Here is a 56,717-nt window from a genome sequence, read left to right as displayed (position 1 = left end):
CTGTAAGAAAATGATTGATTTGTACAAGCTTGCGGCTCCCCTCTTTTGTCATCATGTGCGGGAAATGATCATTAGTAATTTTCTATCGATGTCTGCAAGGCAATGAATTTGTAGGTGTCACGTTAATGATCAATACTTCCCACCAAGCCGATTAGCCGGCAGTTTGAAGACTGAAAGAGGAAGAAGACCGTATGAGCCAGATGAAAACGCTTACGACCGCCAGTGGCGCTCCAGTCGCTGATAACCAGAATTCTCGCTCTGCCGGCCCGCGCGGCCCGCTTCTGCTCGACGATTTTCACTTGATCGAGAAGCTCGCCCACTTCAACCGTGAAAACATTCCTGAGCGCCGCGTGCATGCCAAGGGCTCGGGTGCTTACGGTACGTTCACTGTTACTGGCGATATCACCCAGTACACCAGCGCCAAGCTGTTCGAGTCTGTGGGCAAGCAAACTCCGACCTTTCTGCGATTCTCCACTGTCGGTGGCGAGCGTGGATCGGCTGATACCGAGCGCGATCCTCGTGGTTTCGCTTTGAAGTTTTATACCGAAGAAGGCAACTGGGACATCGTTGGCAACAACACGCCAGTGTTCTTTATTCGTGATCCCCTGAAGTTTCCAGACTTCATCCACACTCAAAAGCGTATGCCACAAAGCAACCTGAAAAGTGCGCAAATGATGTGGGACTTCTGGTCGCATTCACCCGAAGCGCTGCACCAGGTCACGATTCTGTTCTCTGATCGCGGTATTCCCGACGGCTACCGTCACATGCATGGCTTCGGCAGCCACACGTACAGCCTGATCAGCGCGCAGGGCGAGCGTCACTGGGTGAAGTGGCACTACAAGACCAAGCAAGGGATCAAAAACCTCACGCCGGCAGATGCTGCGCGTTTGGCGGGCACCGATCCGGATTACGCCCAGCGTGACCTGTTCGAGGCGATCGAGCGCGGTGACTTCCCGAAATGGCGCGTGTGCATCCAGATCATGACCGAGGCTCAAGCTGCGGCGCATTTCGAGAACCCGTTCGATGTCACCAAGACCTGGTCGCAGAAAGAATTCCCGCTGATCGAAGTGGGCGAGCTGGAATTGAACCGCAATCCGCTGAATTACTTTGCCGAAGTCGAGCAAGCCGCATTCGGCCCAAGCAACATGGTTCCAGGCGTCGGTCTCTCGCCTGACCGCATGCTGCAAGGTCGTGTGTTCGCTTACGCTGATGCCCATCGCTACCGTGTCGGCACCAATCACCAGCAATTGCCGGTGAATGCTCCGCGCAGTCCGGTGAATACCTATCAGCGTGATGGCTCGATGGCTTTTGGCAGCAACGGTGGTGCGGCGCCCAACTACGAGCCGAACAGCCACATCGAGTCGCCAAAGCAAGCGCCGCATTATGCTGAACCTGCCCTGAGCTTGAGCGGTGCTGCTGATCGTTACGATCACCGCGAAGACACCGATTACTACAGCCACGCCGGTGCGCTGTTCCGCTTGATGAGTGACGAGCAAAAAGCTCTGTTGGTCAGCAACATTGCCGGGGCAATGAGCGGGGTTTCGCCTGACGTCGTAGACCGCCAGTTGCAGCACTTTTACAAAGCCGATCCGGCGTATGGAGAAGCAATCGCAAAGCTGCTCAACGTACAGCTTAACGAAGTCTAAACGATAAGCAGAACCGCCCTCATTTGGGCGGTTTTTGCGTTATTTAGGCCTCATTTCTCAGAATATCTTCGCTTTTATTGCGTAGAAAGAGTGACCTCCCGGTCCGGTTGGTTCAAACTACAGCCTTTCAAGCAGGGAGATGTAGGGCGATGCAAGGCCACCCAGACGTAATCGATTACCTCAACACGTTGCTGACCGGCGAACTGGCCGCGCGTGACCAATATTTCGTTCATTCGCGGATGTATGAGGACTGGGGGTTCACCAAGCTCTACGAGCGAATCAACCACGAGATGGAAGAAGAGGCTGGTCACGCCGATGCGTTGATGCGCCGGATTCTGATGCTTGAAGGCACACCGCGTATGCGTCCGGATGATCTGGATGTCGGCACCACGGTGCCGGAAATGCTCGAAGCGGATCTGCGCCTTGAGTACAAAGTGCGCGCTGCGCTGTGCAAAGGCATCGAGCTCTGCGAGCAACACAGAGACTACGTCAGTCGTGAGATCCTGCGGATTCAGCTGAACGACACCGAAGAAGATCACACCTACTGGCTGGAAAAGCAGTTGGGCCTGATCAAGCTCATCGGTCTCGAGAACTATCTGCAGTCGCATACTTCCTGATTGCAAAGATATAAAAAAGCCCCTGTCACTGATGAAGTGACAGGGGCTTTTTCATGCCCGCTGTTTAGGCTCGATCACGGATCAGCAACGGCTTGAGGTAGTAACCGGTGTGAGATTGCTTCATCTCGGCCACTTCCTCTGGTGTGCCGGTGGCGATGATCTGTCCACCCTTGGAACCGCCTTCAGGCCCGAGATCAACCAGCCAGTCAGCCGTCTTGATCACGTCCAGGTTGTGTTCGATCACCACCACGGTGTTGCCGTGATCGCGCAGGCGATGCAGCACATCGAGCAATTGCTGGATATCCGCGAAGTGCAGGCCTGTGGTCGGCTCATCGAGGATGTACAGGGTCTTGCCGGTGTCGCGTTTGGATAACTCGCGTGACAGCTTGACCCGCTGCGCTTCACCGCCGGACAGCGTAGTCGCAGATTGCCCGAGCTTGATGTACGACAGCCCCACATCCATCAGCGTTTGCAGTTTGCGCGCCAGTGCCGGTACCGCATCGAAGAACACCCGTGCTTCCTCGATGGTCATCTCGAGGGTTTCGTGGATGTTCTTGCCCTTGTACTTGATCTCAAGGGTTTCGCGGTTGTAGCGCTTGCTCTTGCACACGTCACACGGCACATAGATGTCCGGCAGGAAGTGCATTTCCACCTTGATCAGACCGTCGCCCTGGCACGCTTCGCAGCGACCGCCCTTGACGTTGAACGAGAAACGCCCAGGCCCGTAACCACGCGAGCGTGATTCCGGCACGCCGGCGAACAGTTCGCGGATTGGCGTGAACAGCCCGGTGTAAGTCGCCGGGTTGGAGCGCGGCGTACGGCCGATCGGGCTCTGGTCGATATCGACGACTTTGTCGAGATGTTCCAGGCCTTTGATGCTGTCGTGTGCTGCTGCTTCCAGCGTGGTCGCACCGTTGAGTGCCGTGGCGCTCAGCGGGAACAGCGTGTTGTTGATCAGCGTCGATTTGCCCGAACCGGACACACCGGTCACGCACGTCAGCAGGCCGATCGGGATTTCCAGATCGACATTGCGCAAGTTGTTGCCGCGCGCGCCCTTGAGTGACAGGGTCAGCTTCTTGTTGCGAGGCGTGCGCTTGGCTGGCACTGCGATCTTCACCCGGCCCGATAGATACTTGCCGGTGAGCGAGTCCGGGTGCGCCATGACTTCGGCGGGCGTACCTTCGGCGACGATATGGCCGCCATGCACGCCAGCGCCCGGACCGATATCGACCACGTAATCGGCCAAACGGATGGCGTCTTCGTCGTGTTCGACCACGATCACCGTGTTGCCGATATCGCGCAGATGTTTGAGCGTACCGAGCAGTCGGTCGTTATCGCGCTGGTGCAGGCCGATCGACGGTTCGTCGAGTATGTACAACACGCCCACCAGGCCAGCACCGATCTGGCTGGCCAGACGAATCCGCTGGGCTTCACCGCCGGAAAGGGTGTCCGCGCTGCGGTCCAGCGAGAGGTAGTCCAGCCCGACGTTAACCAGGAACTGCAGACGCTCGCGGATTTCCTTGAGGATCTTGTCGGCAATTTCGCCACGACGACCGGTCAGCTTCAGCGTGCCGAAATACTCGCAGGCATCGCCGATCGGCAGGTTGGTCACCGCCGGCAGAGTCTTCTCGCCGACCCAGACGTGCCGCGCCTCGCGACGCAGACGTGTGCCTCGGCAATCCGGGCAGGACTGGGTACTGAGGAACTTGGCCAGCTCTTCACGCACGCTCGCCGATTCGGTCTCGCGGTAACGTCGCTCCAGGTTCGGCACGATGCCTTCGAACGGGTGCGAACGTTTGACGATATCGCCACGGTCATTGAGGTATTTGAAGTCGACGTTCTGCGAGCCGCTGCCGTGCAGGATGGACTTCTGCTGATCGGCCGGCAGTTCGTTGAATGGCTTCTCCAGACTGAAACCATAGTGCGAGGCCAGCGAGCCCAGCATCTGGAAGTAATAGACGTTACGCCTGTCCCAGCCGCGGATCGCGCCTTCGGCCAGCGTCAGTTCGCCGTTGACCAGTCGCTTGATGTCAAAGAATTGCTTAACGCCCAGGCCATCGCAGGTCGGGCAGGCGCCGGCCGGGTTGTTGAAAGAGAACAGCTTGGGCTCGAGTTCGCTGATCGCATGGCCGCAGATCGGGCAGGCGAAGCGTGCGGAGAAGATCATCTCTTCGCCCGGTTCGTCGTCCATCGGCGCCACGAGGGCAATACCGTCCGCCAGTTTCAGTGCGGTCTCGAAAGACTCGGCCAGACGTTGCTGCAGATCGGCGCGAACCTTGAAGCGGTCGACGATTACATCGATCGAGTGCTTCTTCTGTTTATCCAGTTTCGGCAGCTCGTCGAGCTCGCAGATTCGGCCATTGACCCGGGCGCGGACGAAACCTTGCGCACGCAGTTCTTCAAAAACCGACAGGTGCTCGCCTTTGCGTTCGCGAATCACCGGTGCCAGCAGCATCAGTTTGCTGCCTTCCGGTTGCGCCAGTACCAGGTCGACCATTTGGCTGACGGTCTGCGCTTCCAGCGGAATATCGTGATCCGGGCAGCGCGGCGTACCGACGCGCGCATAGAGCAGGCGCAGGTAGTCGTAGATTTCGGTGATGGTGCCGACCGTGGAGCGCGGGTTGTGGGAGGTCGACTTCTGTTCGATGGAGATTGCCGGCGACAGGCCTTCAATGGTGTCGACGTCAGGTTTTTCCATCATCGACAGGAACTGCCGGGCGTAGGCCGACAGGGATTCGACATAGCGGCGCTGACCTTCGGCGTACAGGGTGTCGAAGGCCAGGGAAGACTTGCCGGATCCGGACAGGCCGGTGATGACGATCAGTTTGTCCCGTGGCAGGGTCAGGTCGATGTTCTTCAGGTTGTGGGTACGGGCCCCACGTATCAGGATCTTGTCCAAAGTGGCCTCGCTCGGCGGGCGTCGAAAACGTAGGAGTATACGGGCAAATACTGGATGGATGCACACTATCAAACCAAGCGTTTTTTGCCTTGTATGAAGAGAGTTTCATCTATGCGTGGCAAAGCGTCGCGATATACCCCGTCTTTCGATGGGACTGGTAGAATCGCCGCCGGTTCACACGAGGTTTTTCCATGCACGATCCCCACAGCGAACGCATGAGTGGCAGCGAGACCCGCGCAGCGAGCGGTCTGGCCCTGGTGTTCGCCTTCCGTATGCTTGGCATGTTCATGGTGTTGCCGGTGCTGGCGACCTACGGCATGGATCTGGCAGGGGCGACCCCGGCCCTGATTGGGTTGGCTATCGGCGCTTACGGCCTGACACAGGCGATTTTCCAGATTCCGTTCGGGTTTATTTCCGACCGCATCGGCCGCCGGCCAGTGATTTATCTGGGGCTGATCGTCTTCGCCCTCGGCAGTGTGCTGGCCTCTCAGGCCGACTCGATCTGGGGCGTGATCGCCGGGCGGATCCTGCAAGGCGCCGGGGCGATTTCCGCTGCGGTCATGGCGTTACTGTCTGACCTGACCCGTGAACAACACCGCACCAAAGCGATGGCAATGATCGGCATGACCATTGGCCTGTCATTCGCCGTGGCCATGGTGGTCGGGCCGCTGCTGACCAGTGCCTTCGGCTTGTCCGGATTGTTTCTCGCCACTGGCGCGATGGCGCTGGTCGGAATCGTGATCGTCATGTTCATGGTGCCCAAGTCCACCGGGCCATTGCAGCATCGGGAGTCGGGCGTGGCGCGGCAGGCGTTGCTGCCGACGCTCAAGCATCCGGATCTGTTGCGCCTGGATCTGGGCATCTTTGTGTTACATGCCATGTTGATGTCGAGCTTCGTCGCGCTGCCCCTGGCACTGGTGGAAAAAGCCGGTTTGCCCAAGGAGCAGCATTGGTGGGTCTATCTGACGGCACTGCTGATTTCGTTCTTCGCCATGATCCCGTTCATCATCTATGGCGAGAAGAAACGCAAAATGAAACGAGTTTTGCTCGGCGCCGTCATGACGCTGATGCTGACTGAGCTATTCTTCTGGCAGTTCGGTGACAGCTTGCGGGCTCTGGTGATTGGCACGGTGGTGTTTTTCACCGCGTTCAATCTGCTGGAGGCTTCATTGCCGTCGCTGATCAGCAAGGTTTCACCGGCGGGCGGGAAGGGCACGGCCATGGGCGTGTATTCCACCAGCCAGTTCCTCGGTTCGGCTCTCGGCGGGATACTCGGTGGCTGGTTGTTTCAGCATGGCGGTCTGTCGGTTGTGTTCCTTGGATGTGCCGGGCTGGCTGCCATATGGCTGGCCTTTGCTGTTACCATGCGCGAACCTCCCTACGTGACGAGCCTGCGCTTGCCGTTGTCGCCCGAGGCGATCCGCGAAGCGGGTCTGGTCGAGCGCCTCAAGGCCCTCGTAGGGGTAACCGATGCAGTGATAGTTGCTGATGAAGCGGCTGTTTACATCAAACTGGACAAAGAATTAGTGGATCGCGACACCCTCGAACGCCTGGTGAACAACCCGGCCGGGGCTGCTTGCGAAGCCTAGGAGAACGTTATGGCCCGTGGGGTTAACAAAGTCATATTGGTCGGCACTTGCGGCCAGGATCCCGAAGTTCGCTACCTGCCTAACGGTAACGCCGTGACCAACCTGAGTCTGGCAACCAGCGAACAGTGGACCGACAAGCAAACCGGTCAGAAGGTCGAGAAGACCGAATGGCACCGTGTTTCGATGTTTGGCAAGGTTGCAGAAATCGCTGGCGAATACCTGCGTAAAGGCTCGCAGGTTTACATCGAAGGCAAGCTGCAGACCCGTGAGTGGGAAAAAGACGGTATCAAGCGTTACACCACCGAAATCGTGGTCGACATGCAAGGCACCATGCAACTGCTTGGCGGCCGTCCACAACAGGGCGAGCAACAAGGCGGCGGCAACAACTATCAGCAGTCCGCTCCAGCGCCACGTCAGCAGGCTCCACGCCCGCAGCAGTCGGCTCCGCAACAGCGTTCGGCCCCGGCTCCACAGCAAGCCGCGCCGCAACCGGCTCCGGATTTCGACAGCTTTGATGACGATATTCCGTTCTGATTCGTGTCCTGAATCGCTCCGGATTTAGCCTCAGAACCCCCGCATCGCGGGGGTTTTGTGGTTTTGGCAGGGGTGAAAGTGGCGGGCGACTGGCGATCCAGTCGATCCCCTTGGACGGGGGGTATTTGTTTTTATGTATTTTCGGTTGCGTGGTCAGCCAGGCGTACCTGGACTTTTGGACGGCATCGGCACCCACGAGGCTCCCAAAGAAAAGCCTCTGGCGGAAACGCCGGCTCGCTCTACCGAGCTTTCATAACCGCCAGAAACAAAAAACCCGTAGCGCTTCCACGCTACGGTTTTTTTGTTGCTGAAAATTTGCGCTTTTAACGGCTCAGTCCAGGATCAGGTGCGGCAAGAACCGACTCGAATCCTTGGTAATCAGACTGTTGTCCTCACGTACACCAATCCCCGCCGCTTGATCACCAATTACCCAGGAGCCGATCAGCGTGTAGCTGTCGTCAAACTTCGGCAATGGCGCAAACTCCTGCAGGATGAACGGCGCATCGGTGTAAGGCCCGTCTTCTTTGACGATCAGACCGTCCGCGGTTTGCAGCTCGATGTTGGCGCCTTCCCGGGAAAAGTACGGCTTGCGCACCCAGCCCCTGGGTACGGCGCTGGCCGGATTCGGATCGAGATGCGCCGCGAGCAGATTCGGATGGCCCTTGTGCAACTCCCACAGTAACGGCAGCGCGCCTTTGTTTGACAGGATCGCCTTCCACGCAGGCTCGAAAAACTGCGTATCGCACGCGGCAATCGCCGCGCCGAACGGCTCGTGGAAGATGAACTCCCAGGCGTGCAACTTGAACAGGTGCGGGATCCAGCGATCCTGCAGGTCGACGAAACGGCCGTCGGCACTGAGGCCAATGTCCTCGATGTCGATGTGCCGTGATTCGATGCCGACTTTTTCCGCGATCAGGCGCAGGTAGTCCGTGGTGCACTTGTCTTCCACCGAGTCTTTCATCGAGGAGAAGTAGAACGGCCGCTTGAGCTGCAACTCGGCGAAGGCTTGATGCAGTTTGGTGTCGATGCTGTTGAACTGGTCGGCATGGCTCGGCAGCGTGCCGCGCTCGATGCATTGCTCCAGCCAGCCCCACTGGAACGCCGCCGCTTCGTAGAGGCTGGTTGGCGTGTCGTAGTTGAGCTCCAGCAGTTTTGCCGGACCGTTTCCACTGTAGGAAAAGTCCATGCGTCCGTACAGATGCGGATGACCTTCCAGCCAGGACGTGCGGATCATGTCGTAGTACGCAGGCGGGATGCTCAGTCGATCAAGCAACTCTTCGCTACGCACTACGCGGTCGACCAGGTCCATGCACATCTCGTGCAGTTCGGTGGTCGGGTCTTCCAGATCATTTTCGATCTGCGCGAGCGTGAACTGGTAGTACGCGCTTTCGTCCCAGTAGGGCTCGTCGTCGATGGTGTGGAACATGAAGCCGAGGCTCTCGGCTGTCGGTTTCCAGTCGGGGCGCTCGGCGCAGTGGATCTTTTTCATGGTCAGCTGCTCGAACGACCGGAACTGCTACCCCAGCCACCCCAACCGCTGCGCGCGCTGGACTGGCTGCCGAAGCCGCCACGGGAAGTCGAAGAGGCGACGTTCACCGGTTTGCTTCTGGTGCTCTCGTAGTCCGGTTGGCTGCGCGGTGCCGATTCGATTTTGCGGTACTGCGTCGAAGTGTTGTAGGTCTGGCGTGTATCGCGGTCGCGGTAAACCGTACGGTTGGAGTTGTTGCTCATCGCATTGCCGATCAGCCATCCGGTCAACATGCCATTGCCGCCGCCCCCACCACCGGAGTAGTGCGAAGTGCTCTGGGTCGCGTTGCTGGATGTTGTTTCACCCGCCGGCATCTGCGCGTCGGCGATGGCATCGAGATTTTGCGCGGCTTCACCGGGCTGCGGCACTTTGAAGCCGCCGAGTTTCGGCACGAAGCGGCCATCGGAATTTTTCTGACACCAGTCGGCGGCAAAATCCGCATCGCATTTGGCTTTGTCGTCATACGCCGGAGCGATGCGTCGGTGCTCGGTCAGGGCCGCAACGTAGGCATTGGAGCAAACATCAGCAGCGACTTCGGCATCGACGCACTGTTCCACGCTCTGGAAGTTGCGGGGCTGATCGACTGCCGCCGCTTCGCCAGAGATGGCCATGGCCACCGACGCTGCGAGGGACAACTGAACGTATTTACTTCGTTTCATCTAAGGCTTCCTGCCGATCAGTTGGACGGCGTCATGCACGCAGCGTTGAGCATGCCGACGCTAATCGCTACGGCGGCGACGTAGATGCCAGCGGCCATTTCACCGTTGGCGATGCGCTGCGAAGTACCTTTGAGCACCAGGGTCGTGCCAAGGAACGCCAGCAGTTGCACCACTGCAGCGATCACCGCCCAAACCACGAAGTCGACAACGTTGACCGAAAAGGCAATCACGTTGCTGGCGGGAATGGCGAAACCGATGATTGCACCGGCCAGCGCGACGGCAGCGGCCGCGTTGCCGGAACGAATCAGCTCGAACTCTTTGTGCGGAGTGACGCGGGTGTAGACGAATTGAAACAGCATGAACAGCAGCACAGCGCCGATCAGGTAGACGATGAAACCGGTCAACGCGGTCTTGTTAAGGGATACGGCCAGCACTTCCAGCATGGAAAACTTCCTTATTTAAATGGTGCTCAGGTCAGTCGTGTACAACGAGATGCCCAGCGAGGTGCTCAAGCTGACGGTGCCTTCTTCATCCTGTTCGACGGAGAACAGCAACAGTTCGCGGCGATCGGTCAGGCCGGTCTCGCGTGCGTAGAGCATCGAGTGATGGTTGATGGTGTAGCTTTCGTCCACATTGACCACGTGTTCGGTCATCGGTACCAGTTCGGTCTGGCCTTGTTCGGTGCCCCACTCGCGGGTGTATTCGACACCTTCGTGGGTGTAGGTCGGCAGGCCGATCAGGCTGTTGGGGCCGGCCAGGCGCTGCAGTTCGGTATCGCTGTTGACGGTCACGTAAGTGAGGTAGTTGAACAGCGTGACCGATTCGATCTGGTCATCGCCGGTGACGTGGATCTGCACCCAGAAATCCTCGTCGTTCATGTAATAGCGGTGCAGTTTGTTGGACTGGCCGAGATCGACCCAGCCTGCGCTCCAGACCGCCTGATCGAAGGGCACACGCACCGAAGTCGAACCGTCGAGCAGCAACGAAAGGGTCGAATCGAACCTGACACCCTTGCCTTGCGCCATGCCGAGTGGGCCGCCGGCAACGGTTGGCGTTGGCGCAGCGGTCTGCCAGTTGCTGGTGCCCAGCAAATCTTTAAACCATCCCATGGGTACGTTCCTTGAAGCGGGTGGAGGTGTTCGTTGGCAAAAAAACGTCGCTAGTGTACCGGGCTGCGTGGTGAACGAGCAGAAGGATTTGAAGCCGGTAAACCATGTGGGAGCGAGCCTGCTCGCGAATGGTGCGTGTCAGTCAACATGGATGTCGACGGGTACACCGCTTTCGCGAGCAGGCTTGCTCCCACAGGTTTGGCGCAGTTTTTACTGAGCGGATTTCTGCTTCAGGCGCTCGAGGATCGCATTGGCGCTGCCCTCGTTCGGCGTGATACCGGCGTCGCGCAGTTTGCGGTCCAGGTCGTTGCCGGTCGCGGCATCAGCCAGTTCGTCCGCAGCGCTCAGTTCGGCAGCACGCTGCTGCTGTTTGGCTTGCAGGCGGTTCAAGGTGCCGACTGCGGTTTCCAGTTTGCCGTTGGCACCGCCGCTGGCGATGGACGCGCTGACCTGGGCTTTCTGCACGCTGTCACGGGCCTTGGCCATGTCCACTTGCTGACGCAGGCTTTTGATCCGCGATTCGGCCTTGTTGATGTCTTTGCGCATGTTGGCGGCGTAGGTGCCGAACTCGTCGCTTTGTTTCTTCTCGACATCCAGGTCGTTGGTCAGGGTCGAAATCGCTTCGGCCACTTCCAGTGCCAGGTCTTCACGGCCGGCGTTCAGGGCCGAGACAGCCTTGGCTTCCAGATCCTTGATCTTGGCGTCGTACTCGCTCACGCGGTCAGCAGCCAGTTTGTGTTTGGCCATGATGGTGACCAGTTCACGGCGGGCGTTCGACAGCGCGGTATCGGCGTCGCGGATTTCCTGATCGAGGATGCGCAAGGCCTGTTGGTCGACGATGCTTTCGCCGACTTCACTGGCGCCGCCGCGCAGTGCGGTGAACAACTTGCTCCAGATGGACTGAGTCATTGGATATTCCCTGTTGATTACTTGAAGAAGTGTTCGAAGGCTTCGCTCGCGCGCTGCACGTTGTCGACCAGGGTTTTCACCTCGGTGACCACGTTGGTCAGGCTCGAGTCGGCGCTCAGCGCGCCAAACATGTTGTAAACGGTCTGGCCGTTAGGCATCGACTCGATACCGATCGACGACAGCGGAAACATTTCCCGGCTGCGCAATACGGCGTCGTTGAAGGCATGGACGTCAGTGATCGAATCGATGTCCACCAGCACGGTGTCGACGATGATCTGCTGACCGGCCAGGGCGATGTGAATCGGCAGGCCGCCGAAATCGTTCATTTCCAGCTTGATGCTGGGCTCGGAGCTCTGGATCAGAGACAGTGTGATCTCTTGCGAAGCCACCTCGTCCAGTGCCTTGAGGGCGTTGAAGAGGCTATCGATGTTCCAGTTGTTGCCTGCGCTCATGTAATTCTCCGACATGAATGAGCCAGCCAGAATCGGTTGGCGTAGCTGTTGCTCCATCTGCTTGAGCAAGCTTCGGTTTTCGGGAAGCACCCAAGTTTCGTGTTTCACATAACCGGCGGCAGCCAGGCCCGCGCGCATCTGCTTCATGTAGAAACTCGACGGTTTTTTTGCGGACGGTTTCGAGCGCTCTCCCTTTGGGCTTTCTGATGCAATAGTGGAGGAGCGGCTTTTCATGGCAGTGACTCGGTTATGAATGTCTCACGCGTGAGCCACACTACAACCAATTCAAAATGCCATCAATGACTCACGCGTGAGATTTTCATGACAAGCGAAAAAAGGCCCGCAGCGAGGCGGGCCTTGATGATTAGAAAGTATCGCGCGGTAGCTTTTTAACGATTGGCGGCGAGGAATTCGTCGGTCGACACCACACTGGCGTACGCAAAACCCAGCGCCGACATGAACGCGGCGTGGACGTGCGCCGCGGGTACGGTAAGACCGTTGAACTCCAGATCACGGCTGGCGCAGGCGTCGTGGATCACCGTGGCGCTGTAACCCATATCGGCCGCGGCACGGGTGATGCCGTCGACGCACATGTGACTCATGCTGCCGACCACCACCAATTCCTTGATGCCTTTTTCTTCCAGAATCGATTGCAGTTCGGTTTCGCGGAACGAGTTGACGAAATGCTTGAGCACCACGGGTTCGTCGGCGCGGTTGAGTACTTTCGGATGCAGCTTCGCGCCGTCGGAACCTGGGGTGAAAAACGGGGCCTCGGGTGAGGTGAATTCGTGGCGGATATGGATCACCGAGTCCCCCGCATCACGGAATGCGGCGATCAGTTGGACGGCGTTGTCGGCAGCGGCGTCGGCACCGACCAGCGGCCACTTGCCTTGAGGGAAGTAGTCGTTCTGGATATCGACTACGATGAGCGCTTGCTTGGCCATGGGTGTGTCCTTGAGGTATTGGTTGAAAGTGGCTTCAGTATTGGCGCTGGCCGGTGATTCGAGGATTGGCCCCACCGACAATAGACAGGGGAAAACTGACAATGGGCGCAGAAAGGGCCGCCGTGGCTGAATTGGGCGTGCTGATTTATCCCGGCGCGCAGATGGCGGCGGTGCATGGTTTGACTGATCTGTTCGCGGTGGCCAACCGGATCGCTGGCGAGCATCAGGCTGCGCAATTGCCGCTGTTGCGCGTCAGTCACTGGCAGGTCGAAGGTGATCAGCCACCGGCGCGGGTTTACGACAGTCTTCCCGGCACCGAAAGCCATTTGCTGGCGGTGCTGATACCGCCCTCGATCGGCGGATTTTCTGCGTCACAAATGCCCGCCGCTCTGGCACCGTGGCTGCGCGAGCAACACGCCCGTGGTGCGACGCTCGGCGGGGTTTGCGTAGGCTCACTGATGCTCGCCGAAAGCGGTCTGCTCGACGGCCGCAGCGCTACTACCCACTGGACCTCGACCAAGGCATTCGCCGAGCGTTATCCGAAGATCAGGCTCAAGGCCGACACACCGATTGTCGATGATGGCGACCTGATCACCACGGCCGGTTTGATGGCGTGGTCGGAGCTGGGGTTGCGGCTTGTCGATCGTCTGCTCGGGCCGGGTATCGCCACCGCCACGGCGCGGTTTCTGGTGGTGGAACACAGCGACAGCGCCAGCGAGTGCGGAAGTAATTTCGCGCCGATCCTCAGTCATGGCGATGCAGCGATTCTCAAGGTGCAGCACTGGTTGCAAGGCACCGGCGCGACGGATGTTTCGCTGGCCGCGATGGCCGAGCGGGCAGGGCTGGAGGAGCGCACGTTTCTACGTCGGTTTCGTGCGGCGACCGGGTTGAAGCCGACCGAGTATTGCCAGCACCTGCGGGTGGGCAAGGCGCGGGAGTTGCTCGAGTTCACCAATGACACGATCGACCATATTGCGTGGACGGTGGGCTATCAGGATCCGGGGGCATTTCGCGCGATTTTCAAGAAGATCACCGGGCTGGCGCCGAGTGAATATCGGGGGCGGTTTGGTTTAGCCGGTTGATCAGAGACTGTCTCAATTCCTGTGGGAGAGGGCTTGCTGGCGATTCGGTCTTACAGTTGGCCAAGTCGGTGGCTGACCCACCGCTATCGCTGGCAAGCCAGCTCCCGCAGGGTTATCTGTGAAGCGTTGGATCGTGCAATTTGCCGGGGATTATTGAGTCGTCGTGCAGATTGAAACAGGCGCGGTGCCATTACGCTTTCGCCAAGCAGTTGATTCACCAGCGCTTTCCACCGGGTTACCGTTGGCCTGATCTCTGCACCTTTCCTGTCTACATTCATTAGCCTGCCTGAAGGGGGACGCATGACCCCGACACCCCGCAAGAAAATCGTGGTTGCCCACTCCGTTCGCGCCGAAGCGCCGCAGCACGAGGTGGAAACCAACAAGGCCCTGGCGCGCTGGCTGGCGCAGATTCTCGGCTTGAAATTCGGCGGCGCTTATGACCCCGCGAAACATCGCGGCAGTGACCTGTATCTGTTGCCGACGCAAACTCTTGTTGGCGCCGCCAGCGCCCAGGCACTTGGGGTAAAAGGTCCCGATGACTTGTGGGGCGGCTATGTCGAATACGACTTCATCTGTACCAAAGCCATCAGCCATGGCCTGCGCAGTCATCTGGCCCGCGCGCCGCAAGGCTGGTCGCCGCTGTTCTCTGAACGCGTGCGCAGCGTGGTGCTTGATGGCCTCAGCGTGTTCGCCTTCGAAGATGCGCGGCCTGCCGCCGAGCATTTGTTGTACAGCGGGCCGATCCGTCTGAAGCCGATTCACGCTTGCGCCGGTCGCGGTCAGGAAGTCATCAAAAGCCTCGACGCCTTCGACGAAATTCTCGCCCGACCTGAAGCACACGAGCTGTTCAGCGAAGGCGTAGTGCTGGAGCAAGACCTGAGCGAGGTCATCACTCACAGCGTCGGCCAGTCATTCATTGGCGACAGAGTGCTGAGTTACTGCGGTGATCAATACTTGACCAAAGATGCTCATGGCGAAGACGTCTACGGCGGCTCGAATCTGCTGGTGGTGCAGGGCGGCTATGAGGATTTGCTGGCGCTGGAATTGCCCGATGACGTGCGTTTGGCCATCGAGCAGGCGCAAGTGTTCGACAGCGCCGCCGATGAGGCCTATCCGCGTTTCTACGCCTCGCGCCGCAACTACGACATCGCCCAAGGGTTGGACAGCAGCGGTAAAACCCGCAGCGGCGTACTGGAACAATCCTGGCGCATGGGCGGCGCCAGCAGCGCAGAAGTGGCGGCACTGCAAAGTTTCGTCAACGACCCTGCAATGCGCGCAATCCGGGTATCTTCAGTGGAAACCTATATCGATCAGCCGCTGCCGGCGGACGCCATCGAGGTGTATAGCGGCCCGGCTGAGAACAGCGAATTTCTCCTCAAATATGTAATGGTCAAATCTTATGACGGCTAGAAGCGAAAGCATTCAAATCGACATTGACGATGAGCAAATGAGCGGGACGTTTCTCAGTCCTAAATCGAAGGTGCCGGGGGTGTTGTTTGTCCACGGTTGGGGCGGCAGCCAAGAGCGTGACCTGGAGCGGGCGAAAGGGATCGCCGGCCTCGGCTGCGTGTGTCTGACCTTCGACTTGCGCGGCCACACTGGCGGCAGCGGAATTTCGCTGAGTCGGGTTACCCGCGAAGATAATCTGCGCGATCTGCTGGCGGCGTACGACCGCTTGCTCTCCCACCCGGCGCTCGACACATCGGCCATCGCCGTGGTGGGCACCAGTTACGGCGGCTACCTCGCGTCGATCCTTACCTCATTGCGCCCGGTGCGCTGGCTGGCGCTGCGGGTGCCGGCGCTGTACCGCGATGAGCAATGGCACACGCCGAAACGCGATCTGGACAAGGCTGACCTGCGCGATTATCGCGGCGCACTGGTTCGCGCCGACAACAACCGTGCACTGCATGCGTGTTCGCAATTCACTGGAGATGTGTTGCTGGTGGAATCGGAAACCGACGATTTCGTGCCGCACGCGACGATCATGAGTTACCGCGCCGCGTGTCAGCAGACGCATTCGCTGACGCACCGGATCATTGATGGCGCGGATCATGCGTTGAGCGAGCCGGTTTCTCAGCAGGCGTACACGTCGATTCTGGTGGACTGGATTACCGAGATGGTCGTTGGCGAGCGGTTGAGCATTATTCAGTCTTCATAGACTGTGGCGTTCTCTCGGACGCCTTATAGAGCAGGCTCGCTCCCACAGGGGGCGCATTTCAAATGTGGGAGCGAGCCTGCTCGCGAAGAGGCCGGCAGCTGCAAAACAGAATCAGGACGGTGTTTTCACTATCCGCAGCGACTTGGCCTTCGCCTCCACAACCAGGTACATCACCAGCGTAATCAGCAGCGGCAACAGGAAGTAAATCGCTCGATACGCCAGCAACCCCGCCACCAGGCTGCCTCGCGAGGCCTCGTGTTGCAGCAGCGCCACGAACACGGCCTCCAGCACCCCGAGCCCCGCCGGAATGTGCGTGATGACCCCGGCAATAGCACTGATCAACAGCACGCCGAGCACTAACGGATAATCCAGTTTGCTCGGCAGCAGCGTGAAGATCACTGCGGCCATCAGCGACCAGTTCAACGCGCCGAGCAGCAGTTGCAGCACTGCCATGCGCAGCGATGGCAGATTGATCTCCACCCCGCGAATCGACCACTCGCGGCGCTTTGAGAACTGGCACGCCGCGAGATACCCGGCACTGATCAGCAGCAACAACACGCCGATCCCCTGCAACGCCGTGCTGCTGATTTTCCAGCCCGGCGGCATGCTCACCAGTCCGCTGCTGAACACCACGCCGGCAATGGTCATGTAGCCGAACCAATTGGTCGCCAGGCTCAGTCCGAGAATCTTGGCGATGTTGCCTTTGCTCACGCCGAGCCGTGAATACAGGCGATAACGCATGGCGATCCCGCCAACCCAGGCGCTGAGGTTGAGGTTGAACGCGTAGCTGATGATGCCCACCGGCAGAATCTGTTTCCAGGTCAGGTCCTGGCGAATGTAAGTGCGACCGATCAGGTCGAAGCTGGCGTAGGTCAGAAAACTCACGAGGGTGATGCCGGCCGCGATGATCAGCGTGCGCACCTTGAAGTCGGCAAGGGTTTGCAGCACCTCGGCCCATTCGATGCGTGTGGCGAACATCGTCAATAGCACGATCAGCGCGAGAAAGAACACCACCGTCAGCGGACGTTTCCATTTGCTCCAGCGCGAGTGGGTTGCTGGCGCCGAATGGCTGGCGGATGACGCGTCGGAATGGCTCATGAGCGATCACCTCGAAATGGCTTGAGCCGGGGTTTGTGCGCGGGCAACCAGCCGGCCATGGCCGGAAAGTGCCGCAGAAAGTGGAATACCAGAAAGCCCACGGTCATGTGCCAGATGCGTCCGCGCGGCGACTTGGCGGCATCCATGGCTTTGCAGTGATTTTGGCTGAGGTCTTCGAGACGCTCGAACAGCATCTGATTGAACGCGCGGTCGCGGATCAACACGTTGGCTTCCAGATTCAGCGACAGGCTCAGCGGGTCGAGATTGCTCGAGCCGACCGTGCTCCATTCTTCGTCTACCAGCGCGACTTTGCCGTGCAGCGGGCGCTGGCAATATTCGTGAATTTGCACGCCGGCCCTGAGCAGATAGTCATAGGTCATCCGCGCCGCGAGTTTGGCCACCAGCATGTCTGGCTGGCCCTGAAGAATCAGCCTGACATCGACCCCGCGTCGCGCAGCATTACGTATCTCGCGCAGCAAGCGATAGCCGGGGAAAAAGTAAGCGTTGGCGATTACCACGCGATGTTTGGCGCGGCGCAGCACCTGCATGTACACATCTTCGATATCGGTGCTGTGCTGGTCGTTATCGCGGAACACCAGGCGCACCTGGCCGTCGTGATCGGTGAAAGCCATCTCTGCACGGCGCTGGCGGCGACGTTGCCACCAAAACCTGGCCCGGCCCGGGCGACCGCTTTGCAGCAGGGCAAAGTGATGGATGTCGGCCACCGCCGGACCCTGCACCTGCACCGAGTAATCCTGCTTGGCTTCAGGGCCGAAATCGGCGAGGTGATCACCGGAAAAATTGATCCCGCCGATGAACGCAACCAAGCCGTCGACTACAACGATTTTGCGGTGCAAGCGGCGGAACCAGTTGGTGCGAACTCCGAGGTGTTTGGGGGCCGGGTCGAAGATTTGCAGATGCACGCCGGCATCGCTGAGGGCCGAGAGATAACCGGTGGTTAACTCGCCGCAACCGAAGCCATCGAGGCTGACGGTGGTGCGCACACCGCGCTTGGCGGCGTCGATCAGAATCTCCTGCAATTCGGCGCCGACCTTGTCTTCAAAGACGATGAAGGTCTCCAGCAGGATTTCACTCTTCGCCGCCCGCATTGCGGCAAACACGCGGGGGAAATATTCCTCGCCGTTTTCCAGCAATTCCACGCGGTTGCCGCCCTGCCAGTGGTACTCGACATCGACTTGACCCGGCTGGCGCACAGGCGGGTTGATGCTTATCGGTTCCACAGCGGATTTTTCCATCGGTGCGCTGCTCATAGTTCGATCTCCACCGATAACGGGGCGTGGTCGGAAAGGTGTGACCAAGGCCGGTTCGCCAGCACTTTTGGCTGGCTGGCCTTGAGGTTGCGTACATAGATGCGGTCGAGGCGCAGCGTCGGCAAACGTGCCGGAAAACTGCGCGCCGGTTTGCCATGATGCTCGGCGAACACTTCACGCAGACCGCAGGGTTTGAGCAGCGCATCAGCTCGCTGGCGCCAGTCGTTGAAGTCGCCGGCGACAATCACCGAAGCATCGTCCGGCAGTTCTGCAAGGCGTTGCATCAGCAAGCCCAGTTGCTCGTTGCGATGGCTCTCGCGCAAGCCCAGATGCACGCAGATCGCATGCACCTCTTTGCCGTCGCCGGGCAGGCGCAGCACGCAATGCAGCAGGCCACGGTTTTCGTGACCGCTGATGGAAACGTCGAGATTGTCGTGGCGGATGATCTGGAATTTCGACAGCAGCGCATTGCCGTGATCGCCCTCCGGATACACCGCGTTGCGCCCGTAGGCGAACTGCGGCCAGAGGCTGTCGGCGAGGAATTCGTATTGCGGCATCGCCGGCCAGTTGTCGTAGCGCTGATGATGGTGCTCGTGGGTGCCGTGCACCTCCTGCAGAAACACTACGTCGGCGGCGACGCTGCGCACCGCTTCGCGCAGTTCCGGCAGGATGAAACGCCGATTGAGCGCGGTGAAGCCCTTGTGGGTGTTGACCGTCAGCACGGTGAAGCTGCGCACGGATGACTCGACCTCGGCCCCTTCGTCGGTGAAACCGACCGGCTCTGAAACACTCATGCCAGCACTCCTTCGCCAGCGGGCTCACCGGGCGTGGTGGCCAAGTCGTGGTCGAGGTCGAAACGCTGTAGCAAGTTGCGCGCATCGTAGGGCGCGCGGACTTTGATGTCGTTGTCGAAATAGCAGAACACTTCACGTGATTTGCGCACTCGAGGTTTCAGGCGCGGGGCGATCAAATGGGCATCTGTCGGTTGTTTCCCGTGATGCCAGGCTTCGATCCGATCCGCCCAACGCTTGAGCGCCGGTGCGCTGTAACCGCTGGCGTAGAGTTCTTCGGCACCGTGCAGGCGCAGGTAGACGAAGTCACTGGTCACGTCTTCGCGATACGGCCATTTACCGCCGGTGTCGGCAATCACCAGTGCGATGTTGTGGCGTTTCAACAGGCGCACGAAGTCGACATCGATGAAGCTGTCATGACGAATTTCGACAGCATGGCGCAACGGTTTTTTGCGCCAGGCTTTCATGCTGGCGTGGCCATGCAGGTGCGAGTCGTGCTGACGGGCGAGGGCGGCGGCAGCTTCGGTGTCGTGGGGTAATAGGGCGAGAAAATGCTCGAAACGTTCGGCGTCGAATCTGAAGTTCGGTGGGAACTGCCAAAGGATCGGCCCCAGCTTTTCCTTGAGCTCCAGCACACCTGACGCGAAGAAATTCGCCAATGGCTTTTCTATCTCGCGCAAGCGGCGGATGTGGGTGATGAAACGCGGCGCCTTCACACTGAAGACGAAGTCGTCTGGCGTTTCGGCGTACCACTGGGCATAGCGTTCGGGTCGTTGCAGGGCGTAGAACGATCCATTGATCTCTATGCTGTTGACCGCTCGCGAGGCGAACTGCAATTCGCGCTTCTGCGCCAGTCCATCGGGGTAGAAATCCCCGCGCCACGGGGCGTAGCGCCAGCCTGAAATACCGATGTGAATCGTTGCCATGCCGCCCTCCCGTTGAAAGTCCTCGTACAGCCTCTGTCTGTTCATGACTGCTGGCTGTTCGGGAAAGTTTCGGCGGTGTTACGGACGGTGCATTTGTGGAAATGCCATTAATTACCTGCGGGAGCAAAGATCAAAAGCCTCCCCCTCACCCCAACCCTCTCCCCCAGAGGGGCGAGGGGGAAAGGGAGCTGATCGGGGAATGTTCCAAAGCTGAGTTCGACTGAAGACTCGCAAGTCGGCGTACCTCCAGCATTCAACTCGGTCATTTCCCTCTCCCTCGGGAGAGGGCCAGGGTGAGGGGGCTCTTGAACTTGCCAGCCAATTGCCGATCAGTTCCTTACAGGTTCAGCCAACGGGAGATCGGAGTTTTGATGAAGTTCAGGATCGCCATTCTGCTGGGAGCATTGTTGTTTCTCGGTGCCAGCGAGCTCGAAGCCGCGACACTGCCGGGGTTGCCGGCTGCGACTGAAGAGCCGGCCAAGCCCGAACCGATTGTGCAGGGCGGGTTGCTCGGCGCCATCAGTACGAGCATCGACGACGTACAAGAAAAACTCGACCTCAACGAAGATCTGGTAGATGCCTGGCGCTTGCGCGCCGACCGTGCCGCGAATGAGGTCGACAAACTGGTCAATCACCCCTCGAACCGCTCTGGCTGGAGCGTCGCCGGGGACTTCCTGACGCTGTCCGGGGTGTGGCTCGGCACATTCGCCCTGTTGACCGTGCTCGGCAGCCTGTTGGCTAAACGTCTGCGCGAAGGTCGCTGGTTTCGCACGCACCCGCGCTGCCAGGATCTGCTCGGTTATCTGTTGCCCTACACGTTGCCGGCGCTGATCTGCCTGCCGTTGACGCTGTACGTCAGCCATTTCCTGCAAGCGTCGGCAGGACGTGCCCTGGCGCTGTGTTTTGCTTATGCGACCAGCAGCGGCATCTTTTCCACGTCAATGCTGTTGTGCGTGGTGGTGATGTTCAATGTCGGGCACAAACGCCCGGCGGCAAAAATCATCCGCGATTACTGTCCGCGACCCCTGTTCCTGATCGGCTTTCTCGCTGCGCTCAGTGATGCGTTGACCAGCCCGCAAATCGCCCGGCAATTGGGCGGCAACATCACCAGCAGTATTGCAGTGTTCACCGGATTGATCGCTTCGATCATCTTCGGTTTATTGGTGATTCGCCTGCGCCGCCCGGTGGCGCATCTGATCCGCAATCGTTCGCTGAGCCAGCGTCTGAAACAGCCTTCGTTGCAGGAGTCGCTGCGGATTTTTTCCGGGTTGTGGTATTGGCCGATTGTGCTGATGGTGCTGGTGTCGGCGGTCAATCTGATCGGCATCGGCGAGGACAATCAAAAGGCCCTGCGCTGCGCGTTGCTCACCACGGTGCTGCTGATCGGGACGGTGTTTTTGAGCACCATCCTGCAGCACCTGTTCAAGTCGCGAAAGGCCGAGACGATCAAGCACAGCAGTGCTTACAAAGAACGTTTCCTGAGCCTTTTGCATGCGTTGCTGCGGATCGTCATTGCCATTGCCTTCATCGATATCCTCGGGCGGATCTGGGGCGTGTCGCTACTTGATTTCGCCCAGAGCAGCACGGTCGGCCGGGCGATCAGCAATGCCTTGAGCAGCATTGGCCTGATCTTCCTGGTGACGTGGCTGCTGTGGGTGGTGCTCGACACGGCGATTCAAGAAGCGCTGAAACCGCCGGTCAGCAAGCGCGGGGCGCGCCAGCCCAGTACCCGGGTAAAAACCATCCTGCCGCTGCTGCGCAATGCGATCAAAATCATCCTCGTGGTGATTTGCGCAATTACCACCATGGCCAATCTGGGCATCAACGTTGCGCCACTGCTGGCCGGTGCCGGGGTGGTCGGTCTGGCTATCGGTTTCGGCTCGCAGCAGTTGGTGCAGGACGTGATCACCGGGTTGTTTATCATCATCGAAGATACCCTGTCGATCGGCGACTGGGTGGTGCTCGACTCCGGGCATGCCGGCACGGTTGAAGGGCTGACGATCCGCACGTTGCGCCTGCGCGACGGCAAGGGTTTTGTGCATTCGGTGCCGTTCGGGCAAATCAAGGCTGTGACCAATCAATCGCGGCAGTTTGCGTTCGCGTTCTTTTCGGTGCAGTTCACCTATGACACGGATGTCGAAAAGGCCATCGAGTTGATTCGCGAGACCGGCGATTCGATCCGCGAAGACCCTTTCCTCAAATACAACCTGCAAGGGCCACTGGATGTGTTTGGCGTGGACAAGATGGATCTCAACGGCGTAGTGCTCACGGCGCAATTCCGCACGGTGTCCGGCGGGCAATATGCGGTGAGCAGGGCGTTCAATCAACGTTTGAAGAAGCTTGTGGATAACAGCCCGTCGGTGCACTTCGCGCAGACTTATCCACAGCAGGTTGTATTGCCGCAGCGGCAAGGAGAGTTAGTGCAGGAGACGCCACCGGAGCAGTCGCCGGTAGTTTTGCCACACCCGTCTCGCAGCTGACCGCAGGATTTCACTAGGGCTGCTGGCCTCATCGCTGTTCAAGCCAGCTCCCACAGGATTTGGAGGCACCGCGAAACCTGTGGGGCTGGTTTGCCAGCGATAGGGCCAGTTGCGTTGGGATAAATCCCGGGGATCTACACTTTACGGGTGACGGTTGCGCACTAAACCCGCAAAATGCAACGATTCCGGCAATTATCGACGACGGTGCCGCTGGCATCGTCGCCAAAGCCATCGTTCCAATCAGACTGGGCCTGCTGACTTTATGCGAATGCGCCTTATGTTACTGGGCGGCGGAAATGCCCTTGGGCAGGCGCTGATTCGCCTCGGTGCGGAAGAAGACATCGGCTTCCTCGCCCCCCGCCCGCCAGAAGACGGCTGGGATGCCGCGAGCCTGACGCAACTGCTTGACGACACTCGTCCGGATGCGTTGATCAACCTCGCTTACTATTTCGACTGGTTCCAGGCCGAAACGGTCAGCGAAAGCCGCATGGCCGGGCAGGAACGCGCCATCGAGCGTCTGGCCGAACTGTGCCAGCACCACAATATCGTCCTTGTGCAACCGTCCAGTTATCGGGTTTTCGACGGCTCGCGTGCCACCGCGTACAGCGAAAAAGACGAACCGGTGCCGCTGGGCCTGCGCGGTCAGGCGTTGTGGCGGATCGAGCAAAGCGTTCGCGCCACCTGCCCGCAGCATGTGTTGCTGCGTTTCGGCTGGCTGCTCGATGACAGCGCGCAAGGCACGCTCGGGCGTTTCCTCGCCCGCGCCGAACTGCCGGAAGAGTTGCTCATGGCCGATGATCGCCGAGGCAATCCGACTCCGGTCGACGATGCCGCACGGGTGATCATCTCGGTGCTCAAGCAACTCGATTGCGCGGCGCCGCTTTGGGGCACTTATCACTACGCCGGGCATGAGGCGACCACACCGCTGGCGCTGGGTCAGGCGATTCTGACCGAGGCCCGCAGCCTCCACGCGCTGGCCATCGAAGCGCCGACCGCCCAGGCTCACGCCGCACGGCCGGACGCTGCCGAGGAACCGCAACACGCGGTGCTCGCCTGCAAGAAAATTCTGCACACCTTCGGGATCAAGCCGCGCGCCTGGCGTGCCGCGCTCCCGGGCTTACTGGATAGGTTTTATCGCCATGGCTGAAGGCACTGTTTTAATCACCGGCGGCGCGGGGTTCATTGGCTCGCACCTGACTGACGCATTGCTCGCCAAGGGGCATTCGGTGCGGATACTGGATGACCTGTCGACCGGTAAACGCAGCAACCTGCCGCTGGACAATCCTCGGGTGGAACTGATTGTTGGCGATGTCGCCGATGCGGCGTTGGTTGCCCAGGCGATGCAGGGCTGCAGCGCGGTCGCGCATTTGGCGGCGGTGGCCTCGGTGCAGGCGTCGGTGGATGATCCGGTGAAGACTCACCAGAGCAATTTCATCGGCACCTTGAATGTCTGCGAAGCCATGCGCCTGGCCGGGGTCAAGCGGGTGTTATACGCCTCCAGCGCAGCGGTGTACGGCAACAACGGTGAGGGCGAGTCTATTGATGAAGACACGCCAAAAGCCCCGTTGACGCCCTACGCGTCGGACAAACTGGCCGGCGAGCACTACTTCGATTTCTACCGCCGCCAGCATGGTCTTGAACCAGCGATTTTTCGCTTCTTCAATATCTTCGGCCCACGCCAGGATCCATCCTCGCCGTACTCGGGGGTCATCAGCATCTTCAGCGAACGCGCGCAGAACGGCTTGCCGATCACCGTGTTCGGCGATGGCGAGCAGACGCGCGACTTCCTCTATGTCGAGGATCTGGTCGACATTCTGGTGCAGGCAATCGAAAAGCCTGTTGTCGAGATCGGCGCGGTGAACGTCGGCTGGAATCAGGCGATGAGCCTCAAGCAGATGCTTGAAGCGCTGCAAGCGGTAGTGGGCGAGTTGCCTCCCGTCAGCTACGGCCCGGCGCGCTCGGGCGACATCCGTCATTCGCGGGCGAACAATCGACGGTTGCTCGAGCGATTCAAACTGCCGCCGCAGACGCCGATGAATGTTGGTTTGGCACGGTTGTTGGGGCGCGCCTGAAAAGCCCCTCACCCTAACCCTCTCCCAAAGGGAGAGGGGACTGGCAAGGTGGATGTTCGAGCTACGCCGACGTGAAAGTCCGAGTCGAACTCACGTCTTGAACAGTACGAAGATCTGCTCCCTTTCCCCCTCTCCCTAATGGAGAGGGCTGGGGTGATGGGGCTGGATCTAGCTAACTCCACAAATCTCCCAGGCATGAAAAAGGCGCCCTTCAACAGGCGCCTTTTTCACGGCCGGGATTGTCTCAATCCCTGTGGCAAGGGAATTTTATTCCCCGATCGACTGCACATCAGTCGCCTGCAGTTTCAACCTGCTCACCACCAAGCCTCATTCACCACCACGTGAACGTTCTGTACATCCGGCTTAGAACTTATAGCCCAAACCGACCATGTAGATGAACGGATCGACATCCACATTCACCCGTGCCCGAGTGCCCGGTGCAACGGCGTTGTTTTCAACGGTCGCGCGGGTGTCGATATCGATGTAACGCACTTGAGCGTTGAGCATGATGTTGTCGGTGATCATGTAATCCGCGCCGACCTGCCACGCCAGACCCCAGGAGTTTTTCGCCTTGAAGTTGCTGAAGCCGTTGGCGCTGGCTTCACTGCCGACGTGTTCGTCGTAGATCCAGGTGTAGTTGATGCCGCCGCCGACATACGGCTGGAAAGCCGACTTCGAATCGAGCGGGTAGTAGACGACGCTGAGGGTCGGTGGCAGGTGTTTCAGCGTGCCGAGTTTGCCGTTGGCTGCTGGCAGGGCAGTGCCTTTGAGCTTCACGTCATGTTCGAACGGCGTGGCTGCAAGCAACTCGATACCGACGTGGTTGGTGAGCATGTAAGCGAAGTTCAAACCCAGTTGAGTATCGCTGCTCATGGTCGCCTTGCCGCCCAGATTGGCGCCGCTCAACGGACCCTGATCGACCTTGACGCTGGAGCTGTCGGCCTTCGGGTTGACGGTGATTGCACCGGCACGGATCAGGATGTCGCCGGCTTCGTGGGCGTGGGCGAGCGGGGCTGCGAGCGCGAGGGCAACCAGCGAAGCGCTGAGCAAGGACTTGTTCATGGGGGCTCCAAAAGGACATTAAAATTTTCTGATGTCCTATTGTATGAAGCCGTCTGATCCGGTCTTTTGACTCAGCTCAATGAAACAGTGAAGGGGCGGGTTTTTGTGGGATTTTGGAGGGCCTCTTCGCAAGCAGGCTCGCTCCCACCTTGGAATGTAATCTCCTGTGGGAGCGAGCCTGCTCGCGAAAACGATGGGTCAATCAGCACAAAATTACCGGCATTCACTCCGGCAGCTCATACACATAAATCTTGTCTGCCTCCATCTGATACCCGGCATCCGCCAGTTCACTGCTGGACGCCTTGACCTGCATCGGCCCTTCGATCCAGTAAGGCTGATACAGCTCATCGAGCTTCACCCCGAGTTCGCTTTTCACATGCACGATCTGGTTCGACGGTGGTGGCGGCACGTGGATGCAGGCACCGAAATACGGCACCAGCAAAAAGTCCGTGGTGCGCCCCTCTTCATTGACTTCCAGCGGCACGATATAACCCGGCAGGCGAATGTTCTGGCCGTCGAGGCTCTGCACCACCGGCGCATTCGGCAAGTCCTGTTTGGCTGCTGGCGCCGACTCAGCCGACAACGCATCGCTCATCTTCGACAGGTCGTGCAGAGGCGTCATGTTCGGCACTTCCGGCGCGGCGTCCGGCGGGATCATTTCCGACCAGGTCAGGTCTTTTGGCGCGGCTGCCCATACGGGCAGGGCGACCAGCAATAACAGCGCGAGCAGTGCGCGGGGCATGGTGAACATCCTCATAAACGGATCGACAGGCCATCGGCCAAAGATTGGCGATAGGCGCGCCAGGCCGGCACGCTGCCCATCAGCAGCGCGGCCGCCAGAATGCCACCGAGCAGCGTCCATTCATACTCGCTCGGCCACGCCAGCGGCAGGAACAAACCGTAATTGGCCTGCACGTAACCCTGCGCAGCAGCAATGCCGATGTACAACAACGCCAGTCCGGCGATCACTCCGGTCAACGCCAGGGCAAAGGCTTCCAGCACCAGCAGACTTGCAATGTGCCACGGTCGCGCACCCACCGAACGCAGGATCGCCATCTCGCGGCGCCGCTCGTTGAGGCTGGTGAGAATCGCCGTAAGCATGCCGATCAACCCGGTCAGCACCACGAACAGCGAGACCACGAACAGCGCTTTTTCGGCGGTGCTCATCAGGCTCCACAGTTCCTGCAAGGCCACGCCCGGCAGGATCGCCAGCATCGGTTCGCCACGGAATTCATTGATCTCGCGTTGCAGGGCGAAGGTGGAAATCTTGCTGTTGAGGCCCAGCATGAACGCGGTGATCGCTTGCGGCGTCAGGTCCATGTTTCGCGCCTGATCCGCGCTGATCCGCCCGTTGCCACGGGCCGGCACGCCGTTGTGCCAGTCGATGTGAATCGCCTCCATGCCGCCAAGGCTGATGTGCAGCGTGCGATCCACCGGCGTACCGGTGCGCTTGAGAACGCCGACCACGGTAAACGGTTTGTCGTCGTGTTTGACCAGGCTGATCGCGGCCACGCCATGGGCCAGCACCAGTTTGTCGCCGAGCTTGTAATGCAGCGCGTCGGCCACTTCGGCGCCGAGCACCACTTCAAATGGATCGGTGGCAAAGGCGCGACCGTCGGCCAGCGCCAGATGCTGCTGGCGGCCGTATTGGTAATGCTCGAAATAGGCTTCGGTGGTGCCCATCACGCGGTAGCCGCGGTGGGAGTCGCCCAGCGACATCGGGATCGCCCACTTCACTTTCGGGTTGTTGGCGAAGTGTTCGAAGCTGTCCCAACGGATGTTGTTGGTGGCGTTACCGATGCGAAACACCGAGTACAGCAGCAGGTTCACCGAGCCGGAACGGGCGCCGACAATCAGGTCGGTGCCGCTGATGGTGCTGGCGAAACTGGCTTTGGCTTCGGTGCGCACACGCTCGACGGCGAGCAGCAGGCAGACCGACAGGGCGATGGCGAATGCAGTGAGCAACGCGGTGAAGCGGCGGTTGGCCAGGCTGGCCATGGCCAGACGAAACAGATACATCTCAGACCTCGGCAGACGTGGCGGCGCGATTGAGCTCGGCCAGGGACAGATGACGGTCGAACAGCGGCGCCAGACTCTGGTCGTGGCTGACGAACAGCAGGCTTGAACCGGCCTCGCGGCATTCGGCGAACAACAGGCGAATGAAGTTTTCCCGGGCGTCGTAGTCCAGCGCCGAGGTCGGTTCGTCGGCGATCACCAGTTCTGGCTGACCGATCAACGCACGGGCGGCGGCGACCCGTTGTTGCTGACCAATGGACAGCGAGTCGGCGCGGCGACTGAGGATGCTTTCGTCCTTCAGGCCCAAATGCGCGAGCAGGGTGGCGGCGGCTTGATCGACACTGCCGTGACGCTGTTTCGCCCGTTCAGCGCGCAATTTCGAGAAGTGGCAGGGCAACTCGACGTTCTCGCGCACCGAGAGAAACGGCAGCAGGTTGAACTGCTGGAATATGTAGCCGGTGTGGTCGACGCGGAATGTGTCGCGGGCACCGGCCGAGAGTTCGGTCAGCTCCTGGCCCAGCAAACGAATGCTGCCGCGATCAGGTTTCTGCACGCCGCCAAGCAAGCCGAGCAGGGTCGTCTTGCCGCTGCCGCTGGGGCCTTTGAGGAACAGGGTTTCCCCCGCTTCCAGACGAAACGCCGGGATGTCCAGCAGCAGTGGGTGACCGGGCCAACTGAAGCCCAGGTCGGACAGTTCGATGAGTGCTTGGGTCATGACACCAATTTCATGGTTGAACACGGAACCCCGTAGGAGCTGCCGAAGGCTGCGATCTTTTGATCTTGCTTCAAAAGCCCAGGATCAAAAGATCGCAGCCTTCGGCAGCTCCTACAGGGGATTTTCGGTGTTTTTAGAATTTCAGCGAGGCAGCCTTCGCCGTCACTTCCGTACCTTGCTGGCCGCTTGCGCTGATCAGTTGTACCTGAATTTTCTGAGTCGCCGGGAAGGTGTTGAAGATATTCGCCAGATCCAGCGTTTTCAGTGCGCCCGGAGTCGCGCAGCTGAACTGATAGTGCGCGTGGATTTCGCTGTGGTCGTGGTGATGCTCGTGGCTGTCCTTGCCCGCGTCATCGTCGTCGTGGTCGTGGTCGTGGTCGTCAGCATCCGGCTTGTCGCCGAACAGTGGGCTTTCCAGTTCCTGACTGACCACTTTGCAACCCGCAGCGGCTGGCAGGTTAAACAGGGCCAATGGCTTTTCAAGCTGCGCACGGGCGGCGGCAACCTGGGCCTTGTCGGCGTCCGTGGTGGCGGCATGTTCGAAGCCCACCAGATTCATCGCCGGGCTTTCCAGCTCAAGTTCCAGCGTCTGGCCATCCAGTGCCGCGTTGAGACGGCCAACGCCATGTTCATGTGCACCGAGGCTACCGTGTTCATGGTCGTGATCGTGGTCATGCTCATTGGCAGCATGGGCGATGGCCAGCGGCAACAGGGCAAACGGCAAAGCGAGCAGCAGACGGCGCATGACGGTCTCCGAACAGTAAAATGAAAAGTTTGTTATGTAATCTTATAACGAAAGTGCGCAGAGTTTGCCCGTGCGCTTGGCGTTACACAAGTCCCGTGGGAGCATGCAGGTCAGAAATGTGCGGGAGCGAACTCAATGTTGCGGATACGCGGAACCGTCGGCGATGTGCCGGTGGATTTGACGGTGGAACTGGATGACAGCGATTGGGCCAGGCTCGGTTCGGCCTTGAATGCGCAGGCGCCGATTGCTCAACCTGAAGGCATTGCGACGATGCCAGCGGCGAAACCGCTGAACCAGGACGATGCCTTGTGGCAGCTCGCCAAGGATCTGTTGCGCAAGGCCGGGCAACTCAGCGGGCCGGACCTGCTGGAACAGCTCGAAGGGCTGACCGGCAGCGCGGTATCAGGCAAGCGCCTGCTGGTACGACTGCGACACAGTGCGGATGTGAAGGTAATGAGCGGCGGGGATACGCCGCTTTACAGCTGGGTAGAGTAGCGCGCAAAAAGCAAAAGATCGCAGCCTGCGGCAGCTCCTGCAGGTTCAGCGTTCACCCGCAAAACGGGTGGCAACTGCGATCCCCCTGTAGGCGCTGCGGCACGCTGCGATCTTTTGATCTTCAGTAAAGCGCAGCAAACATCTTGCGACGGTAAACAGTCACCAGCGGATGCTCGTTGCCCAACAACTCGAAAACCTGCAACAACGTCTTGTGCGGCAGCCCCTCGCCATAGCTGCGATTGCGGATAAACAACTTGAGCAAGGCATCCAGCGCCGCTTCATATTGCTGACGCGCCAGTTGCTGGATCGACAATTGATACACGGCTTCGTCGTCCTGCGGATCTTTCGCCAGACGTGCTTTGAGGTCGGCGGCGTCCGGCAGATCGCGGGCAAGGCCGAGGAACTTGATCTGGGCCTTGGCCCCGGCCAGTGCGGCTTTGTGCTCATCGCTCTTGACCGCATCAAGCACGGTTTGCGCTTCGTCCAGTTCACCACGTTCAGTCAGGCAACGTGCATAGAGAATCAGCGCCTTGGCGTTGGTGTTGTCCTCGTTAAGCATCACCACCAGCGCCGCTTCGGCATCTGCGTAGCGACCGTCATCGAACAGCGCCTGAGCCTGTTCGAACGGATCGGCTGCGGCTGGCGGCGGCATCTGCACATGCGGTTCGAGCAAGGCGCGCACGGCGGATTCCGGTTGCGCGCCGGCAAAACCGTCCACCGGTTGACCGTCCTTGAACAGCACCACGGTCGGCAGGCTGCGAATGCCGAAACGGGCGACGATGTCTTGCTCGATATCGCAATTGACCTTGGCCAGCAGCAGCTCGCCCTGATAGCTCTCGGCAATGCCCTGCAGCATCGGCATCAACGCCTTGCACGGCGCGCACCACTCGGCCCAGAAATCCACCAGCACCGGTTTGTTGAAAGAAGCCTCGATCACCGACTGGTCGAAATCGGCAGTCGTGGCGTCGAAGATGTACGGCGTTTGCTGACTCATGGGGAATCTCGTAAAAGCGTGGATGGGGCAACTATACGGCTTGGTGGGGTGTGGCCGGAAGCGGGGTGGGTTTTGAGATATGTGTCGCCTGCAAGGACGCTTTCGCGAGCAGGCTCGCTCCCACCCTGGAATGCATTCCCCTGTGGGAGCGAGCCTGCTCGCGAAGCTTTTAGTCACGTCGCGCATGGTAGAGGCTGACATGCCGAAATTCTTCCGGCTCAGCCAGATCCGGCAAAGTCATCGCCTCTAGCATCTCAATGCGTTCATACAACGGATGGCGAAAATCCCGGACCCGCGAATCCGCCACCAATGCCTCGCGGCCACGGCTGAGAAACGCATCCAGCAACGGCAGATTCGCCCGGTCGTACAACACATCCGCGACCAGGATCAGATCAAAGCGATCCGCCTCGGCAAAGAAGTCCGTCGAATAACTCATCTGCACATCATTGAGCGCGGCATTCGCCCGACAGGCGGCAATCGCCAGCTGATCGAGATCACAGGCCACCACTTCCAGCGCGCCGGCCTTCACCGCCGCAATACCGGCGATGCCGGAACCGGCGCCGAAATCCAGCACGCGCTTGCCGCGCACCCATTCGGGAAACTCAGCCAGATAGCGCGCCACCGCCAGACCGCTGGCCCAGCAAAAGCTCCAGTACGGCGGCTCATGCAGGATTCGCTGGGTTTCTTCCTGGCTGAATTCGCGCGCCATGTTGTCGCCGTCGATCAGCCAGAGCTGTAAATCAGTCCCGGGCAACGCGCAGGCCTTGAGTCTGGCGTCGCCGAGCAATTCACCCAATGCCTGTTGCAGGTCGAGCGGTGCATTCATGGTGCTTTGACGAATTGCAACTGGCCCAACGCCTGCGTGGTCGGCTGGGTGATGGTTTGCGACGGTAGATGCAGGATCAGTTGGCCGGACTGACTCGCCCGGCCACGCAGCTCAACCCGCGCCCCCGCTGGAAAGGCCTCGGGATTGAAACGCACGTGGAATGGCAGGATCTGGTTGTTGCCGATCAGGCTGGAACTGGCGAGCAGTTGTTGCGGGCGATCCTTTGCATCGATCACCAGCAGCGCCAGTTCGACTTCGGCACCGGCCGGCACACCTTGCAGGGTGCCGCTCAGTTCGCGTTGATGGGCTGGCAGCGGGCCGAGGGCGGCGGCCTGATTGGCTTTTTTCTGCGCCTGCTGCGGCGCCGGCCCTGGTGTGGGCGGTTGAGGCTTGGGCGCATCGCTGCCACAGGCCACCAGCAGGCTGAAAAGACTGAGCAAAACGAGCGGACGTAAAGGCATTGGCAGCTCCGGCAAAATGAAATCCATGGATCAAACGATCATGCCCGTCTGTATACCGCAAACCCTATGTCTTGTCTTGCCACCGGGATGCGCTACCATGGCCCTCCCTTTTTTTGTTGCCAGCCACCATGCACTGTCCCTTCTGCGGTGCCAACGACACCAAGGTCATCGACTCGCGTCTGGTCGCCGAGGGCGAACAGGTGCGCCGCCGGCGTGAATGCCTGGCCTGCGGCGAACGTTTCACGACATTCGAGACGGCCGAACTGGTGTTGCCGCGCCTGATCAAAACCGATGGCAGCCGCCAACCGTTCGACGAAGAAAAACTGCGCGCGGGCATGCAACGCGCTCTGGAGAAACGTCCGGTGAGCGTCGAGCGCCTCGAATCCTCTCTGGTCCACATCAAGCACAAGCTGCGCGCCACCGGCGAGCGCGAGGTCAAATCCCTCGTGGTCGGCGAACTGGTCATGGCCGAGCTGCAAAAGCTTGATGAAGTCGCCTACATCCGTTTCGCTTCGGTGTACAAGCGCTTCCAGGACCTCAACGAGTTCCGCGAAGAAATCGACCGCCTCGCCCGCGAACCGGTGAAAGAATGACCAACGTCGCCGAGCAGGCCATCCTCGACGCCCATTTCATGGCGCGTGCGCTGGAACTGGCGCGCAAAGGTCACTACACCACGCACCCCAATCCGCGGGTTGGCTGCGTGATCGTGAAGGACGGGCAGATTGTCGGCGAAGGCTGGCACGAGCGCGCCGGCGAACCTCACGCCGAAGTCCACGCCTTGCGCGCCGCCGGTGAACTGGCCCGCGGCGCTACGGCATACGTCACCCTCGAGCCTTGCAGCCACCATGGGCGCACGCCGCCGTGCGCCGATGCGCTGGTCATTGCCGGTGTCGGCCGAGTGGTTGCGGCAATGCGTGATCCGAATCCGCAAGTGGCCGGGCGCGGTTTGCAGCGTCTGGCCGATGCCGGCATTGCGACTGAAAGCGGCGTGCTGGAAGCCGAAGCGCGCAGGCTCAATCACGGATTTTTGAAGCGCATGGAGCACGGCTTGCCGTTCGTGCGAGTCAAGTTGGCCATGAGTCTGGACGGTCGCACGGCGATGGAAAGCGGCGAGAGCCAGTGGATCACCGGCCCGTCCGCGCGTTCGGCGGTGCAGCGTTTGCGTGCTCAGGCGGCCGTGGTGCTGACCGGCGCCGATACCGTGCTGGCCGATGGCGCGCGCTTGACGGTTCGCGCCGACGAACTGGGTCTGGATGCCGAACAAACCGCATTGGCCATGAGCCGCCCGCCGCTGCGGGTTTTGATCGACGGGCGTCTGCGGGTGCCGCTTGATGCGCCGTTCTTCAAGGCTGGCCCGGCGCTGGTCGCGACCTGCATGGCCGTCGAAGAGCAATACGCCAACGGCCCGGAATGTTTGATCGTGCCGGGTGATGACGGTCAGGTCGACCTGCATCAATTGCTGGTCGAATTGGCCAACCGTGACGTCAACGAGGTGCTGGTCGAGGCCGGTCCGCGTTTGGCGGGGGCGTTTGCCCAGCTCGGTCTGGTCGATGAGTTCGTGATCTTTATCGCCGGCAAGTTCCTTGGCTCCACGGCGCGTCCATTGCTGGACTGGCCGCTGGCCTATATGAAGGATGCGCCGGAGCTGAAAATCACTGAAATTCGTGCGGTGGGCGATGACTGGCGAGTCACTGCCATCCCTGTCCTTACGGCGAGCGTATAATTCCCGGCCATCGCGTTAGCGCTGGCTTCGTTCTCAAGGAGAACCCCATGTTTACCGGCATCATCGAATCCATCGGCAGCATCCGTGCAATGACCCCAAAGGGCGGCGATGTACGGGTGCATGTTGAAACCGGCAAGCTCGACCTGAGCGACGTCAAACTCGGCGACAGCATCGCGGTCAACGGCGTCTGCCTGACGGCTGTCGAGCTGCCGGGCAACGGCTTTGCTGCCGACGTCAGCCGCGAAACGCTGGACTGCACCGCCATGAATGACCTGAAAAGCGGCAGCCCGGTCAATCTGGAAAAAGCCCTGACCCCCACCACCCGTCTCGGTGGTCACCTGGTCAGCGGTCACGTCGACGGTGTCGGCGAAATCGTCTCCCGCGCCGATAATGCCCGCGCCGTGGAGTTTCGTATCCGCGCACCGAAAGAACTGGCCAAGTACATCGCCCATAAAGGCTCGATCACCGTCGACGGCACCAGCCTGACCGTGAACGCAGTCGATGGCGCCGAGTTCATGCTCACGATCATTCCGCACACCCTGAGCGAAACCATCATGGCTTCCTACAAGCCGGGTCGTCGGGTGAACCTGGAGGTCGACTTGCTGGCGCGTTATCTGGAGCGCCTGCTGTTGGGCGACAAAGCCGCAGAGCCGAGCGCTGGTGGCACGATTACCGAAAGCTTTCTGGCCGCCAACGGCTACCTCAATTCCTGACTGAAGGGGGTGCCTTGTGGCGCTCAATAGCATCGAAGAACTGGTTGAAGACATCCGCCAAGGCAAGATGGTCATCCTCATGGATGACGAAGACCGCGAGAACGAAGGCGACCTGATCATGGCCGCCGAGTGCTGCAAGGCCGAACACATCAACTTCATGGCCAAGCACGCCCGTGGCCTGATCTGCATGCCGATGAGCCGCGAGCGCTGCGAACTGTTGAAGCTGCCGCTGATGGCACCACGCAACGGCTCCGGGTTCGGCACCAAGTTCACCGTGTCGATCGAAGCGGCCGAAGGCGTGACCACCGGCATCTCCGCCGCTGACCGTGCACGCACCGTGCAGGCTGCCGCCGCGAAAGACGCCAAGGCTGAAGACATCGTCAGCCCCGGCCACATCTTCCCGCTGATGGCTCAGGCTGGCGGCACCCTGGCGCGCGCCGGTCACACTGAAGCCGCTTGCGACCTGGCGCGCATGGCCGGTTTCGAGCCAAGCGGCGTGATCTGCGAAGTGATGAACGACGACGGCACCATGTCCCGTCGCACTGAGCTGGAAGCGTTCGCCGCTGAACACAACATCAAGATCGGCACCATTGCCGACCTGATTCACTACCGGATGATCCACGAACGTACCGTTCAGCGGATTGCCGAGCAGCCACTGGACAGCGAACTGGGCCAATTCAACCTGGTGACCTATCGTGATTCGGTGGAAGGTGACGTGCACATGGCCCTCACGCTGGGCACTGTTTGCGCTGAAGAGCCAACCCTGGTTCGCGTGCACAACATGGACCCGCTGCGCGATCTGTTGATGGTCAAGCAGCCTGGTCGCTGGAGCCTGCGCGCCGCCATGGCTGCCGTTTCCGAGGCCGGCAGCGGCGTGGTGCTGTTGCTGGGTCACCCACTGGATGGCGACGTGTTGCTGGCGCATATTCGTGAAACCGGCGATCAGATGCCGGCGAAAAAACCGACCACTTACAGCATCGTCGGTGCCGGTTCGCAGATCCTGCGTGACCTCGGTGTGCGCAAAATGCGCCTGATGTCGGCACCCATGAAATTTAATGCGATATCCGGTTTCGATCTGGAAGTTGTAGAATACGTGCCCTCCGAATAATGACCGGTTGTTTCCGGCCCTAAATTCGCGGCAAATAAATCACTGAGGGACGCGTAGCAGACGCGTCCCGGCTCTTTAAGAGAACTGACGAATGACCCTGAAGACCATCGAAGGTACCTTCATCGCCCCTAAAGGCCGCTACGCTTTGGTAGTGGGCCGTTTCAACAGCTTCGTTGTTGAAAGCCTGGTCAGCGGTGCAGTTGATGCCCTGGTTCGCCACGGCGTGAGCGAAAGCGACATCACCATCATCCGCGCTCCTGGCGCCTTCGAAATCCCGCTGGTTGCGCAGAAAGTCGCTCAGAAAGGCGAGTTCGCAGCAATCATCGCCCTCGGCGCGGTCATTCGTGGCGGTACTCCGCACTTCGAATACGTGGCAGGCGAGTGCACCAAGGGCCTGGCCCAGGTGTCCATGGAGTTCGGCGTTCCGGTTGCGTTCGGCGTCCTGACCGTTGATTCCATCGAGCAAGCCATCGAACGTTCCGGCACCAAGGCCGGTAACAAAGGTGCTGAAGCTGCCCTGTCCGCACTGGAAATGGTCAGCTTGCTGGCACAGTTGGAGGCCAAGTGATTAGCGACGAAAGCGATCGTTTCAACCCGCGCGACCCTCGTCCAGCGGACGCCGGCAAGCCTTCGAAAAGCGAAAAGCGCCGCGCTGCCCGTCAGTTGGCGACTCAGGCTTTGTACCAGCGGCTTCTGGCCGGCACTTCGCTGAACGAAATCGAAGCGCAGTTTCGCGTCGACAACGATTTTACCTTTGCCGATGCCAGCTACTTCCACGACATCCTGCACGGTGTTCCGGCCAACCAGACCGAGATCGACACTGCGTTGGCGCCGTGCCTGGACCTGACCATCGAAGAGCTGGACCCAGTTGAGCTGTGCGTGCTGCGCCTGTCCACCTGGGAGCTGCTCAAGCGCGTCGACGTGCCGTACCGTGTGGTGATCAACGAAGGCATCGAACTGGCGAAAGTCTACGGTTCGACCGACGGCCACAAGTTCGTCAACGGTGTGCTCGACAAGCTGGCCCCGCGTCTGCGTGAAGCTGAAGTGAAGGCGTTCAAGCGCTGATACGCGCTTGATATCCAATGGGCGAGTTTGAGCTGATCCGCAATTTCTTCGCCGCCGCGCCTTGTGCGCAGGGCGGCGAGGGCGTTGCTCTCGGGATCGGCGACGACTGCGCCTTGCTGGCGGTTCCCCCCGGGGAACAGCTGGCAATCTCCACCGATACGCTAGTGGCCGGCGTGCATTTTGCCGATCCTTGCGATCCGTATCTGCTCGGTCAGCGCTCGCTGGCCGTTGCGGTCAGCGATCTGGCCGCCATGGGCGCTACGCCCATTGCCTTTACCCTTGCCCTGACTGTGCCGACGGTGACCGCCGATTGGCTGCAAGCCTATGCCCGCGGTTTGAACCGCATGGCGCAGAGCTGCGGCGTGGCCCTGGTCGGTGGCGACACCACGCGCGGGCCGTTGAGTCTGACCGTCACTGTGTTCGGCCGCGTCCCCACCGGACTGGCCTTGACCCGCAGTGGCGCGCAGCCAGGTGATTTGCTGTGTGTCGGCGGTGAACTAGGCAATGCCGCTGGTGCATTGCCGCTGGTGTTGGGCCAGCGGGACGCCGCGCCGGACATCGCCCAGCCGCTGCTCGGTCACTACTGGTCACCGCAACCGCAACTCGCTCTCGGTCAGGCGCTGCGCGGCAAAGCCACGTCGGCGCTGGATATCTCCGACGGTTTGCTCGCCGATTGCGGGCATATCGCGTTGGCGTCGAAGGTGCGACTTCAAATTGAACGTGAGCGTGTACCGCTGTCGGATGCACTAGTGGCGTTTCTTGGTCAGCGCGGTGCCGAGCGTGCGGCGCTGAGCGGTGGCGATGATTACGTGCTGGCCTTTACGTTACCGTCCGTCGAGTTACCGGCACTGTTGGCCGATGGTTGGCCGATCCATGTTATCGGTCGTGTGGCAGAGGGGCAGGGCGTGGCGCTACTGGACCGCGAAGGGCACGACATCACCCCGCAAATCCGGGGCTATCAACATTTTCAGGAGTCACCGTGACAGATCACCCGAAACAGGTTCCGGCCGAATTCGTTCCGCCTTCTGTCTGGCGCAATCCCTGGCATTTCCTTGCCTTTGGCTTCGGTTCGGGCACCTTGCCCAAAGCACCAGGCACGTGGGGTTCGCTCGTTGCGCTACCCTTTATCCCGTTGTGGCAGATGTTGCCTGACTGGGGGTACTGGCTGATGCTCGGCATCACCATGCTGTTCGGCTTCTGGCTGTGCGGCAAGGTGGCCGACGATCTGCGCGTGCACGACCACGAAGGCATCGTCTGGGACGAAATGGTCGGGATGTGGATTACCCTGTGGCTGGTGCCGGAAGGCTGGTACTGGTTGCTCGCGGGTTTCCTGGTGTTCCGCTTCTTCGACATTCTCAAGCCGTGGCCGATCCGCTGGATCGACCGGCATGTTCATGGCGGTGTCGGCATCATGCTCGACGACGTGCTGGCTGGCGTGTTCGCTTGGCTGGCGATGCAGGGGCTGGTGTGGGTATTTGCCTGATTCGAGGGTTGTCAGGTTAGAGAGGGTACTAAGGATGTCTCGGCGCTGGTTGGCAGGAGTGGTTTTGGCGGTGCTGGGCACTGTCGCCAGTGCGCAGGAAGCCGCGCCGATGCCCTCGGTGATTCATCTGGCCAGCGAAGTCTGGGAAGACTACACCGCTGCCGATGGCCATGGTCTTGCCTGGGATGTGATGCGTAAGGTGTTCGAGCCGGTCGGGGTAAAACTCGATATTCGCAGCGAACCCTATACCCGTTCTGTAGGGCTGGCGCAGCGTGCAGAAGTCGATGCTTGCGTGGGCTCCTATCACGAAGAGTTCAGTGATCTGCTCTATCCGCGCTGGAATTTCGATATCGATCACATCTATGCGCTGGGCCTTGCCAGCAACCCGGCGCCAACGCCGGAAACGTTGGGCAGCTATCGACTGGCCTGGGTGCGCGGCTACGATTACCAGAACTACCTGCCCAATGTGCAGAGCTTCAACGAAGTCATCCGACGCACCGGAATCCTGTCGATGCTGACCCACAACCGTGCCGACTATTACATCGACGCGCTGACTGAAATCAACTACGTGGTCGGTCGGGCGAGGGATCCGTCGCAGTTTCGCACGACCCATGTTGCCGAGTTGCCGCTGTACCTGTGCTTCGCCAACACCCCCAAGGCGCGCACGTTGATGGCACTGTTCGACAAACGTATGGAGCAATTGGTGAAAAGCGGCGAGCTGAAACCGATTTTCGAGAAGTGGAAGCAGCCGTATCCGTTCGAGCAGCCGTGACGCGGATCGGTCGGTTCGAAACTGAACCCTGTGGGGGAAGTCATCAAACTTTTTGATCGTTATGCCCGATAATTCAGCCTAAGCGTCTGTAGGAACCTGCTGTTACAATGCCGCCCAGCGAATCTTCAGACTTTTTTAGATCAGGAGCACACCGGTGCCTGTCGTTTTTGTTGCCGCTTCCAAGCTGCCAACGCCTTTTGCGCAATTCACCATGCACGGTTTTCTCGACGAAGCCACCGGCCGCGAGCATGTCGTACTGAGCTTGGGTGATTTCACCGACGGTGCCCCGGTACTCGGCCGATTGCATTCTGAATGCCTGACCGGTGATGCCCTGTTCAGCCAGCGCTGCGACTGCGGTTCGCAACTGGAAGGCGCGCTCAAGGCCATCGCTCGCGAAGGTCGTGGTGTATTGCTCTACCTGCGTCAGGAAGGTCGCGGCATCGGTCTGTTGAACAAGATCCGCGCCTATGAATTGCAGGATGGCGGCGCCGATACCGTTGAAGCCAACGAACGTCTGGGTTTTGCCGCCGACCAGCGCGACTACGCCATGTGCCTGCCGATGCTCGAACACTTGGGCGTAAAGGCCCTGCGTCTGATGACCAACAACCCGCGCAAGGTCAAAGCCCTGACCGACATGGGCATCGTCGTCGCCGAGCGCGTGCCGCTGCACACCGGCCACAACCCGCACAACAAACTGTATCTGGCGACCAAGGCCAGCAAGCTCGACCACATGATGGGCAATGAGCATCAGGGTGAGGTAGACAGGGCGTGACTCGCGGTCAGGTAAAGCGTCGCCTCAGCGTCGACTGGTGGAAATACCTGGCGTTAGCGCTGGTGCCGTTGTTCGTGCTGAATGCCGTGTTTGGTCAGGGCGAGGCGATTCTGCCGGTGCTGGCGATGCCGCTGTTCATTGCCGGTGTCGCGTCGATGTTCGTCAGCCTGAAGTATTTTGGCCGCTACAAACATGCGCTGATCGCTACGCAAAAAGCCCTCGATACAGCGGATGAGCCGGCAGCCTGGATCGCCCTCGCGGCAAGCCGCCGAGCGGCATTTCTCGCGGCCGCATTGCCTGCGTGGATCGGTGCACTGGCGGTATTTGTCGGCCTTGAAGCCATACCGCTGATGTTGCTGGCACTGTCCACCGTCGTGCTGTTTTACCTCTACCGTATCCCGCGTCAACTCGGCTGATGCGCCGTCTCTGGCTGGCGGTTCTGCTGCTGGCCATCAATGGCCCTGTATTCGCCGCTCTGCGTGTGGTCAGCCTCGCGCCGTCTCTCTCTGAAATCGTCGTTGAACTGAATTCCGCCGATCTGCTGGTCGGCGTGCTGGATGCGGGCGAGCGGCCTGCTGCGATTGCGAATCTTCCCTCGGTGGGCCGCTATGGCCAACTCGACATGGAGCGTTTGCTCAGTCTCAAACCTGATCTGTTGTTGCTCTGGCCTGGTAGTGTCGGGCCGGCGCAGCGCGATCAGCTCAAGCGGCTGAAGATCCCGACTTACGTCGCTGAATCGCACAGCCTTGAACAGCTTTCTGCGCAGATCGAAGCCATCGCCGGGCAACTGGGCCGGCCCGAGCGTGGGGTGAAACTGGCGGCGGATCTTCGCCAGAAACTCGACCACCTGCGCCAGCGTTATCACCGGGACACGCCGCTTAAGGTGTTCTATCAGGTGTGGGACAAGCCGCTGTATACCGTTGGCGGGGGGCAGATCATCAGCGATGCGCTTGAGGTGTGCGGCGCGCGCAATGTGTTCGGCGACTTGAGCCTGCCGGCGCCGCAAGTCAGCATTGAGGCAGTATTGCAGCGAGATCCCGAGGTGATTCTGGCCAGTGATCAGGCGCAGCTGGATGCGTGGAAGGCATGGCCGCAGGTGGCGGCTGTAAAGCAGGGGGCATTGCTGCTGGTAACCGACAAAGGTCTGGAACGCCCGAGTGGGCAGATGATCGACGCCACCGCCAAGCTCTGCCACCTCATCCAGCCTGACAATTAATCCCTGCAGGAGCTGCCGCAAGCTGCGATCTTTTGATGTTGTTTTAGAAGATCAAAAGATCGCAGCCTGCGGCAGCTCCTACAGGGAGCATCAGCAAATTCAGAAGTTTCAGCGCAGTTCAGGTGTCCAGGTCACCCCAAACATCCAGGCCCGGCCTTCCTCGCGATAACCGTACTGGTTGCCGCCATAGCTGTAGTTTGCGCGGCTGTAACCCTTGTCCAGCAGGTTATCCACCTTCAGATCCAGTTTGATCTCCCGGTTCAGCGCCCAACTGCTGCGCAGACCGAACAACGCGTAACCACCTAGTGTTTGATTGTTGGTCAGGTCGTCATAGCTGCTGCTCACCGCCTGCCAACTGGCACCGACGCTCAGTCGATCAAACTGCCGATCCACATCCCAACTCAACGTCCGCCGTGCTCGTCGTGCCAACGTATGGCCGGTATCACGGTCGCGCGGGTCGATGATCGCCACGCCAAGGTTGCTCTGCCAGCCAAACAATTCCTGCTTCAGCGCCGCTTCAAAGCCGTTGATCCGTGCTGAAGCCACGTTTTCCGGGCGTGAGTTGCTGCCGAAGATGATCGCGTCTTCAAGATCCGTGCGGTACAGCGACGCTTCCAGACGACTGCTTTCACTCAACTGGCTGCGCCATTGCAGCTCGTAGCTTTTCGAGGTTTCCGGTTTCAGGTTTGGGTTGCTGAAATCCGGGTAGTACAGGTCGTTGAAGGTCGGTGCACGAAAGCCTTCGCTGTAGCTGAGCAGCAGATCGTTGTCCGGATTGAGCGGTAGGGTGAATGTGCCGCTCCAGGTGTTCTGACCGCCGAACTGCTGGTTGTCGTCGTGACGCAAACCGAGTTCAGTGGAGAAACTGTCAGCCTGATAACGGTGCTGGATGAACGCGGCGCGGTTCCAGCGGCTGTCCTCGTCGAACGCGGTGCTGCTATTGATCCGGTCTTCGTACCAGTCGCCGCCGAGGATCAGGCTGTTGCGTGCATTCAGTGTCATGTCGTTCTGCCAGTTCACCGAATCGCGGTAAGTGTTGAACACTGTGCGCTCGTCGCTGAGCTTATCCAGTGTCTTTTCGCGGTTTTCGGTGTGGCCGAATTCAATGCGGGTTTTCCAGATATCGTTGACCCGGGCATCGACGTAACTGCTGACGCTGCTAACGTTGAAATCGCTGTAGGGCTGTTGCTGGACCGATTCGAACGTGGTCATGTCGAAGCGTCCGAACGGATTGTCGAACTCGCTTTTGCCACGGTTATCCAGCAGGTTGGCGCCGACTTCGATGTCATCAGTCAGCGCATGGCTGAGGCTCAGGCTCACTGACTTGTTGCGGTAGGCGTCGTGATCGCCGTCGCTCGGGTATGACTCATGGGTACGGTCGATCCCGGCGGTTTCATCCAGGCTGGCGCCAAGGTTGAAGCGGGTTTTGTCGTCGCCACCGGACAGGCCGAGGCTGCGTTCCCAGGTTTGATGGCTGCCGAAGCCGACATGCATGCGTGGTTGCACGCCTTGCTCAGCCCCGCGACGGGTAAAAATCTGAATCACCCCGCCAATCGCATCGCTGCCGTAAATCACCGAGCGCGAACCGCGCAGCACTTCCACGCGTTCGATCTGCTCGATGTTCAGGTGTTGCAGATTGCTGTCACCGGAGGTGGAGCTGCCGATGCGCTGGCCGTCGACCAGCACCAGGCTTTGCGCCGACTGCGTGCCGCGGATATAGACCCCGGGCAAGCTGCCGCGCCCACCGGCTTGCGCCACTTGCACGCCCGGCACGCGACGCAGCAGGTCTGACACATCGCTCGGTTGCAGACGATCAATGTCTTCGCGGGTGAACACGGTGTTGGCGGCGCTGCTGTCATTGCGCGCTTCGACCTGACGGTTGGCGCTGATCAAAACGTCCGGCAGCTTCAGCGCTTGATCCCGCTCGAAGGTGTCGGCGACAGCGCTGGCGGACGGCAGCAGGAAAAAGGGCAGAGCGAGGCGCGAGAGTTTCATGGCAATCCATCGGGAGTATCGGGTATACACAAATCAAATGTGGGAGCGAGCCTGCTCACGAATGCGGTGTATCAGTCAGAAATGATTTGACTGACAGTCCGCTTTCGCGAGCAGGCTCGCTCCCACAAGGGTATTGCGTTTACTTGTTAAGCAATTCCAGACGCTCACGAATCGACGCTTCGATCCCCGCTTCATCCAGCCCGCACTCGGCCAGCATCTGCGCAGGCTTTGCATGCTCGACGTAAACATCGGGCAGGCCCAGATGCAGCATCGACTTGAGGATATTCTCGCGGGCGAGAAATTCGCTGACCGCACCACCGGCGCCGCCCATGATCGCGTTCTCTTCGATGGTCACCAGCAACTCGTGACTGCCGGCAATCTCGCGCACCAAAGCTTCGTCCAGTGGTTTGACGAAGCGCATGTCGACCACTGTCGCATCCAGCTTCTCGGCGACTTTCAGCGCCTCGGCCAGTTGCACGCCGAACACCAGCAGGGCGACTTTGCTGCCCTGACGACGGACGATGCCTTTGCCGATTTCGATCGGTTCGAGGTCTTTCTCGATAGCCGCATTCGGGCCATTGCCGCGCGGGTAACGCACTGCCGCCGGGCCGTTGTACAGGTGACCGGTGGTGAGCATCTGGCGCAGTTCGTTTTCATCGCTCGGGGTCATGATGACCATGCCCGGGATGCAGCGCAGGTAGGACAGGTCGAAGCTGCCGGCGTGGGTCGGGCCGTCTTCGCCGACCAGGCCTGCGCGGTCGATGGCAAATAGCACGTCGAGGTTTTGCACCGCCACATCGTGAACGAGTTGGTCGTAACCGCGCTGGAGGAACGTCGAGTAGATCGCCACGACCGGTTTTGCGCCTTCGCAGGCCATGCCGGCGGCGAACGTCACCGCGTGTTGCTCGGCAATCGCCACGTCGAAATAACGCAGCGGGAAGCGCTCGCTGAATGCCACCAGATCCGAGCCTTCCTTCATCGCCGGGGTAATCCCGACCAGACGCGGGTCAGCCGCGGCCATGTCGCACAGCCATTCGCCGAACACTGCCGAATACTTCGGCCCGCCGGTTTTCTTCGGCGCAGTGGCCGGCGCGTCGACAGGCTCGAGCTTGGTGATGGCGTGGTAACCGATCGGGTCGACTTCCGCCGGGGCGAAGCCTTTGCCTTTCTTGGTGACGATGTGCAGGAATTGCGGGCCCTTCAGGTCACGCATGTTGCGCAGCGTAGCGATCAGGGTCGGCAGATCGTGGCCGTCGATCGGGCCAATGTAGTTCCATCCCAGCTCTTCGAACAGGGTGCCTGGAACCAACATGCCTTTTGCGTATTCTTCGGTGCGACGGGCGATTTCCCAGGCGCCGGGCAGGCGCGACAGCACTTTTTTACTGCCTTCACGCATGCTCGCGTAAGTGCGGCTGGAAAGAATCTTCGCCAGATAGTTCGACAGGCCACCGACGTTGCGCGAGATCGACATGTCGTTGTCATTGAGGATCACCAGCATGTTGGCGTTGACTTCCGGCGCATGGTTCAGCGCCTCGAAGGCCATACCGGCGGTCAATGCGCCGTCGCCGATCACGGCAATCGCCTTGCGATCACTGTTCTGCAGGCGGGCGGCAATCGCCATGCCCAGCGCTGCGCTGATCGACGTGCTGGAGTGGCCAACGCCAAAGGTGTCGTACTCGCTCTCGGCGCGACGCGGGAAAGCGGCGATGCCGTCCTTCTGGCGCAGCGATTCCATGCGCTCACGGCGACCGGTGAGGATCTTGTGCGGATAAGCCTGATGACCAACGTCCCACACCAGCCGGTCGTCCGGGGTGTCGAAGACGTAATGCAACGCGATGGTCAGCTCGATGACGCCCAGACCGGCACCGAAATGCCCACCGGTCTGGCCGACCGTGTAGAGCAATTCCAGGCGCAACTCATCAGCCAGGGTTTCCAGCTCGGCTTCGGCTAACCGGCGCAGGCCGTCCGGCGTATTCGCACGGTCGAGCAGGGGCGTGGTCGGGCGCTTGCGGGGAATCTCATGAAACGTCGTGGGCATCAGGCGAATCGTTATAGGTATAAAAGATGCGGCAGTTTACCTGATGCATCGCCCACTGCCCACGCGTTGATCTTTTTTGGCCGATTCGCCGTCAGCTGCGGCGCTCGACGATATACCGGGCCAGCTCGCGCAACGGCTCGGCTGCCGCGTCAAACGGTCGCAGGGCGTGGAGAGCCTGATCGCGCAGCTCCAGCGCATAAGCCTTGGCCGCGTCCAGGCCGAGCAGCGCCGGGTAGGTCGGCTTGTCCCGGGCGATATCGGCGCCTTGGCGTTTGCCGAGGGTGGCGGTATCGCTTTCGACGTCGAGGATATCGTCCTGCACCTGGAAGGCGAGGCCGATGGCTTGTGCGTAAGTCTGCAAGGATTGCAGTTCATCCGGCTTGGCGCGGCCGCTGGCCAGGGCACCGAGTTTGACGCTGACTTCGATCAGCGCACCGGTCTTGTGTCGGTGCATCAGTTCAAGGGCTTGCTGATCGAGCTTGAGACCGACCGAACCGAGGTCGATGGCTTGACCGCCGACCATGCCGGCCGGGCCTGCGGCCAGTGCGAGCGCACTGACCATCTGCAAACGGATATCGGCGCTCAGGTCGCTCAGGCGCGGATCGAGCAAGGCGCTGAACGCCAGACTCTGCAAGCCGTCACCGGCGAGAATCGCGCAAGCCTCATCGAATTTCTTGTGAGTGGTGGGCTGGCCGCGACGCAGGTCGTCGTCGTCCATCGCCGGTAAATCGTCGTGCACCAGCGAATAGGCGTGGATCAGCTCCACCGCGCAAGCCGCGCCGTTGGCCTGCTCAGCCTTGCCACCGAGGGCTTCGCACGCGGCGTAAGCCAACAGCGGACGCACGCGTTTGCCGCCGTTCATCACGCTGTAGCGCATGGCCTCATAGAGGCGCGCCAGTTCTGGCAACGGGGCGTTGAACAGGCTTTCCAGTGCCGCGTTGACCCGGGCCTGGCTGGTCGCCGAATACGCTGCAATCATTCTGGCTGTTCCGCGTCGAAGGGTTCCTCGGCGAGTTCGCCATCGCGCTCCAGCAGCACTTGCACCTTCTGCTCAGCCTGAGCCAGCGCTGCCTGGCAGTCACGGGTCAGCCCGATGCCCTGCTCGAAAGCGGTCAGCGAGTCTTCCAGCGACAATTCACCGTTCTCCAGACGCTCGACCAATGTTTGCAGGTCGGCGAGGGACTGTTCGAAATCCAGTGCAGCTTTTTTGCGGGCCATGGCGGCAGTTTCCGGTTGACGTTAAACCGGCGCGACACTAGCAGATAGGGGGGGTATGGGCAAATGAGCGGGCTATCTGCGCCCCGTATTTCTGTGGCGAGGGAGCAGGGGGATATAGGGGGATTCCATGAGGGTGACGGTGTATTCGGCTCATTCTGTGAGCCGAATAATTCCGCTATTCGGCTCACGCACAACAAATACGCGTAATTCCTACAGCGATAGCACATGTATCCGATTGTTAAAAAAACGCCGAATGGATAATCTTCGCGCCTTCTAAGACCCGATAGTCACGGGTCTTTCAGACGAAACGCAGTTTCAGAGGCTGTGAAGTACCGAGGATCGGGTGCAAGGTTTCGTTCAGGCATGGCAGGAGGCATTACATGCGTTCATTCATTTTGCTGTTGTTCGGGATGGTTTGCGCACCCGCGCTGCTGGCCGCACCGAGTGCCGAGCTGTCGGAACCGGTGGGTGGCTGGCGTTATCACGGCTTGCTCGATCGCACGGAAAACCCGCAAGTCGCCTATCCGACGCCACCGATCGATCGTGGCATCCAGCGCAATCGCACGATGATCCAGGGCCAGCTCAAAGCCATCGGCCATATGCGCCCGCCGCACAGCCTCGCCGTCAATGGCAATCCGCTGAATCTGTACACCGACGATCAGGGCCGTTTCGCCCGGCCATATGCCTTTGGCGCCGGTTCCAACAGCGTCGAGGTGATCAGCGCCGAGGGCCAGTCGCTCAAGCGCGTGCAATTTTATGAAGCAAATAATTTGCGCACGCCGGCGCGAATTCGTCTTGTCTTGGGGTGGGACGATCCAAAGGCTGAGCTGGATCTGCACATTGTCACGCCCGATGGCCAGCATGCGTTCTGGGCGCGGCCGGCATTGAGCAACGGCGGCGGCCTCGACCCCGACGGCGTCGATGGCCCCGGCCCTGAGATGTTCACCATGACCGCGCCGCTGCACGGCACCTATCTGGTTTACGTCAACTATTGGGGCAATTTCGGCAACGGCGGCTATAACTTCGAGGAGACCAGCAATCAGAACGAGGTGATTACCTCGCAAATCACGCTGGTGCTCAATGAAAACACCGTCGACGAAAAACGCGAGACGTTCATCGTGCCCCTGCGGGCGATTGGTGATCTGCTGCTGGTCAAGACTTTCAACTATTAAGTATCCCGCCATGGATGAAATCGTGAGCGTTGGGAATGAGCGTGAAGATGAGCGATAACACTGTTACCCCGGCTGCCGAAACACCTGCTGGCAAACCTTCCCGGCGCTGGCCGTTGCTGTTGGCCGGGCTGTGCCTGGTGGCTGGCGTAGCAGGCGGTTTTGGCTGGCTGCTGCTCAAACCCAAGGCGCCGCCGGTGGAGCTTGCCAGTGACAAACTTGGCCTGAGCCGCCCGGATGCATTGCTGGAAACCCGCTCGCTGAGCCAGTTGCCCAAAGACCTGCTGACGGTGCCGTTCCTCAAGGCCACGCTGACCGAAGATTTCGTCTTCTATTACGAAACTCACGCCGATCGCCTCGGCTTGATCGGTAGTCTGCGCCGAATCATTTACGAGCATGATCTGAAGTTGCAGGACAGCTTGATCGAACAGCTTTTCGATCAGCCAGCCGATGTCGCGCTGTGGCGCGGTGCCGATGGTCGCTTGAAGGACTTTCTGCTGGTGATGGATCGCGGTGGTTTGGCCAAGCTGCTGGAGCCGCTGGCGAAAGTCGCGCTGGATGACACCCAGCTCAGCGTTTTCGGCAATCTCAAGGTTGGCAGTGACGAGGTGCCGCTGTACCAGTTGAGCTACAACGCCAGCAAATCGCTGCTGTTCGCTTCGCGCGGCGACAAACTGGTAGTGCTGTCGAATCCGGCCAAGTACTACGACCCTGAAAGCGGCGTGTCCGAGGAATCCGGCCACGTCTCGCCGCAAGCACTGGCGGCATTGCTCAACGGCGAAAAGCTGTTCCCCGAAGCCTTTGGCCTGCCTGCTAAAACCCCGGAAACCAGACAGCGACTCTCGGTAAATTCCAGCGTCCTCGCCATGGGCTACCAGCGCTTCATTCCGAACTTCGCCGGCCTGCGTTTCGACATGGACGACAAGGGCTGGCACAGCTACCTCGCCATGGACGAGCTGGAAAACCAGCCGGATTTCGATTTCAAACCGGTCTGGCAAGCCATGCCACTGGGCGCCAGTGCCTGCGTAACGTTGCCGGTAGCTGCCGAACCGCAAAAGCCGTTGCTGGTAAAACTCGGCGCCGAAGACGCCGTGGCACAGACGCTCACCGAACACGTAGCGGGTGCCGCGGGCTTGTGCTGGTACGCCGATTCGCGTTTGTACACGCCATTGCTGGTGGCCAGTCTGAAGGACGAGGACAGCAGCAAGCTCGACGGCGATCTCGGCAAACTGTTCGGTTCGATGGTCGGCGCCTTCGAGTCCAACGTCGAAGAAAAAGTATTCCCTGTAGTGGAGAAACAGGAAGGCCAGAGCCACGTCTGGCAGCGTCAAGTCAGCTCCAGCTTCGGTCCCTACGCAGCCAGGGACGCAGAGAATCCGGATGCAATCAGCGGCAAGGCTTTCATGAAGGTCAGCCTCGCCCGTCACGGCTCGACGCTGCTGTTTTCCCTCGACGACAAACTGGTCGACAAAGCCCTCGGTACCCTCGACAAACGCTTCCCGCCGATGGCCGATGTGCTGCCCAAAGACGTGCTGATGCCGATCTATTTCGGCCCGGATTCGATGGCGCAACTGATGCAGCAGGAAACCCTCGACAGCCTGCCGCAAGACATGGAACCGGTGTTCTACAACGCCGCGCAAACCTATCTGATTCCAAAACTTCGCACTCTCGGCGGCTACGGCAAATATGCCCTGACCTTGCCTGAAGGCAGCGAGCCGGATGGTCACTGGCAGTGGCTGCCGCTGGAGTGGAAAGCGCTGTGACGGCACTGATCCGCAGTCTCGGCTTGCTAGCGCTGTTACTCAGCGCGGGCGCCCGAGCCATCGAAACGCCTGCGCTCGATCCTGCACAATCCCAGGTGTTCCGCGCCTGGTTCGTGCGCATCGCCCAGGAGCAACTGAGCCAGGGCCCGAGCCCGCGCTGGTATCAACAGGATTGCGCCGGGCTGGTGCGCTTCGCTGCCAACGAAGCGCTGAAAGTCCACGACGATAAATGGCTGCGCAGTAATGGCCTGTCCAATCGTTACCTGCCGCCGGAACTGTCGCTGAGCGACGATCAGCGCAAGCTCGCCCAGCAATGGCAGCAGGGCGGCGGCAAGATCGGGCCGTACGTCAACGCAATCAAACTGATTCAGTTCAACAGTCATCTGGTCAGCCGCGACGTGTCGCAGGCGCGTCCCGGTGACCTGATGTTTTTCGATCAGGGCGACGATCAGCACCTGATGATCTGGATGGGCCGCTACATCGCCTATCACACCGGCACTACCACCCCGACTGACAACGGCATGCGTTCGGCAAGCCTGCAGCAACTCATGACATGGAAGGACACCCGATGGATACCCGACGCAGCCAACCCCAACTTCATCGGCGTCTATCGACTGAACTTTCTCTCCCAATGACCGGTGCCCGCATGTTGCGTTTACTGCCTCTGCTGTTGACATTAGTCCTGCCATTTTCGGCAGTGAACGCCGAAGACACCGTCGAACCGAGCGGCTACACACCGGTGTCCGGCGAAAGTTTTTTCCTGCTGGCTGACAGCAGTTTCGCTGCCGACGAGCAGGCCATGGTTCGCCTCGAAGCGCCGGGCCGCGACTATCGGCGTTTCCGCATGGAGCCTTACGGCGGCGCCGACATTCGCGTGTATCGCATCGACAAGCCGCTGGACTTCCTCAAGCGCCAGAAAAACCTGCACCGCGTGGTCAGCGACGGCCAGTTCAAGGGCGAAGGCTTGTCCAACACCCTCGCGTATCTGTGGGACAACTGGTACCGCAAATCCCGGCGGGTGATGCAGCGTGCGTTCTCCTATGAATCGCGCAAACAGGTCACCGAGGAAGTGCCGGAACTGAAGATGGGCAACGCCATCGTCGCGCCGACACCGTATGACGCGCAGCCGCAATTCGCGCTGATTCCGGGCTTGCCGGTGGTCAGCCAGTTCCGTTATCCGCTGTGGCAGGCCAAGCCGATTCAGCCACCGGCCGGGGTCAATCTGGCCGGGTCTTCCAGCGACTTTGTCAGCGTCGCGCCGGGTAACGTTTACATCCCGCTGGGTCAGTTGAAACCGGGTCTTTATCTGGTCGAAGCGCTGATTGGCAAGTACCGCGCGACCACCATGGTCTTCGTTTCCAACACCGTGGCAGTGAGCAAGATTGCCGGTGATGAATTGCTGGTCTGGGCCGCGCGCAAACACGAAGGCAGTTCGGTGCCGAAGGTCAATGTGCTATGGACCGACGGCCTCGGCGTGATGAGCAGTGGCGCCACTGATGCCGATGGTTTGCTGCGCCTGAAACACGTCAGCCCCGAGCGTTCTTTCGTCATCGGCGAGGACGGGGAGGGCGGTGTATTCGTTTCGGAAAACTTCTACTACGACAGCGAAATCTACGACACCAAACTCTATGCCTTCACCGACCGACCGCTGTATCGCCCTGGTGATTGGGTGTCGCTGAAAATCGTCGGTCGCGAGTTCAAGAATGCGCGGGATTCGGTGTTGCCGGGTGCCGCAGACGTCAATGTCAGCGTGCTCGACGCCACTGGCACCGAGCTGCAACGCCTTGATCTGAAACTCGATTCGAAGGCCGGCACCCAGGGTCGTTTCCAGTTGCCGGATAACGCGGTGGCGGGCGGGTACGAGATTCGCTTCAACTATAAGGATCAGGCTTACAGCAGCGCCTTCCGTGTGGCTGAGTACATCAAGCCACACTTCGAGATTTCGCTGAATCTGGCCAAGCAGGATTACCGCACCGGCGAGCCGGTCAAGGGCAGTCTGGTGCTGTTGTACCCGGACGGCAAACCAGTGGCGAACGCCAAACTGACCCTGAGCCTGCGCGCGCAGCAACTGTCGATGGTCGACAACGAACTGCAATATCTCGGGCAATTCCCGGTGGAGCTGACCAGCACCGAACTGACCACCGACAGCAAAGGCAACGCCACCCTCGACCTGCCGGCCGCCGACAAACCGAGCCGCTACATGCTCACCGTGTTCGCCAGCGATGGCGCGGCGTATCGGGTCAAGACCACCAAGGAAATCCTCATTGACCGTGGCGCCGCGAGTTTCCGCTTGAGTGCGCCTCAGCGTTTCAGTGCAGTCGGCGACAAGGTCGCGTTCAGCTACGCCAACGAGGGCGGTACCGAGCAGAGCAAAGCGGTCACGCCGAGCACTTACGGCTGGGTGCGCCTGGAAGACCAGAGCACCGGCGAAGGCAAACTCGCGGCGACTGACAAAGGCTTCAGTCTGGCCTTCGAACGTCCGGGCACTTACAACCTGACGCTCAAGGGTCAACACGGTCGCGTCCTCGGCGCCACCGGTCATGCGGTCACCGGTGACGGCGTCAAAGCTGTGCCGGGCACCGTCGAAATCGTCCTCGACAAACCTGAGTACAAGGCCGGCGACGAAGCGTTGGCACTGATCACCTTCCCTGAGCCGGTCAATGATGCACTGCTGTCGCTGGAGCGCGACAAGGTCGAAGCCACCGCGCTGCTGGCCAAGGGCGGCGACTGGTTGAAACTGGAAAAACTCAGCGACACCCAATACCGCGCACGCATTGCGGTGAAGGATAACTTCGCGCCGAACCTGACCTTCTCCGTGCTGTACACCAAGGGCGGTCAGTACAGTTTCCAGAATGCCGGGATCAAAGTGATCGCACCGCAAATCGACGTGGCGATCAGCACCGACAAACAGGTGTATCTGCCGGGTGACACGGTGACCGTCGACCTGACTACGCAGTTCGCCGGTAAAGCAGTTCCGGCGCATCTGACGGTGAGTGTTGTCGACGAAATGGTTTACGCGTTGCAGCCGGAAGTCGCGCCGACCATCGACCAGTTCTTCTACCATCCACGGCGCAACAACGTGCGCACCAGCGCCAGCCTGTCGTTCATCAGTTACGACGTCGCGCTGCCGGGCAGTCCCGGTGCGCCGGGCAAAGCCAACCGCAGTGAACGTGGCGTAAAAGTGCTGGAGCGGCCGCGTCGTGAAGACGTCGATACCGCTGCGTGGCAACCGGAATTGCTGACCGGTGCCGACGGCAAAACCCGCTTCACCTTCAAGATGCCCGACTCGCTGACCCGCTGGCGCATCACCGCCCGCGCCATCGCCGATGACGGGCAGGTCGGTCAGAAGAAGCAGTTTGTCCGCTCGGAAAAACCGCTGTACCTGAAGTGGAGCGGGCCGAGCAAATTCCGTAAGGGTGATCAGCCGCAACTCGGTATTTTCGCGTTCAGCCAAGCCGAGAAACCGGTCAAGGCTGAGCTGGTCACCCACTACGCCGGCACCGAACAACGCCTGCCGGTGACCCTGAACAACGGCATCAACTACCTGCCACTGCCGGCGTTCGCATTGGCTTCCGGCGAGTGGACGGCGGAGTTGGTGCAGGACGGCAAAACCGCTGATTCTCTGGCCGTGCGCTTGAGCGCAACCGGTGACGGCTGGCAAGTGACCCAGACGCAAAGCCTCGACGTGGTCAGCGGCGATACACCACTGAGCCTGCCGGCGGACGCCACCGATATTCGCCTGCGGCTGGATGACAGCCCGCAAGCGCTGTTCCGTTCGGCGCTGGATGATCTGCTCAGCTACCCGTACGGCGGGGTCGAGCAGACTGCCAGTCGCTTGTTGCCGCTGAGCATTGCCTATCCTTCGCTGGCATCGAGCCCGCAGATCCGCGATCGCTTGCGTCTGATCATGCAGAACAGCCGTCTGCGGTTGGTGCAAATGGCCGGGCCGTCGGCGAGCTTCACCTGGTGGGGCTACGACGGTGAGCCGGATGCGTTCCTCACCGCTTACGCCTACTTCGCCGACTGGAATGCCAGCCAGTTACTGGATCTGACGCTGCCGCCGGAGCATTGGCAGCGCGTGTTGGAGGTTTACGCCAAACAGGCGCCGAACACGCCGTTGCTGCAACGGGCGTTGATTCTGTCGTTCGCCAAGCAGATGCATTTGCCGGTGAACACGCTGCTGACGGGGTTGATGGAGGATCTGGCGAAGGCGGGTGAAGGCAATGCCGAAACCCTGATCGACGATGGCGTAGACAGCCTGGTGATGAGCGATCCGGATTCGGCGCTCGGTCTGGCGGCGGCGCGAGTGTTGACCGCATCGCTGGCCACACAGGCGAAAGTCGCGTTGCCTGACGCATTCAATCGTCAGGTGGGCGCTGCGCAACAGCGTCTGTCGGTCAGTTCGCAGCCGTTTGTCGAAGCGCTGAATCTGTCGCTGCAACCGTTCGATCAGGCTCGCGCGCAAGCCTTGCTGCAACGCCTGTTGCCGCAGCAATCGACGCTCGAGCGCGCACTGGCGCTGACCTGGCTGCAACGCAGCATCGCCCAGGCTTCGCCGACCATTGCGCTGACGCCGGGTGAGGGCTGGAAGAAAAGCTACGGTGCCAGTGGCGAGATGTTCTGGACGTGGCAGGGGGCGACGCCGGTGCCGAGCGTGTTGACGGTTTCTGGTACTCAGGAGCGTCCGCTGCGCGCGGCGCTGAGTTTCCAGACTCAACAGCCGGCCATCGATCCAATGGCCGTGACCATCACCCGTCGCCTGTCGCGACTGGTGCCGGGCGACGAAGCGTTCACTTTCAAACTGGAACCGGTCGGCACTAAGCCGCTGTCCAGCGACAGCCTGTATCTGGACGAAGTGATCCTCACCAGCAAGGCGCCGAAACCGCTGCGCTACGGCATGCTTGAAGTACCGCTGCCACCGGGCGCTGATGTCGAGCGCACAACGTGGGGCATCAAGTTGCAGGGCAAGGATGGCACCGAACCGACCGCACTCGAGAAAGCGCGTTTTGAGCCGGGACAACTGGCCTACGCGGTGCCGGTGGATGCGCTGAGCGGCGAGTTGCGCCTGCGCCATCTCGTGCGTTTCTCGCAGAAGGGCCAGTTCAATTTACCGCCGGTGCGTTTCACCCAGGTCTACGCGCCGCAACATCAGGCTCAGGAAGCGAAAGCCGCCCTCGGTCAGGTCACGGTCAACTGACATGAAGCGGCCGCTGCTGTGGCTGATGTTGTGTGTGATTCCCGCGCTGGCAACGGCGCAGGATGAGTCTTTGCGCGTGGCCTACAAGGGTGAATTGTTGTCGTTGAGCCAGACGCAACTGATCGCTCGCGAGCCGTTGCCGCCTTCGCTGGATGCGCCGCTGGGCAGTCTGTGGAAGCTGTTTGTTTATGCGTGGCTGGTGGATACCGGCGCTCGCGAGCCCGCTTATGAATGTCGCGGACAGTCGAAGGAAGAAGTTTATTGCTGCAGCGCTGGCGGCAAGATTGAACGTGATCAGGCGTTGGTGAAGTCGTGTGGGTTGTATTTCGAGCCTGCGCGGTTGGGGATTTCCTCTTCCGATTGGCGGGCGTATTGGCAGACGCGGCAGGCACCGCCGTGGTTGCTGGATCTGCCATTGGTGCAACCGGCTACCCGAGTTTCTGTGGCTGATTTGTTGATGGTGTTGTCTTTGCTGCCAGCTCAAGACCAGATGCGCCGCGTGTTGCTTGATGTCGTTCTGACTGCGGCGGATGGCAACGTCGTTGGTGAATTGGGCGGGCGCTTGCGGGTGAAAACCTGGAGCTGGCTCGGCGATCAGGACCCACAATCGCGACAGGGCGGATTTGCCGGTTGGACGGTGGATGGCTCGCCGGTTTGGGCGGGAGGGCGTGGCACCAGTCAAATGGTTCTACGAAATTACGGTCAGGCACTGGCGACGGTGTTGCCAACGGTCCGGCCGGTAGAGACGGGCCGTTGTGTCGAAGTCGGTCTGTTCTCGCGCTATCCGGTGTTACGTGTTTTGGCTGGCGATCGGGCGGTGACTTCCGGACCGTTGCAGGGCGATTACCGCGTCGAATTCGCTAACGGCAATGCGCTGGATATCCATAGCGACGGCGAACTGTTTCTGCTCAACAACAAACTCGTCGCCAGGCTTGATCGCGAAGAATACGTCGCCCGGGTGCTGGATCGCGAAGCCAAACCCGAACCCGCCGAAGCCGCCAAAGCGCTGGCCGTGGCGATCCGCACCTACCTGCTGCAAAACGCTGCGCGTAGCGGCGATTGCCTGAGCATCGATGACAGCAGCACCCGCCAACGCGTCGCCCCGCGTCCGGCCTCGGCGGAGTCTCGCAGTATCGCCGCATGGACGGCCGATCTGGTGTTGGCCGGCAGTATCGTCACCTATCACTCAGACCAACCCGGCCCGGACAAACTCGCTTGGCAACAAGCCGTCGAGCAGGCCAATGCTGGTCAGCGCTACGACGCGATTCTGCTCCACGCCTATCCGCGCGCCAGCCTTAGCCGTTGGGACAACCCAGTCGCCTCCTGCGAAGCACTGCCCGCCGCCCAAGACTGGCTGCAAAAGCAACGACGCGGCTGGCGCCCGAAGCTGGAAAGCGAAACCGGCTACAACGAAGTCAGCACGTTCGCCGTGTGCAAACTGGCTTTTGGCAGACCCTTCGTCGACCGCGAGCGCCAACGAATCTATGTGCGCGGCGTACTCACCCTGCAGGATCGCCTCGACCTCACCCACGAATATCTGCACCTGGCTTTTGAAGCACATCCCAACGGCCAGGATGAAACCTACATTGAAGGGCTCGCCCGTCACCTCTTGCTGGAATAGACCATGACACTCCGTTATCCACAGGTCTTGCTGCTGCTCTGCACGCTAACCGCGCTGTCGCCGGCCATCGCCGCCGACAGCGTCAAACTCGACACCCCGGTCGGCGGCTGGCGCAGCGGCGCGCCGCAAGGCGAGGGCGAAAGCTTCCGCCAGACCGTCAACTACCCAGCCTCCTCGGTGAACACCCCGATCGGCCAAGCCAACACCGCACGCATCAGCGGCGAAATCAAAGCCACACCGAAGAGCACAGAGCCCGGCCGCCTCATCGTCAACGGCGTCAGCATGCCGCTGAAAATCGACGACGCCGGCCACTTCGACCGCCCATTCTCCTTCCCCAACGGCAGCAACAGCGTCGAAGTCCGCAGCCCTGACGGCAAACAACGTCACCGCACCCAATTCCTCAACACCAGCGGCGGCGCTACCCCGGCCAAACTGCGCGTCCTGCTGGCCTGGGACAGCGACGGCACCGACCTCGACCTGCATCTCGTCACCCCCGACGGCGGCCACATCTGGTACGGCAATCGCACCGCCCCCAACGGCGGCGCCCTCGACGTCGACGTCACCACCGGCTACGGCCCGGAAATCTTCGCCATGCCGGCGCCGATCAAGGGGCAGTATCTGGTGTATGTGAATTACTACGGCGGCGGGTATCGCGCAGATGACGAAGGTGGGGATGAAGCCGTGCAGGCGCTGACGACGGCGCAGGTGACGGTGATTACCGAAGAAGGCACGCCGAGCGAGAAGATGGAGACTTTTTTGATCCCGATGCGGACGGCGGGGGAGTTG

Annotated in this window: 54 protein-coding genes (1 of these 54 running past the window's edge); 29 read left to right on the top strand and 25 right to left on the bottom strand. The window is 60.3% G+C overall.

Annotation, left to right across the window (positions count from 1 at the left end):
* The first annotated feature begins 191 nt into the window (after window positions 1-191).
* Window positions 192-1,646, top strand: coding sequence for a catalase (locus tag JJD74_RS09835; protein ID WP_042561337.1), 1,455 nt, complete (start codon window positions 192-194; stop codon window positions 1,644-1,646).
* 149 nt (window positions 1,647-1,795) lie between these two features.
* The gene (gene bfr, locus JJD74_RS09830; RefSeq protein ID WP_042561336.1) at window positions 1,796-2,263 is read left to right on the top strand and encodes a bacterioferritin; all 468 of its coding nucleotides are present in this window, start codon (window positions 1,796-1,798) and stop codon (window positions 2,261-2,263) included.
* Window positions 2,264-2,327: 64 nt separating this feature from the next.
* Here the strand turns inward: bfr and uvrA are convergent, their stop codons facing one another.
* The gene (gene uvrA, locus JJD74_RS09825) at window positions 2,328-5,162 is read right to left on the bottom strand and encodes an excinuclease ABC subunit UvrA (RefSeq protein ID WP_042561335.1); all 2,835 of its coding nucleotides are present in this window, start codon (window positions 5,160-5,162) and stop codon (window positions 2,328-2,330) included.
* Between the two features lie 191 nt (window positions 5,163-5,353).
* Here uvrA and JJD74_RS09820 point away from each other — a divergent pair, with 191 nt between their 5' ends.
* Together JJD74_RS09820 and JJD74_RS09815 are read left to right on the top strand one after the other, a co-directional pair.
* The gene (locus JJD74_RS09820; protein ID WP_042561334.1) at window positions 5,354-6,751 is read left to right on the top strand and encodes an MFS transporter; all 1,398 of its coding nucleotides are present in this window, start codon (window positions 5,354-5,356) and stop codon (window positions 6,749-6,751) included.
* 9 nt (window positions 6,752-6,760) lie between these two features.
* Window positions 6,761-7,285, top strand: a complete 525-nt coding sequence (locus tag JJD74_RS09815) for a single-stranded DNA-binding protein (RefSeq protein ID WP_042561333.1) — start codon at window positions 6,761-6,763, stop codon at window positions 7,283-7,285.
* Window positions 7,286-7,616: 331 nt separating this feature from the next.
* On the opposite strand, the gene JJD74_RS09810 is transcribed toward JJD74_RS09815, so the two are convergent.
* The 7 genes from JJD74_RS09810 to JJD74_RS09780 form a co-directional block, all read right to left on the bottom strand.
* A complete protein-coding gene (locus JJD74_RS09810; RefSeq protein ID WP_200613329.1) occupies window positions 7,617-8,774 on the bottom strand; it encodes a glutathionylspermidine synthase family protein in 1,158 nt (385 codons plus the stop codon).
* Window positions 8,775-8,776: 2 nt separating this feature from the next.
* Window positions 8,777-9,472: a DUF1190 domain-containing protein gene (locus tag JJD74_RS09805; protein WP_047303704.1), complete on the bottom strand. Its 696-nt coding sequence runs from the start codon at window positions 9,470-9,472 to the stop codon at window positions 8,777-8,779.
* 17 nt (window positions 9,473-9,489) lie between these two features.
* Window positions 9,490-9,915 carry a DUF350 domain-containing protein gene (locus tag JJD74_RS09800; RefSeq protein ID WP_042561324.1) on the bottom strand — a complete coding sequence of 142 codons (426 nt, stop codon included), beginning with the start codon at window positions 9,913-9,915 and terminating at the stop codon, window positions 9,490-9,492.
* A 15-nt stretch (window positions 9,916-9,930) separates the two neighbouring features.
* Window positions 9,931-10,581, bottom strand: coding sequence for a DUF2491 family protein (locus JJD74_RS09795; RefSeq protein WP_200613325.1), 651 nt, complete (start codon window positions 10,579-10,581; stop codon window positions 9,931-9,933).
* Between the two features lie 210 nt (window positions 10,582-10,791).
* Window positions 10,792-11,490 carry a PspA/IM30 family protein gene (locus tag JJD74_RS09790; RefSeq protein WP_042561322.1) on the bottom strand — a complete coding sequence of 233 codons (699 nt, stop codon included), beginning with the start codon at window positions 11,488-11,490 and terminating at the stop codon, window positions 10,792-10,794.
* A 17-nt stretch (window positions 11,491-11,507) separates the two neighbouring features.
* Window positions 11,508-12,089 carry a YjfI family protein gene (locus tag JJD74_RS09785; protein ID WP_224787147.1) on the bottom strand — a complete coding sequence of 194 codons (582 nt, stop codon included), beginning with the start codon at window positions 12,087-12,089 and terminating at the stop codon, window positions 11,508-11,510.
* Window positions 12,090-12,331: 242 nt separating this feature from the next.
* A complete protein-coding gene (locus JJD74_RS09780; RefSeq protein WP_200613321.1) occupies window positions 12,332-12,886 on the bottom strand; it encodes a cysteine hydrolase family protein in 555 nt (184 codons plus the stop codon).
* 101 nt (window positions 12,887-12,987) lie between these two features.
* On the opposite strand from JJD74_RS09780, the gene JJD74_RS09775 reads away from it, so the two are divergent.
* The 3 genes from JJD74_RS09775 (at window position 12,988) to JJD74_RS09765 (ending at window position 16,126) form a co-directional block, all read left to right on the top strand.
* Window positions 12,988-13,968, top strand: coding sequence for a GlxA family transcriptional regulator (locus JJD74_RS09775; RefSeq protein WP_042561319.1), 981 nt, complete (start codon window positions 12,988-12,990; stop codon window positions 13,966-13,968).
* A 300-nt stretch (window positions 13,969-14,268) separates the two neighbouring features.
* Window positions 14,269-15,378, top strand: coding sequence for a DUF3182 family protein (locus tag JJD74_RS09770; RefSeq protein ID WP_200613317.1), 1,110 nt, complete (start codon window positions 14,269-14,271; stop codon window positions 15,376-15,378).
* Window positions 15,368-16,126, top strand: coding sequence for an alpha/beta hydrolase family protein (locus tag JJD74_RS09765; protein WP_042561317.1), 759 nt, complete (start codon window positions 15,368-15,370; stop codon window positions 16,124-16,126). Before JJD74_RS09770 ends, JJD74_RS09765 begins: the two co-directional genes overlap by 11 nt.
* A 111-nt stretch (window positions 16,127-16,237) precedes the next feature.
* Here the strand turns inward: JJD74_RS09765 and JJD74_RS09760 are convergent, their stop codons facing one another.
* From JJD74_RS09760 to JJD74_RS09745, 4 genes are read right to left on the bottom strand one after another with little or no spacing between them, the layout of a single operon-like run.
* Window positions 16,238-17,224 (bottom strand): lysylphosphatidylglycerol synthase domain-containing protein, encoded by a 987-nt coding sequence (locus JJD74_RS09760; protein ID WP_200613314.1) that lies wholly within the window; start codon window positions 17,222-17,224, stop codon window positions 16,238-16,240.
* Window positions 17,221-18,495: a cardiolipin synthase ClsB gene (gene clsB, locus JJD74_RS09755; protein ID WP_042561315.1), complete on the bottom strand. Its 1,275-nt coding sequence runs from the start codon at window positions 18,493-18,495 to the stop codon at window positions 17,221-17,223. The genes JJD74_RS09760 and clsB overlap by 4 nt, the downstream gene beginning before the upstream one ends.
* Window positions 18,492-19,289, bottom strand: a complete 798-nt coding sequence (locus JJD74_RS09750) for an endonuclease/exonuclease/phosphatase family protein (RefSeq protein ID WP_042561314.1) — start codon at window positions 19,287-19,289, stop codon at window positions 18,492-18,494. The genes clsB and JJD74_RS09750 overlap by 4 nt, the downstream gene beginning before the upstream one ends.
* A complete protein-coding gene (locus tag JJD74_RS09745; RefSeq protein WP_042561313.1) occupies window positions 19,286-20,212 on the bottom strand; it encodes a DUF72 domain-containing protein in 927 nt (308 codons plus the stop codon). The genes JJD74_RS09750 and JJD74_RS09745 overlap by 4 nt, the downstream gene beginning before the upstream one ends.
* 368 nt (window positions 20,213-20,580) lie before the next feature.
* Here JJD74_RS09745 and JJD74_RS09740 point away from each other — a divergent pair, with 368 nt between their 5' ends.
* From JJD74_RS09740 to JJD74_RS09730, 3 genes are all read left to right on the top strand, one after another.
* The gene (locus tag JJD74_RS09740) at window positions 20,581-22,692 is read left to right on the top strand and encodes a mechanosensitive ion channel family protein (protein WP_200613311.1); all 2,112 of its coding nucleotides are present in this window, start codon (window positions 20,581-20,583) and stop codon (window positions 22,690-22,692) included.
* 262 nt (window positions 22,693-22,954) lie between these two features.
* Window positions 22,955-23,839: a sugar nucleotide-binding protein gene (locus JJD74_RS09735; protein WP_042561311.1), complete on the top strand. Its 885-nt coding sequence runs from the start codon at window positions 22,955-22,957 to the stop codon at window positions 23,837-23,839.
* Entirely contained in the window at window positions 23,832-24,764 is a 933-nt protein-coding gene (locus tag JJD74_RS09730; RefSeq protein ID WP_200613307.1) for an NAD-dependent epimerase/dehydratase family protein, read from the top strand. The genes JJD74_RS09735 and JJD74_RS09730 overlap by 8 nt, the downstream gene beginning before the upstream one ends.
* A 363-nt stretch (window positions 24,765-25,127) precedes the next feature.
* Here JJD74_RS09730 and JJD74_RS09725 read toward each other — a convergent pair whose 3' ends face one another.
* The 5 genes from JJD74_RS09725 to JJD74_RS09705 all read right to left on the bottom strand — a co-directional run bounded on the left by JJD74_RS09725 (window position 25,128) and on the right by JJD74_RS09705 (window position 29,302).
* Window positions 25,128-25,826, bottom strand: coding sequence for an OmpW/AlkL family protein (locus JJD74_RS09725; RefSeq protein WP_042561309.1), 699 nt, complete (start codon window positions 25,824-25,826; stop codon window positions 25,128-25,130).
* Window positions 25,827-26,049: 223 nt separating this feature from the next.
* The gene (locus JJD74_RS09720; protein ID WP_042562226.1) at window positions 26,050-26,568 is read right to left on the bottom strand and encodes a DUF3299 domain-containing protein; all 519 of its coding nucleotides are present in this window, start codon (window positions 26,566-26,568) and stop codon (window positions 26,050-26,052) included.
* An 11-nt stretch (window positions 26,569-26,579) separates the two neighbouring features.
* Entirely contained in the window at window positions 26,580-27,845 is a 1,266-nt protein-coding gene (locus JJD74_RS09715) for an ABC transporter permease (protein WP_200613304.1), read from the bottom strand.
* Between the two features lies 1 nt (window position 27,846).
* The gene (locus tag JJD74_RS09710) at window positions 27,847-28,557 is read right to left on the bottom strand and encodes an ABC transporter ATP-binding protein (protein ID WP_042561307.1); all 711 of its coding nucleotides are present in this window, start codon (window positions 28,555-28,557) and stop codon (window positions 27,847-27,849) included.
* A 133-nt stretch (window positions 28,558-28,690) separates the two neighbouring features.
* Entirely contained in the window at window positions 28,691-29,302 is a 612-nt protein-coding gene (locus JJD74_RS09705) for a DUF2796 domain-containing protein (RefSeq protein ID WP_200613300.1), read from the bottom strand.
* A 135-nt stretch (window positions 29,303-29,437) separates the two neighbouring features.
* On the opposite strand from JJD74_RS09705, the gene JJD74_RS09700 reads away from it, so the two are divergent.
* Window positions 29,438-29,797, top strand: a complete 360-nt coding sequence (locus JJD74_RS09700; protein WP_200613297.1) for a hypothetical protein — start codon at window positions 29,438-29,440, stop codon at window positions 29,795-29,797.
* Between the two features lie 121 nt (window positions 29,798-29,918).
* On the opposite strand, the gene trxA is transcribed toward JJD74_RS09700, so the two are convergent.
* The 3 genes from trxA to JJD74_RS09685 all read right to left on the bottom strand — a co-directional run bounded on the left by trxA (window position 29,919) and on the right by JJD74_RS09685 (window position 32,078).
* Window positions 29,919-30,791 (bottom strand): thioredoxin, encoded by an 873-nt coding sequence (trxA, locus tag JJD74_RS09695; protein ID WP_042561302.1) that lies wholly within the window; start codon window positions 30,789-30,791, stop codon window positions 29,919-29,921.
* Between the two features lie 169 nt (window positions 30,792-30,960).
* Window positions 30,961-31,617, bottom strand: a complete 657-nt coding sequence (locus JJD74_RS09690; RefSeq protein ID WP_200613295.1) for a class I SAM-dependent methyltransferase — start codon at window positions 31,615-31,617, stop codon at window positions 30,961-30,963.
* Window positions 31,614-32,078, bottom strand: coding sequence for a YbaY family lipoprotein (locus JJD74_RS09685; protein ID WP_042562223.1), 465 nt, complete (start codon window positions 32,076-32,078; stop codon window positions 31,614-31,616). Before JJD74_RS09685 ends, JJD74_RS09690 begins: the two co-directional genes overlap by 4 nt.
* Before the next feature lie 128 nt (window positions 32,079-32,206).
* On the opposite strand from JJD74_RS09685, the gene nrdR reads away from it, so the two are divergent.
* The 12 genes from nrdR (at window position 32,207) to JJD74_RS09625 (ending at window position 40,930) form a co-directional block, all read left to right on the top strand.
* On the top strand, window positions 32,207-32,671 hold the full coding sequence (gene nrdR, locus JJD74_RS09680) for a transcriptional regulator NrdR (protein WP_007910946.1): 465 nt from the start codon (window positions 32,207-32,209) through the stop codon (window positions 32,669-32,671).
* The gene (gene ribD / locus JJD74_RS09675; protein WP_200613293.1) at window positions 32,668-33,801 is read left to right on the top strand and encodes a bifunctional diaminohydroxyphosphoribosylaminopyrimidine deaminase/5-amino-6-(5-phosphoribosylamino)uracil reductase RibD; all 1,134 of its coding nucleotides are present in this window, start codon (window positions 32,668-32,670) and stop codon (window positions 33,799-33,801) included. The genes nrdR and ribD overlap by 4 nt, the downstream gene beginning before the upstream one ends.
* A 47-nt stretch (window positions 33,802-33,848) precedes the next feature.
* On the top strand, window positions 33,849-34,514 hold the full coding sequence (locus JJD74_RS09670) for a riboflavin synthase (RefSeq protein ID WP_042561299.1): 666 nt from the start codon (window positions 33,849-33,851) through the stop codon (window positions 34,512-34,514).
* A gap of 16 nt (window positions 34,515-34,530) precedes the next feature.
* Window positions 34,531-35,622, top strand: a complete 1,092-nt coding sequence (ribBA, locus tag JJD74_RS09665; RefSeq protein ID WP_115146467.1) for a bifunctional 3,4-dihydroxy-2-butanone-4-phosphate synthase/GTP cyclohydrolase II — start codon at window positions 34,531-34,533, stop codon at window positions 35,620-35,622.
* Window positions 35,623-35,713: 91 nt separating this feature from the next.
* Complete coding sequence (gene ribH / locus JJD74_RS09660) at window positions 35,714-36,190, top strand: 6,7-dimethyl-8-ribityllumazine synthase (RefSeq protein WP_003228649.1); 477 nt, start codon at window positions 35,714-35,716, stop codon at window positions 36,188-36,190.
* Window positions 36,187-36,687, top strand: a complete 501-nt coding sequence (gene nusB, locus JJD74_RS09655; RefSeq protein WP_047303669.1) for a transcription antitermination factor NusB — start codon at window positions 36,187-36,189, stop codon at window positions 36,685-36,687. Before ribH ends, nusB begins: the two co-directional genes overlap by 4 nt.
* 17 nt (window positions 36,688-36,704) lie before the next feature.
* The gene (thiL, locus tag JJD74_RS09650) at window positions 36,705-37,670 is read left to right on the top strand and encodes a thiamine-phosphate kinase (RefSeq protein WP_200613291.1); all 966 of its coding nucleotides are present in this window, start codon (window positions 36,705-36,707) and stop codon (window positions 37,668-37,670) included.
* Complete coding sequence (locus tag JJD74_RS09645; protein WP_011336134.1) at window positions 37,667-38,170, top strand: phosphatidylglycerophosphatase A family protein; 504 nt, start codon at window positions 37,667-37,669, stop codon at window positions 38,168-38,170. Before thiL ends, JJD74_RS09645 begins: the two co-directional genes overlap by 4 nt.
* Window positions 38,171-38,204: 34 nt before the next feature.
* A complete protein-coding gene (locus tag JJD74_RS09640) occupies window positions 38,205-38,942 on the top strand; it encodes a substrate-binding periplasmic protein (protein WP_200613289.1) in 738 nt (245 codons plus the stop codon).
* A 154-nt stretch (window positions 38,943-39,096) separates the two neighbouring features.
* On the top strand, window positions 39,097-39,714 hold the full coding sequence (gene ribA, locus JJD74_RS09635) for a GTP cyclohydrolase II (protein WP_042561294.1): 618 nt from the start codon (window positions 39,097-39,099) through the stop codon (window positions 39,712-39,714).
* A complete protein-coding gene (locus JJD74_RS09630) occupies window positions 39,711-40,130 on the top strand; it encodes a hypothetical protein (RefSeq protein WP_042561293.1) in 420 nt (139 codons plus the stop codon). The genes ribA and JJD74_RS09630 overlap by 4 nt, the downstream gene beginning before the upstream one ends.
* Window positions 40,130-40,930: a cobalamin-binding protein gene (locus JJD74_RS09625; protein WP_200613287.1), complete on the top strand. Its 801-nt coding sequence runs from the start codon at window positions 40,130-40,132 to the stop codon at window positions 40,928-40,930. The genes JJD74_RS09630 and JJD74_RS09625 overlap by 1 nt, the downstream gene beginning before the upstream one ends.
* 108 nt (window positions 40,931-41,038) lie before the next feature.
* Here JJD74_RS09625 and JJD74_RS09620 read toward each other — a convergent pair whose 3' ends face one another.
* The 4 genes from JJD74_RS09620 to JJD74_RS09605 form a co-directional block, all read right to left on the bottom strand.
* Window positions 41,039-42,925: a TonB-dependent receptor domain-containing protein gene (locus JJD74_RS09620; protein ID WP_200613285.1), complete on the bottom strand. Its 1,887-nt coding sequence runs from the start codon at window positions 42,923-42,925 to the stop codon at window positions 41,039-41,041.
* A 139-nt stretch (window positions 42,926-43,064) separates the two neighbouring features.
* Window positions 43,065-44,963: a 1-deoxy-D-xylulose-5-phosphate synthase gene (gene dxs / locus JJD74_RS09615; protein WP_042561290.1), complete on the bottom strand. Its 1,899-nt coding sequence runs from the start codon at window positions 44,961-44,963 to the stop codon at window positions 43,065-43,067.
* A 91-nt stretch (window positions 44,964-45,054) separates the two neighbouring features.
* A complete protein-coding gene (gene ispA / locus JJD74_RS09610; protein WP_042561289.1) occupies window positions 45,055-45,942 on the bottom strand; it encodes a (2E,6E)-farnesyl diphosphate synthase in 888 nt (295 codons plus the stop codon).
* Window positions 45,939-46,181, bottom strand: a complete 243-nt coding sequence (locus tag JJD74_RS09605) for an exodeoxyribonuclease VII small subunit (RefSeq protein ID WP_003228627.1) — start codon at window positions 46,179-46,181, stop codon at window positions 45,939-45,941. Before JJD74_RS09605 ends, ispA begins: the two co-directional genes overlap by 4 nt.
* A gap of 380 nt (window positions 46,182-46,561) precedes the next feature.
* Between JJD74_RS09605 and JJD74_RS09600 the strand changes: the two genes are divergently transcribed.
* Genes JJD74_RS09600 through JJD74_RS09585 form a run of 4 tightly spaced genes read left to right on the top strand, consistent with a single transcriptional unit; the run spans window position 46,562 to window position 54,310 of the window.
* Window positions 46,562-47,353, top strand: a complete 792-nt coding sequence (locus JJD74_RS09600) for a YfaP family protein (RefSeq protein ID WP_200613282.1) — start codon at window positions 46,562-46,564, stop codon at window positions 47,351-47,353.
* Window positions 47,354-47,400: 47 nt separating this feature from the next.
* Entirely contained in the window at window positions 47,401-49,113 is a 1,713-nt protein-coding gene (locus tag JJD74_RS09595) for a DUF2138 domain-containing protein (protein ID WP_200613279.1), read from the top strand.
* Window positions 49,110-49,748, top strand: a complete 639-nt coding sequence (locus tag JJD74_RS09590; protein ID WP_042561286.1) for a DUF1175 domain-containing protein — start codon at window positions 49,110-49,112, stop codon at window positions 49,746-49,748. Before JJD74_RS09595 ends, JJD74_RS09590 begins: the two co-directional genes overlap by 4 nt.
* Window positions 49,745-54,310 carry an alpha-2-macroglobulin family protein gene (locus JJD74_RS09585; protein ID WP_200613276.1) on the top strand — a complete coding sequence of 1,522 codons (4,566 nt, stop codon included), beginning with the start codon at window positions 49,745-49,747 and terminating at the stop codon, window positions 54,308-54,310. The genes JJD74_RS09590 and JJD74_RS09585 overlap by 4 nt, the downstream gene beginning before the upstream one ends.
* Here the strand turns inward: JJD74_RS09585 and JJD74_RS31395 are convergent.
* The gene (locus JJD74_RS31395) at window positions 54,303-54,605 is read right to left on the bottom strand and encodes a hypothetical protein (protein ID WP_442793280.1); all 303 of its coding nucleotides are present in this window, start codon (window positions 54,603-54,605) and stop codon (window positions 54,303-54,305) included. The genes JJD74_RS09585 and JJD74_RS31395 overlap by 8 nt on opposite strands.
* On the opposite strand from JJD74_RS31395, the gene JJD74_RS09580 reads away from it, so the two are divergent.
* Entirely contained in the window at window positions 54,510-55,931 is a 1,422-nt protein-coding gene (locus JJD74_RS09580; RefSeq protein WP_442793279.1) for a DUF2300 domain-containing protein, read from the top strand. The genes JJD74_RS31395 and JJD74_RS09580 overlap by 96 nt on opposite strands.
* Window positions 55,932-55,934: 3 nt before the next feature.
* On the top strand, window positions 55,935-56,717 hold the 5' portion of the coding sequence (locus JJD74_RS09575) for a YfaP family protein (protein WP_200613270.1). The gene runs 30 nt beyond the window's last position; 783 of the gene's 813 nt are visible here — the first part of the coding sequence; it begins with the start codon at window positions 55,935-55,937; its stop codon lies beyond the right edge, outside the window.

The organism is Pseudomonas sp. MF6776 (assembly GCF_016613125.1).
In the GTDB taxonomy this organism is placed as follows: domain Bacteria; phylum Pseudomonadota; class Gammaproteobacteria; order Pseudomonadales; family Pseudomonadaceae; genus Aquipseudomonas; species Aquipseudomonas iridis.
This window is presented reverse-complemented; position numbering and strand designations above follow the sequence as displayed.

Bases quoted from the DNA above. Each gene is read 5' to 3' on its own strand.
- trxA (WP_042561302.1), bottom strand. From the start codon at position 30,791: ATGAGTCAGCAAACGCCGTACATCTTCGACGCCACGACTGCCGATTTC.
- JJD74_RS09600 (WP_200613282.1), top strand. From the start codon at position 46,562: ATGCGTTCATTCATTTTGCTGTTGTTCGGGATGGTTTGCGCACCCGCG.
- dxs (WP_042561290.1), bottom strand. From the start codon at position 44,963: ATGCCCACGACGTTTCATGAGATTCCCCGCAAGCGCCCGACCACGCCC.
- JJD74_RS09725 (WP_042561309.1), bottom strand. From the start codon at position 25,826: ATGAACAAGTCCTTGCTCAGCGCTTCGCTGGTTGCCCTCGCGCTCGCA.
- JJD74_RS09780 (WP_200613321.1), bottom strand. From the start codon at position 12,886: ATGGCCAAGCAAGCGCTCATCGTAGTCGATATCCAGAACGACTACTTC.
- JJD74_RS09640 (WP_200613289.1), top strand. From the start codon at position 38,205: ATGTCTCGGCGCTGGTTGGCAGGAGTGGTTTTGGCGGTGCTGGGCACT.
- ribD (WP_200613293.1), top strand. From the start codon at position 32,668: ATGACCAACGTCGCCGAGCAGGCCATCCTCGACGCCCATTTCATGGCG.
- JJD74_RS09765 (WP_042561317.1), top strand. From the start codon at position 15,368: ATGACGGCTAGAAGCGAAAGCATTCAAATCGACATTGACGATGAGCAA.
- JJD74_RS09800 (WP_042561324.1), bottom strand. From the start codon at position 9,915: ATGCTGGAAGTGCTGGCCGTATCCCTTAACAAGACCGCGTTGACCGGT.
- JJD74_RS09715 (WP_200613304.1), bottom strand. From the start codon at position 27,845: ATGTATCTGTTTCGTCTGGCCATGGCCAGCCTGGCCAACCGCCGCTTC.
- JJD74_RS09605 (WP_003228627.1), bottom strand. From the start codon at position 46,181: ATGGCCCGCAAAAAAGCTGCACTGGATTTCGAACAGTCCCTCGCCGAC.
- ispA (WP_042561289.1), bottom strand. From the start codon at position 45,942: ATGATTGCAGCGTATTCGGCGACCAGCCAGGCCCGGGTCAACGCGGCA.
- JJD74_RS09795 (WP_200613325.1), bottom strand. From the start codon at position 10,581: ATGGGATGGTTTAAAGATTTGCTGGGCACCAGCAACTGGCAGACCGCT.
- JJD74_RS09705 (WP_200613300.1), bottom strand. From the start codon at position 29,302: ATGCGCCGTCTGCTGCTCGCTTTGCCGTTTGCCCTGTTGCCGCTGGCC.
- JJD74_RS09785 (WP_224787147.1), bottom strand. From the start codon at position 12,089: ATGAAGCAGATGCGCGCGGGCCTGGCTGCCGCCGGTTATGTGAAACAC.
- JJD74_RS09700 (WP_200613297.1), top strand. From the start codon at position 29,438: ATGTTGCGGATACGCGGAACCGTCGGCGATGTGCCGGTGGATTTGACG.
- JJD74_RS09670 (WP_042561299.1), top strand. From the start codon at position 33,849: ATGTTTACCGGCATCATCGAATCCATCGGCAGCATCCGTGCAATGACC.
- JJD74_RS09720 (WP_042562226.1), bottom strand. From the start codon at position 26,568: ATGCCCCGCGCACTGCTCGCGCTGTTATTGCTGGTCGCCCTGCCCGTA.
- JJD74_RS09585 (WP_200613276.1), top strand. From the start codon at position 49,745: ATGACCGGTGCCCGCATGTTGCGTTTACTGCCTCTGCTGTTGACATTA.
- JJD74_RS09620 (WP_200613285.1), bottom strand. From the start codon at position 42,925: ATGAAACTCTCGCGCCTCGCTCTGCCCTTTTTCCTGCTGCCGTCCGCC.
- JJD74_RS09750 (WP_042561314.1), bottom strand. From the start codon at position 19,289: ATGAGTGTTTCAGAGCCGGTCGGTTTCACCGACGAAGGGGCCGAGGTC.
- nrdR (WP_007910946.1), top strand. From the start codon at position 32,207: ATGCACTGTCCCTTCTGCGGTGCCAACGACACCAAGGTCATCGACTCG.
- JJD74_RS09775 (WP_042561319.1), top strand. From the start codon at position 12,988: ATGGGCGCAGAAAGGGCCGCCGTGGCTGAATTGGGCGTGCTGATTTAT.
- JJD74_RS09760 (WP_200613314.1), bottom strand. From the start codon at position 17,224: ATGAGCCATTCCGACGCGTCATCCGCCAGCCATTCGGCGCCAGCAACC.
- JJD74_RS09730 (WP_200613307.1), top strand. From the start codon at position 23,832: ATGGCTGAAGGCACTGTTTTAATCACCGGCGGCGCGGGGTTCATTGGC.
- JJD74_RS09835 (WP_042561337.1), top strand. From the start codon at position 192: ATGAGCCAGATGAAAACGCTTACGACCGCCAGTGGCGCTCCAGTCGCT.
- ribH (WP_003228649.1), top strand. From the start codon at position 35,714: ATGACCCTGAAGACCATCGAAGGTACCTTCATCGCCCCTAAAGGCCGC.
- JJD74_RS09810 (WP_200613329.1), bottom strand. From the start codon at position 8,774: ATGAAAAAGATCCACTGCGCCGAGCGCCCCGACTGGAAACCGACAGCC.
- JJD74_RS09735 (WP_042561311.1), top strand. From the start codon at position 22,955: ATGCGAATGCGCCTTATGTTACTGGGCGGCGGAAATGCCCTTGGGCAG.
- JJD74_RS09820 (WP_042561334.1), top strand. From the start codon at position 5,354: ATGCACGATCCCCACAGCGAACGCATGAGTGGCAGCGAGACCCGCGCA.
- clsB (WP_042561315.1), bottom strand. From the start codon at position 18,495: ATGAGCAGCGCACCGATGGAAAAATCCGCTGTGGAACCGATAAGCATC.
- thiL (WP_200613291.1), top strand. From the start codon at position 36,705: ATGGGCGAGTTTGAGCTGATCCGCAATTTCTTCGCCGCCGCGCCTTGT.
- JJD74_RS09790 (WP_042561322.1), bottom strand. From the start codon at position 11,490: ATGACTCAGTCCATCTGGAGCAAGTTGTTCACCGCACTGCGCGGCGGC.
- JJD74_RS09690 (WP_200613295.1), bottom strand. From the start codon at position 31,617: ATGAATGCACCGCTCGACCTGCAACAGGCATTGGGTGAATTGCTCGGC.
- JJD74_RS09625 (WP_200613287.1), top strand. From the start codon at position 40,130: ATGCGCCGTCTCTGGCTGGCGGTTCTGCTGCTGGCCATCAATGGCCCT.
- JJD74_RS09710 (WP_042561307.1), bottom strand. From the start codon at position 28,557: ATGACCCAAGCACTCATCGAACTGTCCGACCTGGGCTTCAGTTGGCCC.
- JJD74_RS09595 (WP_200613279.1), top strand. From the start codon at position 47,401: ATGAGCGATAACACTGTTACCCCGGCTGCCGAAACACCTGCTGGCAAA.
- JJD74_RS09805 (WP_047303704.1), bottom strand. From the start codon at position 9,472: ATGAAACGAAGTAAATACGTTCAGTTGTCCCTCGCAGCGTCGGTGGCC.
- bfr (WP_042561336.1), top strand. From the start codon at position 1,796: ATGCAAGGCCACCCAGACGTAATCGATTACCTCAACACGTTGCTGACC.
- JJD74_RS09745 (WP_042561313.1), bottom strand. From the start codon at position 20,212: ATGGCAACGATTCACATCGGTATTTCAGGCTGGCGCTACGCCCCGTGG.
- JJD74_RS09770 (WP_200613317.1), top strand. From the start codon at position 14,269: ATGACCCCGACACCCCGCAAGAAAATCGTGGTTGCCCACTCCGTTCGC.
- JJD74_RS09815 (WP_042561333.1), top strand. From the start codon at position 6,761: ATGGCCCGTGGGGTTAACAAAGTCATATTGGTCGGCACTTGCGGCCAG.
- JJD74_RS09685 (WP_042562223.1), bottom strand. From the start codon at position 32,078: ATGCCTTTACGTCCGCTCGTTTTGCTCAGTCTTTTCAGCCTGCTGGTG.